The organism is Micrococcus sp. EWR3.9.1 (assembly GCF_052615555.1).
Genome location: NZ_JBQXFD010000001.1, coordinates 282,032 through 338,661, shown reverse-complemented (window position 1 = coordinate 338,661; position 56,630 = coordinate 282,032). Strand labels below are relative to the sequence as shown.

Sequence of the window (56,630 nt, the reverse complement as noted above, 5' to 3'; positions counted from 1 at the left end):
ATCGCCGCCCCGGCGGGCGGGGGAGGGGCTTGGGACCGCGCCAACGCCTCCAAGGCGGTCGCCGCGCTCTATCAGGAGCTTGCGGAGCAGCTGGGGATCGACCTCTTGCGGACGGCGCGGACGCACGTGTGGAGGGCCACGTTGAACTCGTTGCTGCTGAACGCGGTCCCGGAGGTCCAGCGCGCCGCCTACTTCGGTCACGACGCGGCCGTGAACCGGTCGGCTTACACCGACGTGACCGACACGTCTGAGATGGTCGCGGCAGCGAGGGCCCTCACCGGAACTACGGGGGACACTACGGTCTAGTAGACGGACACTACGGTCTACTCCGGGACACTCCGGGATGCGGGGGGGCGCAACATTGCACAAAACGTGCAGAGTCTGGAGCCTAACCTGGGGCGATGCAAATAATGGTATCTAATCCCTGGGTCGCGGGTTCAAGTCCCGCACGCCCTACAGAAAACGGCCCCCGGCCGCGCGGTATGGCGCGGGCCGGGGGCCGTCGTCGTGCCGGTGCTCAGTAGCGGGCGGCCACCGCGAGCATGTCGGACTTCATGATCGTCGTGGAGGTGAACACTAGGCCCGCGTCCTCGTTGAGGGCGTGGGCGAGCTGGCCGCCGCCCATGTACATGGCCGTGTGGTAGATGCGGCCGGTGGACTGGTTCGCATAGAACACGAGGTCGCCGGGCTGGGCCTGGGAGATCGGCACGTAGGACTTCGCGGCGAGGTACTGGTCGCCGGCGCGGCGCGGGATGGAGATGCCGGCCCGGGCCATGGCCTGCTGGGTGAGGCCGGAGCAGTCGAAGCCGGAGGGGCCGTTGCCGCCCCACACGTAATAGGAGGACGGGTTCCGGACGGCGGAGCGCACGTAGTCGACGGCAGCCTGCTTGGACGCGGGCGCCGGCGCAGGGGCGACGGCGGGGGCGCTGGAGGTGGAGACCGAGGTGGTCTTCAGGACCATCCCCGGGTGGAGCATGGTCGAGGAGCTCATGCCGTTGATGGACTGCAGGATCGAGGCGGACACCCCCGTGCGGTAGGAGATGATCCACCAGCCGTCGCCGGCCAGCACGGTGTAGGTCGAGCCCGAGGTGGACGGCGCCGGGGCCGGGGTCGGGGTGGCAGTGCCGGAGGTCTTGAGGACCATGCCGGGATGCAGCACGGTCGCGGCGGTCATGCCGTTGAGCGACTGCAACCTGGACATGGAGACGCCGGTGCGCTGGGCGATGATCCACCAGCCGTCGCCGGAGCGGACGGTGTAGGCGGTCTCGGCGGCCTGGGCGGTCTCGGCGACGGACACGGTGCCGACGCCGGTCAGGGCGGCGGCGCCCAGGGCGAGGGCCACGGAGGCGGCGGCGGTGCGGGGGGCGCGACGCACAGCGGCGTGCGAGGAGGTCACGGACATCGGATCTTCTTCCCGGACAGGACCTGCGGCCCATGAGGGCGGTGCCTCCGGGCGATGCCCGGAACGAGGCCGGACCGCGGGTGCGAGTTGACGAGCAGTGCGGATGACCGGGTACGCGAGGACGCGGAGGAAGCCCCGGTGTGGCGGATCGGCTGTAACCGATCCGTGATCAAGATACACGATCGTTATCGAAACGCAATCAGAAATCCGGATGACGTCCAGGTGGCCGATCGGCGCTCGACGCGCCCCGGTCGGCACCTACCGTGCGCGGCTGTCCCCGCCCCTCTCCGGCGCGGCGCTAGCGTGGTGCGGGTGAGCCCCTCCCGCCCCCTGCGCCTGCTGATGGACGCCCGCTACACCCGCACCGACTTCCACGACGGCATCTCCCGCTACGGCGCGAGCCTCATCGAGGCGGTCGCCCGCCGGACCGACGCGCCGGGCCCGGAGGGGGCCGACGTCGAGGTCGAAGTCGCGATGCTGATCTCGGACGAACGACAGCTGGCCCTGCTCCCGGACGGCGTGCCGTGGCACCTCGTCTCCGGCCCCACCTCCCCACGCGAGCCGTTCGTGGCCCGTCAGGTCGCGCGCCTGCGACCGGACGTCGTCTTCTCGCCCATGCAGACCATGGGGTCGTGGGGGCGGGACTACGCGCTGATCCTCACGCTCCACGACCTCATCTACTACGAGCACCGCACCCCGCCGCGGAACCTGCCCGAGCCGATCCGCTGGCTGTGGCGGGCCTACCACCTGACCAAGACCCCGCAGCGGCTCCTGCTCGACCGCGCGGACGCGGTCGCCACGGTCTCCCGGACGACGGCGGAGCTCATCGACCGGCACCGCCTCACCCGGCGTCCGGTCCACGTCATCGCCAATGCGGCGCAGACGGTACCGGAGCCGCGTGACCCGGACGAGACCCCGGACCGCACGCTGCTCTACATGGGCTCGTTCATGGACTACAAGGACGTCGAGTCCCTCGTGGCGGCCGCGCCCCTGCTGCCGGGCTACGCGCTGCACCTGCTCTCCCGCATCAGCCCGGAGCGCCGCGGGCAGCTCGAGGCCCGGCTGGCCGCGCGCCGCGCCGCCGCGGGGGCCGCCGGCGCGGACGTGGTCTTCCACGACGGCACCGACGAGGCCGAGTACGTGCGCCTGCTCCGCCGGGCCACCGCGGCCGTCACCCTCTCCCGCGCCGAGGGCTTCGGCCTGCCCGTGGCCGAGGCGATGGCCCATGGCACGCCGGTGGTGTGCTCGGACCTGCCGATCTTCCGCGAGATCGCCGGCGCGGGCACCCCGTCCTTCCGGGGTGTCCCGCTCGAGGGGGACCGGGCGGCCGCGCTCGCGGCCCGTGTGCGGGAGCTCGAGGACCCCGCCGAGTTCGCCGCGGCCTCCCGGGCGAGCGTCGCTCAGGCGGCCCGGTTCAGCTGGGACGAGTCCGCTCGCCGACTCCTGGACCTCACGGCCGCGCTGGGTGCGGCGCGGCGTGCGGCCAGAGCACGGACGGACCGCTCCAGCCGATGAGCACCAGCGGGTCGAGGTAGCGATCGAAGGCCGCGTCCCCCACCCGCCAGCCGTCGGGCTCCCGCACGCCCCAGTGCACGCACGCCCGCGTGCAGTGCGGTGGCGCCCCGGCCAGTCGCCCCACCGGGTCGCCTGCGGCGACGACGGCCCCCACGGCGACATCCGCCTCCACCGGCTCGAGCGAGCTGCGGGTCCCGTCCTCGTGCTCGAGGGTCAGCACGGGGCGGTCGACCACGACCCCGGCGAACACGACTCGGCCCGCCGCCGGTGCCCGGATCGCTGCGCCGGACGGCACGGCGAGGTCCACGCCCCGGTGCCCCCGACCCCACGGTCGCTCGGGCGCGACGAACGCGCGGAGCACGTCATCCGGGGCGGCGCCGGCCACGGGCGCGTGCCACGCGACCGGCGCGGCCGTCGATCCCGGACCTGCCGGGGACGCCGCGACGAGCAGCAGCGCGTCGCGCCCCGACGGTGCGGACGTGGCCCGCGGCACGGCGTCGAGGCCGCCCACCCCCAGGGCGAGGACGAGCCAGGCGAGCAGGGCCGCCGCGACGCACCCCGCGATGTGCGGGCGCGGGAGCGGACGGGGGAGGTGGGTGCGTGGGGTCATGGCGACAGCCTGGCGTCCCGGGCGGCCGCGTGGCGGGCCCGCAGTGCGATCGTGGAGAGCGCCCGCCGCACCGGTCCCTGTGCAGGAGTCGGCGATGGGAGCGGTCGCCCACCTGGGGTAGGATTCACCTCAGCGGTGTCCTGTGGCCGGCCCAGTGCTATGCCCCGGACACCGACTCCGCGCATCGCGGTGGGTCGCTCCAGCGGCCCAGCCCCCACGCTCGGTCCCGTCCCCGCCGTCCTCCTGGAGAGGGCGTCGGCGCGGGTGCTCGTGGGGCCCGGCAGCCCGCCGTCGTGATGCCAGGGGCCGCCCGACCGGGCCGGCCGCCAACCGTCAAGAAATCGACCGGCAGACCGCCCGCGCGTGAAGCGCGGGGTGTCACGGCTGCCACAGAAGGGAACGTCATGCCCGTCGTGACCATGCGCCAGCTCCTCGACTCCGGTGTCCACTTCGGCCACCAGACCCGCCGCTGGAACCCCAAGATGAAGCGCTTCATCTTCACCGAGCGCAACGGCATCTACATCATCGACCTCCAGCAGTCGCTGTCCTACATCGACCGCGCCTACGAGTTCGTCAAGGAGACCGTCGCCCACGGCGGCACCATCCTGTTCGTCGGCACCAAGAAGCAGGCCCAGGAGGCCATCGCGGAGCAGGCCGGCCGCGTGGGCATGCCCTACGTGAACCACCGCTGGCTCGGCGGCATGCTGACCAACTTCTCCACCGTCTCCAAGCGCGTGCAGCGCATGAAGGAGCTCGAGGAGATCGACTTCGAGGACGTGGCCGGCTCGCAGTTCACCAAGAAGGAGCTGCTGCTGCTCAACCGTGAGCTCGAGAAGCTGCAGGCCAACCTCGGCGGCATCCGCAACATGGCCAAGACCCCCTCCGCCGTGTGGGTCGTGGACACCAAGAAGGAGCACCTGGCCGTCGACGAGGCCCAGAAGCTCGGCATCCCGGTCGTCGCCATCCTGGACACCAACTGCGATCCGGACGAGGTCGCCTACCCGATCCCGGGCAACGACGACGCCATCCGCTCCGTGAACCTGCTGACCCGCGTGGTCGCGGACGCGGTCGCCGAGGGCCTGATCGCCCGCCAGGGCGGCAAGTCCGGCCAGGCGGCCGCCGAGCCGATGGCCGAGTGGGAGCGCGAGCTGCTCGAGCAGCACAACGCCCAGCAGGCCGAGCAGACCGAGGCCCCCGCCGCCGAGGCACCGGCCGAGCAGGCCGAGGCCCCCGCTGCCGAGGCGCCGGCCGAGCGGGCCGAGGCCCCCGCCGCCGAGGCCGCCCCGCAGGGCGAGTGATCCCGGCCGGTCCGTCGGCCCGGCCTCACCCGGCCGGGCCGACGGACCGGATCAGACCCCGAACATCCCGCACAACCCACACCACGGGAAGGACCGAACGAGCATGGCGAACTACACCGCTGCTGACATCAAGGCCCTGCGCGAGCGCACCGGCGCCGGCATGATGGACGTGAAGAAGGCTCTGGACGAGGCCGACGGCGACGCCGAGAAGGCCATCGAGATCATCCGCGTGAAGGGCCTCAAGGGCGCCACCAAGCGCGAGGGCCGCTCGGCCGCCGAGGGCCTCGTGGCCGCGACCGTCGAGAACGGCGTCGGCGTCATGATCGAGCTCAACTGCGAGACCGACTTCGTGGCCAAGGCCGACAAGTTCATCGCCCTGGGCGACGTGGTGCTGCGCGCCGCCGTCGCCTCCGGCGCCACCGACGTCGACGGCCTGCTGGCCTCCGAGCACGAGGGCCGCACCCTGGGCGACTACGTGACCGAGGAGGGCGCCCTGCTGGGCGAGAAGGTGGCCGTGCGCCGCCTGGCCCGCGTGGAGGGCGCCTACGTGGACGCCTACCTGCACAAGACCTCCAAGGACCTGCCGGCCCAGGTGGGCGTGCTCCTCGCCGTGGACGCCGACTCCGCCGACGCCAAGACCGCCGCGCACGACATCGCCGTGCACACCGCGGCCTACTCGCCCACGTACCTCACCCGTGAGGACGTGCCGGCCGAGACCGTCGAGAACGAGCGTCGCATCGCCGATGAGACCGCCCGTGCCGAGGGCAAGCCGGAGCAGGCCCTGCCGAAGATCGTGGAGGGCCGCCTGACCGGCTTCTTCAAGGAGATCGTGCTCGTGGACCAGCCGTTTGCGAAGGACCCGAAGCAGACCGTCGGCAAGGTCGCCTCCGACGCCGGCACCAACGTCACCGGGTTCGCCCGCTTCCGCGTCGGCAACTGACCGCCGCACCCGGACCGGCCGCTCCCGGTCCACGCCCCGCGGGGGCGTAGGATCGGGAGCGACCCGAGGTCCACTCCGGCGCCGGATGGCGCCGACGACCATCGCATGACGGGGTGGCCGCCCCGACCGGGCGGCCACCCCGTCCGCGTGTCCGCCCCCGGGACGGCCGTCCCCGGCCCGACCCCCCACCGACCAGGAGATGCTTCCCATGGAGACGAACCGCGCCCCCGAGGACCCGACCACCGCCCACGCCCCGCAGACCTCGGACGACACCGGCCGCCGTCGCGTGCTCCTCAAGCTCTCGGGCGAGGTGTTCGGCGGCGGCAAGATCGGCGTGGACCCGGAGACCGTCCGCGGCATCGCCGAGCAGATCGCCGCCGCGGCGGACCAGGTGGAGATCGCGATCGTCGTCGGCGGCGGCAACTTCTTCCGTGGCGCCGAGCTGTCCGAGAACGGGATGGACCGCCGTCGGGCCGACTACATGGGCATGCTCGGCACCGTGATGAACTGCCTGGCCCTGCAGGACTTCCTCATCCAGGCCGGGGTCACCACGCGCGTGCAGTCCGCCATCCACATGGAGCAGGTGGCGGAGTCCTACATCCCGCTGCGCGCCATCCGCCACATGCAGAAGGGCCGCGTCGTGATCTTCGGCGCAGGCACCGGCCTGCCCTACTTCTCCACGGACACCGTGGCGGCCCAGCGTGCCCTCGAGGTCGGGGCGGACGAGGTCCTGATGGCCAAGTCCGGCGTGGACGGCGTCTACACCGCGGACCCCAAGAAGGACCCCACCGCCGAGCGTCTCACGCACCTGACCTACGACGAGGCGCTGCTGCGGAACATCCGCGTGATGGACCTGACCGCCATGACCATGTGCAAGGACAACGACCTGGACATGCGCGTGTTCGGCATGGAGGGCCCGGGCAACGTGACCCGCGCCCTGCTCGGCGAGCCGATCGGCACCACCGTCACCGTCTGAGGCGCGCCGCGTAGGATGGCTGCAGACCTGTTCCACCACACCGAGGAGACACCGTGATCCAGGAGACCCTGCAGTCCGCCGAAGAGCAGATGGACCGCACCATCGAGGCCACGCGTGAGGACTTCGCCTCCGTGCGCACGGGCCGCGCCAACCCGGGCCTCTACTCCAAGGTGATGGTCGACTACTACGGCTCGTTCACCCCGCTGCAGCAGCTGGCGTCCTTCACCACCACGGACGCCCGCACGCTGCTCATCACCCCGTTCGACCAGTCGGCCCTGCGCAACATCGAGAAGGCGCTGTCCGAGTCCGAGGTCGGCGCGAACCCGTCCAACGACGGCAAGGTCATCCGCATCGTGATGCCGGAGCTGACCGAGGAGCGCCGCAAGGAGTACGTGAAGCTGGTCAAGTCCAAGGCGGAGGAGCACAAGATCTCCGTGCGCAATGCCCGCCGCAAGGCCAAGGAGGCCATGGACAAGGCCGTCAAGGACGGCGAGGTCGGCGAGGACGAGGGTGCCCGCGGCGAGAAGGAGCTGGACGCGCTCACCAAACGCCACGTCGAGCTCATCGACGAGATGGCCAAGAACAAGGAGCAGGAGCTGCTGGAGGTCTGAGCCTCCCGCCGTCCGCGCTCGCCCCATGACCTCCGCCGTGTCCACCTCGCCCGCACCTCCGCGCGGCGGCCGCGACCTCAAGTCCGCCGTCCTCGTGGGGGTGGGGCTGCTGGCGACGGCCCTGGTCGGCCTCTTCTGGCTCGACTGGCTGCTGGTCCTCCTCGTGGTCGCCCTGCTGGTCGGCGCGGTGTCCGAGATCGCGACGGCGGTGCGCGGCATCGGCCTGGACGTGCCGCGGCCCCCGCTCTGGGTGGCCGCGGCGGTCCTGCCGCTCACCGCGTGGCGGTGGGGGGTGCCCGCGCTGTTCATCGCCCTGGTGGCATGCCTGGCGCTGGTGGCCGTATGGACGGCGCTGACGCGGCGGCGTCCGGCGGGCCAGTTCATGCTCGCGGGCGTGTTCATCGTGCTGTGGGCGCCGTTCCTGCTCTCCTTCGCCGCGGCGCTCCTGGACGAGCCGCTGGGGCACCGCATGGTGGCGGTCCTGCTGCTGATGGTGGTCTCCAACGACACGTTCGGCTACATCGTGGGCTACCGCTTCGGCCGCACCCCGATCGCCCCGCGCATCAGCCCCAAGAAGTCCTGGGAGGGCCTGGCCGGCTCCCTGACGGGCTCGGTGCTGGTGGGCGTCGTCGCCGTCCCCCTGCTGGTCGGCCAGCCGTGGTGGATCGGCGCCGTCCTCGGCGTGACCACCGTCGCCGCCGCCACCTCGGGGGACTTCTCCGAGTCCATGGTCAAGCGTGAGCTCGGCATCAAGGACATGTCCTCCGCCCTGCCCGGCCACGGCGGCGTGATGGACCGCCTGGACTCCCTCGTGTTCGCCTCACCGGTGGCCTACACCGTGCTGGCGCTGCCCCTGACCTGATCCACCCCTCGACCCGGCACGGCCGGGACCCGCACCGCAGGAGACGCCCATGACCCCCCGCACCACCCCGGACACCGAGCCGGTCTTCGAGCTCGTCGAGCAGGACGAGATCGGCTACGAGACCACCCACGTGGACGCCTTCATGGCGCGTGCCCGTGAGGCGCGCGACGGCGGTGCCCCGCTGACGGCGGAGGAGGTGCGCCAGGCCCGCTTCGCGACCGTCAACGGCGGCTACGCCACCGACGAGGTGGACGACGAGCTGGACCGTCTGGAGGAGGAGCTGGCCGCCGCCGAGCGTCAGGCCTTCGTCGCCGAGCGCGGGGACGAGGACTGGGCCGCGGACCTCGAGGAGCGCGTGGCCGAACTCGTGGCCCGCGCCGATCGGGCCCCGGCGGAGCGCTTCCGCCGCCCCTCCCGCGCGGACGCCGTGAGCTACGACGTGGACCAGGTGGACGCGCTCGTGGACCGCCTGCGCGTCACCCTGGCCGGCGCGGAGGGCTCGACGGATCCCGACGCCGAGGGCGGGCTGACCGCGGACGACGTGCGCCGCGCGTCGTTCGGCGAGGCGGAGGGTGCCGCCGGCTACGAGGAGGGCCAGGTCGACGCCTACCTCGACGCCGCCGTCGACGTGCTGCTGCGCCGCGCCTGACACCCGGCCCTCGCGCGGCGGCCCCGGGCAGAGTGGCGCAGATCACACTCACGTGAGTACAATCGCACCACCGAGACGCCGCGCGCTCCACCCCTGCTCGCGCATGCGTACAGCTCCCTCGCCCCGCACCGTGGGCGTCGATCGGAAGGCAGTGCAGTGACCCTCGTGGACCACACCCGTCCCACCGGCGGCCGATCCGCCGGCTCTCCGCCCCCGGCGGGCCCGGCCGAGGCCGTGGCGCTCCAGGTGCTCGACGCGGAGGGCCGCCGCCGTCCACAGCCGGAGCTCGACCCGTGGATCGAGGACGTCGACGCCGACGCCCTCGCCGCGCTGTACCGTCAGATGGCCGTGGTCCGGCGCCTCGACGTCGAGGCCACGCACCTGCAGCGTCAGGGCGAGCTGGCCCTGTGGCCCCCGCTGCTGGGCCAGGAGGCCGCCCAGGTGGGCTCTGCCGTCGCGTTGCGCCCGGACGACTTCGTCTTCCCGTCCTACCGCGAGAACGGCGTGGCCCTGCTCCGCGGCGTCCCCGCGCTGGACCTGCTGCGCGTGTGGCGCGGCTCCACCTTCTCGGGCTGGGACCCGAATGAGACGCGGGTGGCCACCCAGCAGATCATCATCGGCGCCCAGGCGCTGCACGCCGTCGGCTACGCGATGGGCGTCCAGCGGGACCAGGCGGACGTCGCCACGATCGTCTACTTCGGCGACGGCGCCACGAGCCAGGGGGACGTCAACGAGGCCATGGTCTTCAGCGCCTCCTACCAGTCGCCCGTGGTGTTCTTCTGCCAGAACAACCACTGGGCCATCTCCGAGCCCGTGCGCCTGCAGACCCGCCGCAGCATCGCGGACCGCCCGTGCGGCTTCGGCATCCCGTCGATGCGCGTGGACGGCAACGACGTCCTGGCCGTGCTCGCCGCGACCCGCGCCGCCGTCGAGCGCGCGGCCGACGGGGGCGGCCCCACCTTCATCGAGGCCGTCACCTACCGCATGGGCCCGCACACCACCGCGGACGACCCCACCCGCTACCGGGACGACGGCGAGCTCGCGGCCTGGAAGGCCCGTGACCCGCTGACCCGCGTGGAGGCACACCTGCGCACCCTCGACGTGGACGTGGACGCCGTGCTCGCGCAGGCCCAGACCGAGGCCGACGAGTTGGCGGCCGAGGTCCGCCGCGCCCTCGAGGCGCTCGAGGAGGACGGCGCGGACAGGCTGTTCGACGAGATCTACGCGGAGCCCCACCAGGAGCTCGAGCGGCAGCGCCGCGAGCACGCCCTCTACCTGCAGCAGTTCGGCGACGAGGAGGCGGGCGCGTGAGCGAGCGCATGACCTTCGGCCGGGCGATCAACCGCGGCCTGCACCGTGCCCTGGCCGACGACCCCAAGGTCCTGCTCATGGGCGAGGACATCGGCGCCCTCGGCGGCGTGTTCCGCATCACCGACGGCCTGCAGGCCGAGTTCGGCGAGGACCGGGTGCTCGACACCCCGCTGGCCGAGTCCGGCATCGTGGGCACGGCCATCGGCCTGGCGATGCGCGGCTACCGGCCCGTCGTCGAGATCCAGTTCGACGGCTTCGTGTACCCGGCGTTCGACCAGATCGTGGCGAACCTGGCCAAGCTGCGCGCCCGCACCCGTGGCGCCGTGCCGATGCCGGTGACCATCCGCATCCCCTTCGGCGGCGGTATCGGCTCCCCGGAGCACCACTCCGAGTCGCCCGAGGCCTACTTCCTGCACACCGCGGGCCTGCGCGTGGTCTCCCCGTCCTCCCCGCAGGAGGGGTACGACCTCATCCGCGCCGCGGTCGCCTCGGAGGACCCGGTGGTCTACCTCGAGCCCAAGCGTCGCTACCACGACAAGGGCGACGTGGACCTGGACGTCGCGATCCCGCCGATGAGCCCCGCCCGCATCCTGCGCGAGGGCCGGGACGCCACGCTCGTGGCCTACGGCCCGCTCGTGAAGACCGCCCTGCAGGCCGCCGAGGTGGCGGCCGAGGAGGGCGTCGAGGTCGAGGTGGTCGACCTGCGCAGCCTGTCCCCGCTGGACACCGGCCTCGTCGAGTCCTCGGTGCGGCGCACCGGCCGGCTCGTCGTGGCGCACGAGGCCTCCCGCACCGGCGGCCTCGGCGCCGAGCTCGTGGCCACGGTGGCCGAGCGCGCGTTCCACTGGCTCGAGGCCCCGCCGGTGCGCGTCACCGGCATGGACGTGCCCTACCCGCCGTCCAAGCTCGAGCACCTGCACCTGCCGGACCTCGACCGCATCCTCGACGGCCTGGACCGTGCTCTGGGCCGGCCGAATTCGCTGGACTCCGTGGACGCGTTCGCCGCCCCCGAGACCGCCGAGCAGTTCCTCGCCGCCCAGAACGCCGGGGAGGAGACCCGATGAGCCAGAAGACCTTCCGCCTGCCCGACCTCGGCGAGGGCCTGACCGAGTCCGAGATCGTGACGTGGCGCGTGGCCGAGGGCGACGCGGTGAGCGTGAACCAGGTGCTCGCCGACGTCGAGACGGCCAAGGCCGTGGTCGAGGTCTCGAGCCCGTTCGCGGGCGTCGTCGCGGCCCTGCACGGCGCCGAGGGCGAGACCCTCGAGGTCGGTGCGCCCCTGGTGACCTTCACCCTCGAGGGCGCCGAGCCCGACGTCGGCGGGCCCGCCGAGGGTGACGGCCGCGTGCCCACCCTCGTCGGCTACGGCGCCGCGCCGGACACCGGCAAGCCCGGCCGCCGTGCGCGGCGCGGCTCCGCGGCCCCGGCGACGTCGGCCGCCCCGGCGGGCGAGCCCGCCCGCGGACAGGCGCCGTCCACGTCGGAGGCGGCCCCCGCCGGCGCCGGGCGCCCGCAGCCCGAGGCTGCCGAGCCCGCCCGCGCGGACGCGGCCCCGGAAGCGGTGCGGGGCGCGGCGTCGGGCGAGCGGCCCCGCTGCACCCCACCCGTGCGCCTGTACGCGCGCCGCGCGGGCGTGGATCTGGAACAGGTCACCGGCACCGGCGTGGGCGGGGTCATCACCCGCGCGGACGTCGAGGCGTTCCTGGCCGGGGGCGGGCAGCCCGCGGCCGCGGCGACGCCGCCGCAGTCCGGCGCCGAGTCGGGCTCGACCGGGGGCGTCCGCACCCTGGGCGGCCGCCCGCGCACCGAGGCCGTGCCGGTCAAGGGCGTGCGGAAGGCGACGGCGGCGGCCATGGTGCAGTCCGCGTTCACCGCCCCGCACGTGACCGAGTTCCTGCAGGTGGACGTCACCGAAACCATGGAGCTGCTCGCCGAGCTCAAGGCCTCCCGCGAGTTCCGGGACGTCAAGCTCACGCCCATGACGCTCGCCGCCAAGGCGTGCCTCGTGGCGATGGAGCGCACCCCGGACGTCAACGCCCGCTGGGACGAGGCCGCCGGCGCGATCGTGCAGCAGAACTTCGTCAACCTCGGCTTCGCCGCGGCCACCCCCCGCGGGCTGATGGTGCCGAACGTCAAGGACGCCCAGGCGATGAGCCTGAGGGAGCTGGCCGACGCCATCCGCGACCTCACCGGACTCGCCCGCGAGGGGAAGCTGTCCCCGGCGGACCTGGCCGGCGGCACCTTCACGCTCACGAACGTCGGGGTGTTCGGCGTGGACGCGGGCACCCCGATCATCAACCCGGGCGAGGGGGCGATCATCGCGATCGGCCAGGTCCGGAGGATGCCGTGGGAGCACCGCGGTGAGATCGCCCTGCGGGACGTCATGACGCTGTCCCTCTCGTTCGACCACCGCTTCGTGGACGGCGAGCAGGGCTCGCGCTTCCTCGCAGACGTCGGCGCGATCCTGCGCCGCCCGGGTCTGACCCTGACCATGGTCTGACGGCCCCGGACGCGCCGCGGCCCCGCCGCCCGGGCACCGGGAGGCGGGGCCGTCGTCGTGGCAGGCCGGTGCGGCCGCGGGCACGGCGGGGGCCGCCGGGCGTGCTCAGTCGGCGGCGGGCAGCACCATCACGAGCTCGGTGATGACCTCGGCGCGGGCGTTGGAGAAGACCTTCTCCTCGCCGACGGTCTCGAAGCCGCGGCGGGAGAGCACCTTCACGGAGCCCACGTTGTCCTCGGGCACGTGCGCCCGCAGCGGGCGGGCGGTGTGCTCCTCGAGGAACCGGTCCACGGCCGCGGTCGTCAGGCCCAGGCCCCAGTAGTCCTGCGCGGTCCAGAAGGACAGCTCGCCCACGCCGTCCTGCTGGGTGCACACGAGCGCACCCACGGCGCGGCCCTCGTGCTCGATGGTCCGCACGACGGTGTCCTCGTCCCCGAGCAGGTGGGCCCAGTGGTAGTCGAAGACACCGCGGTCCCGGGGGTTGCGGGGGGCGAAGGCGGACATCAGGTTGGCCTGCTCGTCCTGCTGGTGGAGGAAGAACTCGTCCAGATCCTCGGGTCGGACGTCACGAAGAAGCACGGCGGTGGACCTCTCGGGGCGGGGTTCGACGGCGTCCGCCGTCGCGGGTACCGGCCACCGTATCACCGGGCACGACACCGGCCCGCCGGTCCTGTGCCGCCCGCTCAGTCCCCGCCGGGCAGCGGCCCGGGGGCCGTGGCCGCGGCCCAGGCCATGGCCACGAGGGTCGCGCGGCGGGCCGCGCGGTCGGCCGCGGTGCGCCGCACCGAGCGGGGGGTGGAGTTGAGCAGGCCCAGCACGGCCTGGGCGCGGAACACGGCGGTGGCCTGGTCCTCGTGGGGGTGGACGACCTGCAGCTGGCGTGCCCACACGTCGATGTAGGCGCGCTGGGTGCGCGTGATGGCCGTGCGCGCGCCGTCGGGCAGGGCGGACATGTCGCGGTCCTGCACGCGGATCACGTCGCGCTGGGCGAGGGCGAAGTCCGTCTGGAAGCCGATGAGGGCCCGCAGGGTCTCCGCCCCCGGCGCGTGCTGCGCCTCGGCGGCCAGCCCGCCGTCCAGCAGGTCCTGTGAGGCCGTGTCGAGGATCGCCGTGAGCACGGCGGCCTTGCCGGCGAAGTGGCGGTAGATGGCGGGGCCGCTGATCCCGACGGCGGCGCCGATGTCCTCGAGGCGGACCGCGTCGAAGCCCCGGGCCGCGAACAGTCGCGCCGCGGCCGCGAGCAGGTCCACCCGGCGTCGGGCCTTGGCGGCCTCCCGGGCGGTCGGCGGGGTCGCCGGGGCGGCGGGGGACGCGGGATCGGCGGCGGGCATGGGATCCACTGTAGGACGGGACGAGGCGCGCCGGGCGCCCGGTCGACGTCAGTGACGATCGTCACTACACTGAGGCTCGGTTCAGTTAGTCGTCATTCACTGAAGGGGGTCCCATGACCGCCAGCACCCCGGCCCCGGCCGCGCAGTCCGCGCCCACCGTGGCCGAGCGCAACGCGGCCGGCCACGCCCGGCTCGAGCAGGAGCTCGCCGACCTCGTCGCCCGCACGTCGCTCGGCGGGCCCGAGCGCTCGCGCGAGCGCCACACCGGCCGCGGCAAGCTGCTGGTGCGGGACCGCATCGACGCGCTGCTCGACGAGGGCTCGCCCTTCCTCGAGGTCGGCGCGCTGGCCGCGCACGGCCTGTACGACGGGGACAGCCCCGCCGCCGGCGTCGTGGCGGGCATCGGCCTGGTCCACGGCCGCCTCGTGATGGTGGTGGGCAACGACGCCACCGTGAAGGGCGGCACCTACTACCCCATGACGGTGAAGAAGCACCTGCGGGCCCAGGAGATCGCCCTGGAGAACCGCCTGCCGTGCATCTACCTCGTGGACTCCGGCGGCGCGTTCCTGCCCCGCCAGGACGAGGTCTTCCCGGACCGCGAGCACTTCGGCCGCATCTTCCGGAACCAGGCGCTGCTCTCCTCGCAGCGCATCCCGCAGCTGGCCGCGGTGTGCGGCTCCTCCACGGCGGGCGGCGCGTACGTGCCGGCCATGTCGGACGAGACCGTGATCGTGCGCGAGCAGGGCACCATCTTCCTCGGCGGCCCCCCGCTCGTGAAGGCCGCGATCGGGGAGGACATCTCGCCCGAGGACCTCGGCGGCGGCCGGCTGCACGCCGAGCGCTCCGGCGTCGCGGACCACCTGGCGGACGACGACCTGCACGCCATGCAGATCCTCCGGGACATCGTGGCCACCCTGCCCCCGGCCGAGGCGCCGGCCTGGGAGGTCGCCCCCGCCGCGGAGCCCGCCAAGGACCCGGCCGAGCTGACCAGCGTCGTGCCCGTGGACGTGAACACCCCCTACGACGTGCGCGAGGTGATCGACCGCCTCGTGGACGGCGGCTCCGTCCACGAGTTCAAACCCCTCCACGGCACCACCCTGGTCACCGCGTTCGCACGGATCGACGGCCATCCCGTGGGTGTCCTCGCCAACAACGGCATCCTGTTCGGCGACTCCGCCCGCAAGGGTGCGCACTTCATCGAACTGTGCGACCAGCGCGGCATCCCGCTGCTGTTCCTGCAGAACATCTCCGGCTTCATGGTGGGCCGGGACGCGGAGGCCGGCGGCATCGCGCGCGACGGCGCCAAGATGGTCACCGCCGTCGCCACCGCCCGCGTGCCCAAGCTGACCGTGGTGATCGGCGGCTCGTTCGGCGCCGGCAACTACGCGATGTGCGGCCGCGCCTACTCACCCCGCTTCCTGTGGATGTGGCCGAACGCGCGCATCTCCGTGATGGGCGGCCCGCAGGCCTCCTCCGTGCTCACGCAGATCAAGCAGGACCAGCGGGCCGCCGCGGGGGAGGAGCCGATGTCCTCCGAGGAGGTCGAGGCCTTCCAGGCGCCGGTCCGTCGGCAGTACGAGGACCAGGGCAGCCCCCTGTACTCCACCGCCCGCCTCTGGGACGACGGGGTGATCACCCCCGGCCAGACCCGCCGGGTGCTCTCCCTGGCCCTCGACGTCATCTCCCGTTCCCCGCTGCCGGACTCCCGGTTCGGCCTGTTCCGCATGTGAGGCACCCGTGACCGAGAACCACGCCCAGGGGACGCCCCTGTTCGACACCGTGCTGGTGGCCAACCGCGGCGAGATCGCCGTGCGCGTCATCCGCACCCTGCGCCGCCTCGGCATCCGCTCGGTGGCCGTGCACTCCGACGCCGACGCCGACGCGCGGCACGTCCGCGAGGCGGACACGGCGGTCCGCCTCGGCCCGGCTCCGGCCCGCGAGTCCTACCTGGACATCGACGCCGTCGTCGACGCCGCGCGCCGCACCGGCGCCCAGGCCGTGCACCCCGGCTACGGCTTCCTGTCCGAGAACGCCGACTTCGCCCGCGCGCTGGAGGCGGCCGGCATCGTGTTCGTGGGCCCTCCCGTGGGCTCGCTCGACGCGATGGCGGACAAGATCCGCGCGAAGGAGACCGTGGCCGCGTACGACGTGCCGGTGGTCCCCGGCATCCAGGACCCCACGCTCACCGACGCGCAGATCACGGCCGAGGCCGAGCACGTCGGCTTCCCGCTGCTGATCAAGCCCTCCGCGGGAGGCGGCGGCAAGGGCATGGTGGCCGTGCGCGCCGCCGAGGAGCTGCCCGGCGCCCTCGCCTCGGCCCGACGCACGGCGCGCTCGGCGTTCGGCGACGACACCCTGCTGCTCGAGCGGCTCATCACCGCGCCCCGGCACGTCGAGGTGCAGGTGTTCGCGGACGCCCACGGCGCCACCGTGCACCTGGGTGAGCGCGAGTGCTCCCTGCAGCGCCGCCACCAGAAGGTGATCGAGGAGGCCCCCGCGCCCCTGCTGACCGGGCTGGCGCACGGGGCCGAGCTCCGCGAGCGCCTGGGCCGGGCCGCCGTGGACGCGGCCGTGTCCGTGGGCTATCGCGGCGCCGGCACCGTCGAGTTCCTCGTCTCGGACGAGAACCCGGACGAGTTCTTCTTCATGGAGATGAACACCCGCCTGCAGGTGGAGCACCCGGTCTCCGAGGAGGTCGTCCGGGTGCGCGGACAGCGCCTGGACTTCGTGGAGCTGCAGCTGCGCATCGCGGCGGGGGGGCCGCTCGGCTTCGCCCAGGAGGACGTGACCCTCGACGGCGCCGCCGTCGAGGCCCGCGTCTACGCGGAGGACCCCGCGAACGGCTTCCTGCCCTCCACCGGGCCGGTGCTGCGCTGGCGCGAGCCCGCCGGCGAGGGCGTCCGCGTCGACACGCTCCTGCTGCCCTCCCGGCCGGCCGAGGAGCGCGCGTTCGGCTCCGGACCGCAGACTGGCCCCGCCGCCGGCGCCGTGGACCCCGTGGACGTCGACGGCGCACAGCCCGAGATCACCGGCTTCTACGACCCGATGATCGCCAAGCTCATCGCCCGTGGCGCCGACCGCGCCGAGGCCCTGGACCGGCTCGACGCCGCGCTCGCGGACACCGTGCTGTTCGGCGTCCGCTCCAACCTGGGCTGGCTGCGCGAGCTCGCGGCCCGCGAGGACGTGCGGACCGGCCGGCTCACCACCGAGCTGATCGACGGCCTCGAGGCGTGGACCGCCCCCGCGCTGCCCGAGGACCTCGCCGCGCTCGCGGCCGAGGCCCTGGCCGACGTGTCCGAGGACGCGGCCGCCGCCGAGCACCGCGCGGCCGGCACCGCGTGGGCCCGGGCGGACGGCTGGCGCGGCGCGGGCGCCCCGCAGCCCGGGATGCGCGTCCGGGTCGGGGACGAGGACCGCATCCTCACCGCCCCCGCCGCCGACGCCGAGGTGGACGAGGACGCCGGAGCCCTGGCGGGCGTCAACCTCCTGGCCGGTGACCCGCGGGACCCGCGCTCAGCGTGGCTGCACCGCGACGGCGCCGCGTGGCAGGTCCGCCGCCTCACCCGGGCCGAGGTGGTCGAGGCCGCCCGCGCGGCCGCGGCCGCGCGTCGTGCCCCGGCCGGCGCAGCGTCCCCCGAGGCCCGCACGCCCATGCCGGGCACCGTCGTCGCCGTGTCCGTGGCCACCGGGGACACCGTGGCCGCGGGCCAGGAGCTGGCGGTGGTCGAGGCCATGAAGATGGAGCACCCCGTCACGGCCGCCGTCGCCGGCGTCGTGACCGTCCACGTCGCCGAGGGCGACCCCGTGGCCGCGCAGGCGTTGATCGCCGTCGTCGAGCCCGCCGAGCACGCAGCACCCGAAGAGAACGCCTGAGAACAGGAGAGGACCATGAGCACCAAGCACCGCACCCTGCCCGCCCTCGAGGAGGACTACCAGGTCCTCTCCGACACCGTCCGCGAGTTCGCCGACGAGGTCGTGGCCCCGGTCTCCGCCGAGCTGGACGCCAAGCACGAGTTCCCGTATGAGATCGTGGCCCAGATGGGCGAGATGGGCCTGTTCGGCCTGCCGTTCCCCGAGGAGTACGGCGGCATGGGCGGCGACTACTTCGCCCTGGCCCTGGCCCTCGAGCAGCTCGGCCGCGTCAACCAGTCCGTGGCCATCACCCTCGAGGCCGGCGTCTCCCTGGGCGCCATGCCGCTGCTGAAGTTCGGCACCGAGGAGCAGAAGCAGCGCTGGCTGCCGGACCTCGTGGCCGGCACGCACCTGGCCGGCTTCGGCCTCACCGAGCCGGGCGCGGGCTCCGACGCCGGCGGCACCCAGACCACCGCCGCGCTCGAGGACGGCCAGTGGCGCATCAACGGCGCCAAGGAGTTCATCACCAACTCCGGCACGGACATCACCTCGCTCGTCACCGTCACCGCCGTGACCGGCACCGTGGAGGGCAGGACCGGCCACGACGGCCGCCCCGCCAAGGAGATCTCCACGATCCTCGTGCCCGCCGGCACCGAGGGCTTCTCCGTGGCCAAGGCCTACGACAAGGTCGGCTGGAACTCCTCGGACACCCACGCCCTGCACTTCACGGACGCGCGCGTGCCGGAGGAGAACCTGCTGGGCGCCCGCGGCCGCGGCTTCGCCCACTTCCTCGAGATCCTCGACGAGGGCCGCATCGCCATCGCGGCCCTGGCCACCGGAGCGGCCCAGGGCTGCGTGGACGAGTCGGTCGCCTACGCCACGCAGCGGACCTCGTTCGGCCAGAAGATCGGGCAGTTCCAGGCCGTGTCCTTCAAGATCGCCCGCATGCAGGCCCGCGCGCACGCCGCCCGCCTGGCCTACTACGAGGCCGCCCAGAAGATGCTGGCCGGCAAGCCGTTCAAGACCGAGGCCGCCATGGCCAAGCTGATCGCCGGCGAGGCCGCCATGGACAACGCCCGGGACGCCACCCAGGTGTTCGGCGGCTACGGCTTCATGAACGAGACCCTCGTGGCCCGTCACTACCGCGACTCCAAGATCCTCGAGATCGGCGAGGGCACCACCGAGGTGCAACTCATGCTGATCGCCCGCGAGCTGGGCCTCTGACGTGACGGAGCGCGTCGAGATCGAGCAGCGGGGCCGCTACGCGGACGAGCTGGCGGTCGGCCAGGTCTACCTGCACCGGCCCGGCCGCACGCTCACCGAGGCGGACAACGTCCTGTTCACCACCCTCACCATGAACCCGCAGGCCCTGCACCTGGACCACGCGTACGCGGCGGCCCAGCCGTTCGGCCGGCCGCTGGTCAACTCGATGCTGACGCTGTCCACCCTGGTGGGCCTCGCCGTCGGTCAGACCACGCAGGGCACGCTCGTGGCCCAGCTCGGCCTGGGGGAGATCGCGTTCCCGAAGCCGGTCTTCCACGGGGACACGCTCTACGGGCGCTCCGAGGTCACCGCGATCCGCGAGTCCTCCTCGCGACCGGGGCAGCGGGTCGTCACGTTCGCGATGACGGGGGAGAACCAGCACGGCGACGTCGTCGTCCGCGCCCAGCGCACGTGCCTGATGTGGACCGCGCGGGCACACGCGGAGGCCAAGGCGAAGGCCGCCGACGCCGCAGGCACGGGGGAGCGGGCATGAGCGCGCTGACCCTCGGGCCGGCCGTCATGTTCACTCCGGCGGACCGCCCCGAGCGGTACGCCACGGCGCTCGAGCGAGCGGACGCGGTGATCCTCGACCTCGAGGACGCCGTCATCCCGGAGGCCCGGCCCGCCGCGCGGGACGCCGTCGCGGCGGCCTGGGCGGGGCGGGCGACGGGCGGGGTCGACGGCGGCCCGCTGGACGAGGACCGCGTGGTGGTGCGCGTGAACCCCGCGGGCACCGCGGACCACGACGCCGACCTGGCCATGCTCGCCGGGACGGGCTGGCGCACGCTCATGCTCGCCAAGGCCGAGTCCGCCGCGCAGGTGGACGGGGTCGTCGCCGCCCTCGGACCGCAGACCCGCGTCGTCGCCCTGTGCGAGACCGCGGCCGGGATCCTCGCCGCCGCCGAACTGGCCGCCCACCCGCACGTGGGTGCGCTGATGTGGGGCGCCGAGGACCTCGTGGCGTCGATGGGCGGCAGCTCCTCCCGCACCCCCGAGGGCGCCTACCGCTCCGTGGTCCAGCACGCCCGCGCGACGGTGCTGCTGGCGGCGGCCGCCCACGGCGCGGCCGCATGGGACGCCGTCCACCTGGACCTCGGCGACGAGGCCGGGCTGGCCGCCGAGGCCGAGGACGCCGTCGCCCTGGGCTGCATCGCGACCGTGTGCCTGCACCCGCGCCAGGTGCCCGTCGTGCGCTCCGCCTACACGCCCGCCCCGGAGGCCGTCGAGCGCGCCCGGCGCGTCCTCGCCGCGGCCGAGGGCCGACACGGGGCCTTCGAGCTGGACGGGACGATGGTCGACGAGGTGGTCCTCGCCCAGGCCCGCGCGGTCCTGCGCCGCGCGGACGCGGCCCGGCCCGCGGGCGCCTGACCGGCTCCCGGGCGGCTCCGTGCCGTCGGGGCGCGGCCGTGTCCGCACGGCTGCGCACCGGGGCTGTCACAGGGGCGCACGGCCCAGGGGTGCGCTTGACGACGCACCCCTGGGCCCGACAGAGTGTGGTTGTCATCACAGTGATCTGTCTCACACTGATTCGTCCTACGCACCCCGGAGGGCCCATGTCATCCAGCGAGCCCACGGCGCCGGTCCCCACGGCCGCGCAGTTCCGCGCCGCGCAGCAGTCCGAGGAGTTCACCGAACTCCGGCGCACCCACCGATCCTTCGCCTTCCCCATGACCGTGGCGTTCTTCGTCTGGTACCTGGTGTTCGTGATCGTCGGCGCGTTCTTCCCCGAGTTCATGGCGATCCGCCTCGGCGGCAACATCACCCTCGGCCTGATCCTCGGCCTGCTCCAGTTCGTCACCACGTTCCTGATCACCTTCGCCTACGTCCGTTTCTCCAACCGGACCCTGGACCCCCGCGCCACCGCGCTGCGTGAGCGCCTCGAGCGCGAGGCCGCCGGCGCCCACGAGAACCCGGAGGCCACGCGATGAGCGCGCTCACCCCCCTGCTCCAGGCCGCCCCGCAGACGGTCGGCAACCCCGCCGTGAACATCGGCATCTTCGTCGCCTTCGTGGTGGTCACCCTCGTGATCGTGATCCGCGCGTCCAAGACGAACGCGTCCTCGGCCGACTACTACGCCGGCGGCCGCGGCTTCTCCGGCACCCAGAACGGCACGGCCATCGCGGGTGACTACCTCTCCGCGGCCTCGTTCCTGGGCATCGTGGGCGCGATCGCCCTCTACGGCTACGACGGCTTCCTCTACTCCATCGGCTTCCTCGTGGCGTGGCTCGTGGCCCTGCTGCTGGTGGCCGAACTGCTGCGCAACACCGGCAAGTTCACCATGGCGGACGTGCTGTCCTTCCGCCTGCAGCAGCGACCCGTGCGCATCGCGGCCGCCTTCGGCACCATGGCCGTCTGCCTCTTCTACCTCCTGGCCCAGATGGCCGGCGCCGGCGGCCTCGTGGCCCTGCTGCTGAACATCAACGACCGGGCCGGCCAGGCCCTCGTGATCGTGATCGTGGGCGTGCTCATGATCGTCTACGTGCTGATCGGCGGCATGAAGGGCACCACCTACGTGCAGATCATCAAGGCGGTCCTCTTGATCGCCGGCGCGGGGATCATGACCGTGTGGACGCTGGCCCTGTTCGGCTTCGACTTCAACGCCTTGCTGGGGGCCGCCGTCGAGAAGAACCCGAAGGGCGAGGCGATCCTCGAGCCGGGCCTGCAGTACGGCGCCAGCGCGCTGACCCGCCTCGACTTCGTGTCCCTGGGCCTCGCGCTCGTGCTCGGCACGGCCGGCCTGCCGCACGTGCTCATGCGGTTCTACACGGTGCCCACCGCCAAGGAGGCGCGCAAGTCCGTGGTGTGGGCCATCGTCCTCATCGGCGCGTTCTACCTGTTCACCCTCGTGCTGGGCTACGGCGCCGGCGCGCTGATCGGTCCCGAGCGCATCCTGGCCGCGCCCGGCGGGCAGAACTCCGCAGCCCCGCTGCTGGCGTTCGAGCTCGGCGGCTCCATCCTGCTGGGCCTGATCTCGGCGGTCGCGTTCGCCACCATCCTCGCGGTGGTCGCGGGCCTGGCCATCACGGCGGCGGCGTCCTTCGCCCACGACGTGTACGGCTCCGTGATCGCCAAGCACCCGCTCACCCCGCAGGAGGAGGTGCGGATCGGCAAGATCACCGTAGTGGTGATCGGCGTCCTGGCGATCGTCGGCGGCATCGCCGCCCAGGGCCAGAACGTGGCGTTCCTCGTGGCGCTCGCCTTCGCGGTGGCGGCCTCGGCGAACCTGCCGACCATCCTGTACTCCCTGTTCTGGCGGCGCTTCACCACCCGCGGCGCGGTGTGGTCGATGTACGGCGGACTGCTCTCCGCGATCATCCTGATCGTCCTGTCCCCGGTGATGTCCGGGACGCCGACCTCGATGATCCCGGGCGCGGACTTCGCGGTGTTCCCGCTGAAGAACCCGGGCATCGTCTCCATCCCGCTGGCCTTCTTCCTCGGCTGGCTCGGCTCGGTGACCTCGTCGCGTGCCGAGGACCCGGACAAGCAGGCCGAGATGGAGGTCCGCTCCCTCACCGGCATCGGCGCCGAGAAGCCGGTGCAGCACTGATCCGCAGCTGACCCGGTCCCACGGGGGCCGGCGGGGCGGGACGTCGCGGTGCGGCGTCCGTCCGGCCGGCCCCCCGTCCGTGTCCAGGCCCGGCTGGCATCATGGCGGGGTGACGCACGGATCCCTCACCGACTACACGCTTCCCGCCCCCGCCCCGGCGCACGACGGCGGCGCCCCGCGCGCCGTCGCCCTGATCGGCTCCACGGGCTCGATCGGCACCCAGGGCCTCGACGTGATCGCCCAGGACCCCGCCCGGCTCCGGGCCGTCGCGCTCGCGGGCGGGGCGAACACGACCCTGCTGGCCGAGCAGGCCGTGCGCTTCGAGGTCGAGGCGGTGGGCTCCGCCGCGGCGGGGGAGGGGGAGCTGCGGGCCGCCCTCGCCGACGCCGCCGCCCGCCTCGGGCGCCTGGCCCCCCGGCCCGTGCTGTTCACCGGTCCGTGCGCCGCCGAGCAGATCGCCGCGTGGCCCGGCGCCGACACCGTGCTGAACGGGATCACGGGCTCGATCGGCCTGCGGCCCACCCTCGCCGCGCTGCACGCCGGCCACCGCCTGGCCCTGGCCAACAAGGAGTCGCTCATCGTCGGCGGGGCCCTCGTGAAGGCCGCCGCGGCACCAGGGCAGCTCGTGCCGGTGGACTCCGAGCACTCCGCGCTCGCGCAGGCGCTGCGCGGCGGCACGGCGGACGAGGTCCGCCGCCTCGTGCTCACGGCCTCGGGCGGGCCGTTCCGGGGCCTGGACCGCGCCGCCCTGCACGCGGTCACCCCCGCCCAGGCCCTCGCCCACCCCACGTGGGACATGGGCCGCGTCGTCACCACCAACTCCGCCTCCCTCGTGAACAAGGCCCTCGAGGTGATCGAGGCCCACCTGCTGTTCGACGTACCCCTGGACCGGATCGACGTCGTGGTCCACCCGCAGTCCGTCGTGCACTCGATGGTCGAGTTCGTCGACGGGTCCACGCTCGCCCAGGCCTCCCCGCCGGACATGCGCCTGCCCATCGCCCTCGGGCTGTGCTGGCCGCGCCGGCTCCCGGGCGCGGCCCCGGCCTGCGACTGGACGCGGGCGGCCACCTGGACCTTCGAGCCCCTCGACGAGGAGGCCTTCCCCGCCGTGCGGGCCGCGAAGGAGGCGGCGGCCGCCTCGCCCACCCACATGGCCGTGTTCAACGCCGCCAACGAGGAGGCGGTGGACGCCTTCCACGCCGGCGCCCTGCCCTTCGACGGGATCGTGGACACGGTCCGCGCCGTCGTCGCCGACTACGCCCCCGAGGACGTGCTCGCCGCGGCCGGCCACGACCCCGCGCCGACGGCGCTCACCGTGGACGCCGTGCTCGCCGCCGAGATCTGGGCGCGCCGTGCGGCGCGGGCCCGCTGGTGACCGTCGTGGAGATCCTCTGGTACGTCGCGGGCGTCCTCGCGGTCGCGCTGGGCCTGGCGGTCTCGATCGCCCTGCACGAGGTCGGCCACCTCGTCCCGGCCAAGCTCTTCGGCGTGCGCGTCACGCAGTACATGATCGGCTTCGGCCCGACGCTCGTCTCGTGGCGCCGCGGGGAGACGGAGTACGGGTTCAAGGCCGTCCCGCTGGGCGGCTACGTCGCGATGATCGGGATGCTGCCCCCGCCGCGGCCCGGGCAGACGCCCCGCACGGCGTCCACGGGCTTCGTCCAGCAGCTGGGCCGCATCGCCGACGACGCCCGGGCCCAGGCCGCCGAGGAGGTCCGCCCCGGCGACGAGCACCGCCGCTTCCTGGCTCTGCCGGTGTGGAAGCGCGTGGTGATCATGCTCGGCGGGCCGTTCATGAACCTGCTCATCGCCCTGGGCGTCACCGCCCTGCTGGTCACCACGGTGGGCACCTCGCAGCCGAGCACCACCGTCGCCGAGGTCTTCCGGTGCGTGGTCACGACGCAGGAGCAGCAGGCCCGCGCCGCCTCCGGCGGGACAGAGGACTGCCGCCCGGGCGATCCCGCCGGGCCCGCCCACGAGGCGGGACTGCGCCCCGGGGACACTGTGCTCGCCTTCGACGGGCAGCCGGTCTCCGACTGGGATGCCCTCTCCGCCGCGATCCGGGACCGCGCCGGACAGCCCACCCGGATCGAGTGGGAGCGCGACGGCGAGCGGATGAGCGCCACCCTGACCCCGCGCCTGACGGAACGGCCCGTGACGGACGCGCTGGGCCGGCCCGAGCGGGCCCCGGACGGGACCGTCGCGACCCACGAGGTCGGGTTCATCGGCATGGGCGCGCAGCTCGAGACGGTCCGCGGCACCCCGCTCGACGCCGGCCCGCTCGTGGCCCAGCAGGTGCGGGGCGTCGTCGACGTCGTCCTCGTGCTGCCGCAGCGGCTGTGGGACACCGCCGTCGCCGTGGTGACCCCGGCCGAGCGCGACCCGGACGGCCCGATGTCTGTGGTGGGGGTCGGCCGGATCGCCGGGGAGGCGGCGGCCCTCGAGGAGGCCACGCTGACGGACAAGGCCGCCCTGCTGCTGTCCCTGCTCGCGGGCGTGAACGTGGCGCTCATGGTGTTCAACCTCATCCCGCTGCTCCCGCTCGACGGCGGCCACGTGGCCGGCGCCCTGTGGGAGGCGGTGCGCCGCGGCTGGGCCCGGATCACGGGCCGCCCCGACCCGGGGCCGTTCGACCTGGCCCGCATGCTGCCGCTGACCTACGCGGTGGGTGGGGCGATGCTGCTCATGGGCGTCCTCCTGATCGTGGCGGACATCGTGGAGCCGGTCCGGCTGTTCTGAGCCCGGCCCGTTCGCCGTGGGCGGTCGCCCCGCGCCCCGGGGCACCCGCGCGCCTAGGATGGACCGGAGAACCCGGCGGCCCCGCACCGTCGACCCCGAGAACCCATGAGGAGCGCCCCCGTGCCCGTCAGCCTTGGAATGCCGTCCGCCCCGCCGCCCGTGCTGGCCCCGCGCCGCACCACCCGGCAGATCCAGGTGGGCTCGGTGGGCGTCGGCTCGCAGCACCCCGTCTCGGTGCAGTCGATGACCACCACCAAGACGCACGACATCGGCGCGACCCTGCAGCAGATCGCCGAGCTCACGGCCGCCGGCTGCGACATCGTCCGCGTGGCCTGCCCCACGGACAAGGACGCCGAGGCCCTCAAGGTCATCGCCCAGCAGTCCACCATCCCCGTGATCGCGGACATCCACTTCCAGCCGAAGTACGTGTTCGCGGCGATCGAGGCCGGCTGCGGCGCCGTGCGCGTGAACCCGGGCAACATCAAGAAGTTCGACGACAAGGTCAAGGAGATCGCGCAGGCCGCCTCGGACCACGGCACCTCCCTCCGCATCGGCGTCAACGCCGGTTCCCTGGATCCGCGTCTGCTGAAGAAGTACGGCAAGGCCACCCCGGAGGCCCTCGTCGAGTCCGCGGTCTGGGAGGCCTCCCTCTTCGAGGAGCACGGCTTCAAGGACTTCAAGATCTCCGTCAAGCACAACGACCCGGTGATCATGGCCCGCGCCTATGAGCTGCTCGCCGAGCAGGGTGACTGGCCGCTGCACCTCGGGGTCACCGAGGCCGGCCCGGCCTTCCAGGGCACCATCAAGTCCGCCACCGCCTTCGGCTACCTGCTCGGCCAGGGCATCGGCGACACCATCCGCGTCTCCCTCTCCGCGCCGCCCGTCGAGGAGGTCAAGGTGGGCCTGCAGATCCTGCAGTCCCTGAACCTGCGCGAGCGCAAGCTCGAGATCGTCTCCTGCCCCTCGTGCGGCCGCGCCCAGGTGGACGTGTACACGCTGGCCGAGCAGGTCACCGAGGGCCTCCAGGACCTCGAGGTCCCGCTGCGGGTGGCCGTCATGGGCTGCGTCGTCAACGGGCCGGGCGAGGCCCGCGAGGCCGACCTCGGCGTCGCCTCCGGCAACGGCAAGGGCCAGATCTTCGTCAAGGGCGAGGTCATCCGCACCGTGCCCGAGGATCAGATCGTGGAGACCCTCATCGAGGAGGCCAACCGGATCGCCGGTGAGATGGACCTGGGGGAGGACGGCGGTGACCAGGCTGCCGCCGGTGCCCCGGTGGTCTCCGTCCACTGACCGGGAGGTCCGGGCCGCCACGGGAGACCGCGTCCGCCTGCTGACCGACGCGGACACTGCCGCGCTCGCGGCCCTGTCCGCCCGCGCCCCCGTGTCCAACGTGTTCGTGGACTCCCTGCTGGAGGCGGGCCGCCTGGCCGGCCCGCGCGGGGGAGCGGCGGGCACCCTGTTCCTCGGGATCGACGACGACGCCCGGGGCGCCGGGGGGCTGCGCGCGGCCGTCTGGATCGGCTCGAACGTGGTGCCGGTCGCCGCGTCCGAGGCCCCGGACGCGGGCTGGGCGCCGGGCGACGCGGAGGCGCTCGGCGCGGCGACCGCCGCCCTGCGCCGCCGGTACGGGTCGATCTACGGCCCGGCCGGTCCCGTGCTGGCCGCCGGCGAGGCCCTCGCCGCCGCGGGCCACCGGTCCCGGTCCGTGCGCGCCGACCAGCCGCTGCTCGTGCTGGGCGCGGCCGGGGGGATCGACCCGAACCCGTACGTGGTGCAGGCGCAGTCACGCGACTTCGCGCGCGTCCTGCCGGCCAGCGCGGCGATGTTCGAGGAGGAGCTCGGCTTCTCCCCGTTCGCCGGCGGCGCGGCCCAGTACCGGGACCGCGTCGAGCGGCTGATCCACGCCGGGCGCGTCTTCATCGACCCGGGCCCGCGCGACGCGGGCGGCCCGCTGCGCTTCAAGGCGGACATCGGGCTGCTCTCCTCCCGGTGCGCCCAGATCCAGGGCGTGTGGATGGCCCCCGCCGCGCGGGGCCGAGGTCTGGCGGCGTCGGCGATGGCCGCCGTCGTGGACTACGTGCGCCTCCAGGCGCCCGTGGTCAGCCTCTATGTCAACGCGTACAACACCCCCGCGCTGCGCACGTACGAGCGCGTGGGGTTCGAACGGCGCGGCACGTTCGCGACCGTCCTGTACTGACCCGGCGGACCCTGCGCGGGCGATAGGATCGGCGGTCAGGACGTCGGGCACCCCCGTGCCGGCGTCGTCCCGTCCCGCGCGCCGCCCCCGACCGCGCGAGCCCGTCCGAGGAGGCCCCGTCATGCCCCTGCGCATGTCCACCCTGTTCCTGCGCACCCTGCGCGACGACCCGTCGGAGGCCGAGGTGGCGAGCCACAGGCTCCTCGTCCGTGCCGGCTACATCCGTCGCGCGGCCCCGGGCATCTACTCATGGCTGCCGCTGGGCCTGAAGGTGCTGGCCAAGGTGGAGCGGATCGTGCGCGAGGAGATGGACGCGATCGGCGCCCAGGAGGTGCACTTCCCGGCGCTGCTGCCGCGGGAGCCCTACGAGGCCACGGGCCGCTGGGAGGAGTACGGCGACGGGCTGTTCCGCCTGCAGGACCGCCGGGGCAACGACTACCTCCTGGCCCCCACGCACGAGGAGATGTTCACGCTCCTGGTGAAGGACCTGTACTCCTCGTACAAGGACCTGCCCGCGTACCTGTACCAGATCCAGACCAAGTACCGTGACGAGGCCCGCCCGCGCGCCGGCCTGCTCCGCGGGCGCGAGTTCATCATGAAGGACTCCTACTCCTTCACGGTGGACGACGCCGGCCTGGACGCCGCGTACGAGGCCCACCGGGCCGCCTACCTGCGGATCTTCGACCGCCTCGGCCTCGAGGTCGTGCCGGTGCGGGCCACCTCCGGTGCGATGGGCGGCTCCCGCTCCGAGGAGTTCCTGCACCCGACCGAGGTGGGCGAGGACACCTTCGTCGAATCCGACGGCGGCTACCGGGCCAACGTCGAGGCCGTCACCACGGTGGCCCCCGCCCCGCTGGACGAGGCCGCCATGGCGGCCCTGCCCGCCGCCGAGGTCAAGGACACCCCGGTCTCCACCACCATCGCCGCGCTCGTGGACGTCGCCAACCAGCTGGCCCCGCGCGAGGGCGAGCCGTGGACCGCCGCGGACACGCTCAAGTGCGTCGTGGTCACCGCGGTGGTGGACGGCGGTGAGCGCCGCCCGTTCGTCGTGGGCGTGCCCGGCGACCGGGAGGTGGACCTCAAGCGTCTCGAGGCCTCCGTGGGCCCGGCACTCGGCGTGGTCGGCGAGCCCACGCTCGAGGCCGCGACCGCCGCGGACCTGGCCGCGCACCCGGCCCTGGTGAAGGGCTACATCGGCCCCGCGGCCGTCGACGCGGTCGAGGGCACCCCGGTGCTCGGCGCGGAGGACTCCGTCTCGGGCCTGCCCTTCTTCGTGGACCCGCGCATCGCCCCCGGCACGGCGTGGATCACCGGCGCGAACGCGGACCAGCGCCACGTGTTCGGCCTCGTGGCCGGCCGCGACTTCACGTGGGACGGCGTGCTCGAGGCCACCGCGGTGCGTGAGGGCGACGAGGCCCCCGACGGCTCCGGCCCGCTGCACACCCGCCGCGGCATGGAGATGGGCCACATCTTCCAGCTCGGCCGCAAGTACGCCGAGGCCCTCGACCTGAAGGTCCTCGACGTCCACGGCAAGCAGGTCGTGGTGACCATGGGCTCCTACGGCATCGGCATCACGCGCGCCGTCGCCGCGATCGCCGAGCGCTACCACGACGACAAGGGCCTGGCGTGGCCGCGCGCGGTGGCCCCGGCGGACGTGCACGTCGTCGTCGCCACGAAGGGCGAGGACGGCCTCGCCGCCGCCGAGACCCTCGCCGCGGGCCTCGAGGCCGAGGGCCTGACCGTGCTCGTGGACGACCGTCCGAAGGTCAGCCCCGGCGTGAAGTTCAAGGACGCCGAGCTCATCGGCGTGCCCACCACCGTGGTGATCGGCCGCGGCCTGGCGGACGGCGAGCTCGAGCTCAAGGACCGTGCCACCGGCGAGGCGCGCCCCGTGCCCGTGGACGGGGCCGTCGCGGCGGTGCTCGCGGAGGTGCGCGACGGGCGCTGAGTGGTTCGGCGCCGTCGAGCTGACCGCCGGGCTGCTCGTCCTCGTGCTCGCCGCGGGCTTCGCGGCGGGCTGGATCGACGCCGTCGTGGGCGGGGGCGGGCTCCTGCAGCTGCCGGCCCTGCTGCTGGTGCCCGGGCTGAGCCCGATCCAGGCCCTGGCCACCAACAAGCTCGGCTCGGTGTTCGGCACGGCGACGTCGGCGCTCACCTACCGGCGGCGCCTGCGGCAGGATCTGTCCACCGCACTGCCGATGGCCGCCGTCGCCTTCGCGGCGGCCCTGGGCGGGGCCGTGGTCGCCGCGCATCTGCCGGCCGGCGTGATCCGGCCCGTGATCCTGGTGGCGTTGATCGCCGTCGCCGTGTTCACGGCCGTGCGCCCTGGCCTCGGGCAGGTCGCCGGCGTGGGACCGCGGCGGAGCACCGCGCTGGCCCGCGCCGTGGCGCTCGGCGCGGCGGTGGGCTTCTACGACGGGGTCCTCGGCCCCGGCACGGGCACGTTCCTCATCCTGGGGCTGGTCCTGCTGCTCAAGTTCGACTTCCTGCACGCCTCGGCACAGGCGAAGGTGGTCAACCTCGCGACCAACCTCGGCGCGCTCGCGTACTTCGTGCCCTCGGGGCACGCGGTGCTGGGCCTGGGGCTGCTGCTCGGCGTGGCCAACCTGGTGGGCGGCTACGTGGGGGCCCGCATGGCGATCGCCCGCGGCACCGGCTTCATCCGCGTGGTGTACCTCACGGTGGTGACCGCGCTCATCGTCAAGGTCGGCGCGGACACCCTCGCCCCGCTGCTGCGCTGAGCCCGCCCCGTCCGACCCGGTCGGGAGCACTCGGCCCCGCCGTGGGCCGCCGGTAGGCTCGGCCCCGGATCCCGACCCGGCCCCGGCCCGCGTGGCGCGGCGGCCCCGACCCGACGAGTGAGGCACCCCATGGACAGCACCGACCGCCGCGACGACCTCGCCGAGCTGCGCACCCGCGTCGAGGAGGCCCTGGCGGCCGACGACGTGGTGGTGGAGCAGGTGCGTGCCACGGGCACCGCCGAGCACCGCACCGTCGAGGTGGTCCTCGATCGCGCCTCGGGCACCCAGGGCCTGAGCCTGGACGACGTCGCCCGCCTCTCCGGCCGGGTCTCCGCCGCCCTCGACGCCCTGGGCGACCACGTGCCCGGCGTCGGCGCGGGGGAGTACCTGCTGGAGGTCACCACCGCGGGCGTGGACCGCCCGCTCACCGAGCCCCGCCACTTCGCCCGCAACGTCGGCCGTCTCGTCGAGGTCTCGGTCGACGACGCCGCGCCTGTGACCGCCCGCCTGAAGGGCGTGACGGACGACGACGTCGAGCTGGCCGTGGTGCGCCCGCCCGCGAAGAAGGGCATGAGGACCAAGGAGCTGCCCGCCGAGCGGGTCGCCCTCGACCGCCTCGGTCCGGCGATCGTGCAGGTAGAGTGGAGCCCCGCTCAGCAGGCCGGCGACGCCGACGCCGCCGCGGGCGAGGACACGGCCGAGCACACGGAGGCATGAGTTGGACATCGACATGAGCGCGCTGCGCATGCTGGAGGCGGAGCGGGAGATCCCGATGGACCGCCTCATCCCCACCATCGAGCAGGCCCTGCTCATGGCGTACCACCGCACCCCGGGGGCCCTGAAGCGCGCCCGCGTGGAGATCGACCGCGCGACCGGCCACGTCACCGTGTGGGCCACGGAGCTGGACGAGGACGACACGCCCATCGGCGAGTTCGACGACACCCCGAACGGCTTCGGCCGGGTGGCCGCCTCCACGGCGCGCCAGGTGATGATCCAGCGCATGCGCGAGGAGGACGACGACAAGGTCCTCGGCGAGTTCAAGGACAAGGAGGGCGAGCTCGTCTCCGGCGTCATCCAGCAGGGCCTGAACCGCCACATGGTCCACGTGAACCTCGGCACCCTCGAGGCCGTCCTCCCGCCGCCCGAGCAGGTGCCCGGCGAGGACTACGCCCACGGCCGCCGGATCCGCGCCTACGTGGTCTCCGCGACGCGCGGCGCCAAGGGCCCGTCCGTCACGGTGTCCCGCTCGCACCCCGGCCTCGTGCGCAAGCTCTTCGAGCTCGAGGTCCCGGAGATCGCGGATGGCTCGGTCGAGATCACGGCGCTGGCCCGCGAGGCCGGCCACCGCACCAAGATGGCCGTGCGCGCCACCCGCCCCGGGGTGAACGCCAAGGGCGCCTCCATCGGCGAGATGGGCAGCCGCGTGCGCGCCGTCATGACGGAGCTCAACGACGAGAAGATCGACATCATCGACCACGTGGACGACCCCGCCGCGATGATCGCCAACGCCCTCTCGCCCGCCACGACCGTCTCGGTGGAGATCCTCGACGCGGACCAGCACTCGGCCCGCGCCGTGGTGCCGCAGTACCAGTTGTCCCTGGCCATCGGCAAGGAGGGCCAGAACGCCCGCCTCGCGGCCAAGCTCACGGGCTGGCGGATCGACATCGTCGGCGACGGGGTCACCACCTCCGCCCCGGGTCGCTGACCGTCCCCGGGAACAGATCCGGGCGCGGACGCGCTAGGATGGATAAGGTCCTTTCTCGATCCGACGCCCGTGAGGGGTGAATGCATGACGTCTCGGACGGTCGTGCGCACCTGCATCGGATGCCGATCGAGGGCGGACCAGCAAGAGCTGGTGCGCGTCGCTCTGGATTCCTCGACGGAACCCCCATCCGTCGTCTGGGACCCGGAACGACGCCGTCCCGGCCGGGGTGCGTGGCTGCACCCCGGCGAGGACTGCCTCCACCTCGCCCTGCGCCGCCGTGCGTTCGGGCGGGCCTTCCGGTCCGCCGTCGACGCCGACGCGCTGGTCCGCACCGCGGAGGCACCGGCTGACAGACCGACAGATGAAGGCGGGTCAGAGATCTGATGCGTACCCGATGAGCACTGAAGCATGAGTGCCCAGCGATGAACTTCACCCCCTGCTATCAGGCAGGCCGTGGTGCGCGTGCCCTGGTGGTGCGCGCGACGGCCTGGAGCAACGTCAACGGTCCCAGGACGCGCTGAGACGGACAGCCCGAGCGGCTCCGTTCCGGCCCGTGGGGCCAGAACAGGAGAACCGTGGCCAAGGTCCGCGTCCATGAGCTCGCCAAGGAGCTCGGCATCACCTCGAAGGAGGCCTTGAGCACGCTCAAGGACCTCGGCGAGTTCGTCAGCTCGGCTTCGTCCACCATCGAGCCCCCGGTGGTCAAGAAGCTGCGCAACGCCTACCCGGGTGCCGGCAAGTCCGCCGCCAAGCCCGGTTCCACGCCCGCCGCCCCGGGCCGTTCCGCCGCGCCGAAGCCGGCGGCCGCCCCGTCGCCGCGCGCCGCGGCCCCCACGTCGAATGCCGGCGCCCCGGCGCCCGGTCCCGCCGCGGGCCGCACCGCCGCGCCCAAGCCGGGCGTCGCCCCGACCCCCGGCCCCGCCGCACCGACGCCGGCCGCCCAGGTCCCGGCCGCCCCGGCCGAGGCGAAGGCCCCGCAGCCGTCGGCCACGCCGAAGCCGGGCGCCGCTGCGCCCAAGCCGGGTGCCTCCGCGCCCAAGCCGGGCGCCCCGCGTCCCGGCAACAACGCCCCGCGTCCCGGCAACAACCCGTTCAGCCCCAAGGGCGGTTCCGCCGGGTCTCGTCCGGGCGCCCGCCCGGGCGGCCGTGGCGGTGCTCCGCGCCCGGGCAACAACCCGTTCGCCCCCTCGCAGGGCATGCGCTCCGGTCGTGAGGACCGCGCGCCTCGTCCGGGCGGCCCCCGTCCGCCGGCCGGTGCCGGCGGTCCCCGTCCGGGCGGTCCGCGCCCGGCCGCGGGCGCCGGCGGTCCCCGCCCCGGTGGGCCGCGTCCGAACCCGGGCATGATGCCCAAGCAGATCACCCCGGCCCCGCAGCCGGCCCGCGGCCGTGGCCGTCCGGGCGGCGGCCCCGGTGGCGGTCCGGGTCGTCCCGGCGGCCCGGGCGGCCGTGGCGGTCGCGGCAACGCCCAGGGCGCCTTCGGGCGCGGCGGCGGCCCGCGCAAGGGACGCAAGTCGAAGCGCGCGAAGCGCCAGGAGTTCGAGCAGCAGCACACGCGTGAGATCGGCGGCGTCAAGGTCCCCAAGGGTGACGGCACCACCGTTCTGCGCCTGCGCCGCGGCGCGTCCCTGGCCGACTTCGCCGAGAAGATCCGCGCCGACGTCGCCGACCTGGTGAAGGTGCTCTTCACCCTCGGCGAGATGGCCTCGGCCAACCAGTCCCTCGACGAGGAGACCTTCCAGCTGCTCGGCGACGAGCTGGGCTACAAGGTCCAGATCGTGTCCCCGGAGGACGAGGACAAGGAGCTGCTGGAGGCCTTCGACATCGACCTCGAGGCCGAGGCGGCCAACGAGGACGAGGCCGACCTCGAGCCGCGCCCCGCGGTCGTCACCGTCATGGGCCACGTGGACCACGGCAAGACGCGTCTGCTGGACGCCATCCGCTCCTCGAACGTCATCGAGGGCGAGGCCGGCGGCATCACGCAGCACATCGGCGCCTACCAGGTGCCCGTGGAGCACGAGGGCGAGCAGCGTCGCCTCACCTTCATCGACACCCCGGGTCACGAGGCGTTCACCGCCATGCGTGCCCGCGGTGCGAAGGTCACCGACATCGCCGTGCTGGTGGTGGCGGCCGACGACGGCGTCATGCCGCAGACCGTCGAGGCGCTCAACCACGCCCAGTCGGCCGGCGTGCCGATCGTGGTGGCGGTCAACAAGATCGACAAGGACACCGCCGCCCCGGACAAGATCCGCGGTCAGCTCACCGAGTACGGCCTCGTGCCCGAGGAGTACGGCGGCGACACGATGTTCGTGGACGTCTCCGCGCGCAGCAACATCAACATCGACCAGCTGCTCGAGGCGATCCTGCTCACCGCGGACGCCGCCCTCGAGCTCACGGCGAACCCGCACAAGGCCGCCCGCGGCGTGGCCATCGAGGCCAACCTCGACAAGGGCCGCGGCGCCGTCGTCACCGTGCTGGTGCAGACCGGCACGCTGCGCGTGGGCGACACCATGGTGGTGGGCTCCGCCCACGGCCGTGTGCGCGCCATGTTCGACGAGAACGGCAACGCCGTGGAGGCGGCCGATCCGTCGCGTCCCGTCCAGGTGCTCGGCCTGTCCGCGGTGCCGCGTGCCGGCGACTCGTTCCTCGTCACCGACGACGAGCGCACCGCCCGCCAGATCGCGGAGAAGCGCGAGGCCGCGGACCGCAACGCCCAGCTGGCCAAGCGCCGCAAGCGCATCACCCTGGAGGACTTCGACCAGGCCGTGGCCGAGGGCAAGCTGGACACGCTCAACCTCATCATCAAGGGCGACGCGTCCGGTGCCGTCGAGGCGCTCGAGGACTCGCTGCTCAAGATCGAGGTCGGCGAGGACGAGGTGCAGCTGCGCGTCATCCACCGCGGCGTCGGCGCCATCACGCAGAACGACGTGAACCTGGCGACCGTGGACAACGCCATCATCATCGGCTTCAACGTGCGCCCCGCCGAGCGGGTCGCCGACCTGGCCGACCGCGAGGGTGTGGACATGCGCTTCTACAGCGTGATCTACGACGCGATCGACGACATCGAGAACGCGCTCAAGGGCATGCTGAAGCCGGAGTACGAGGAGGTCGAGCTCGGCTCGGCCGAGGTCCGCGAGGTGTTCCGCTCCTCCAAGTGGGGCAACATCGCCGGTTCGCTCGTGCGCTCGGGCCTCATCCGCCGCAACGCCCAGGCCCGCCTGGTGCGCGACGGCGTGGTGGTCTCCGAGCACCTCAAGATCGAGTCGCTGCGCCGCTTCAAGGACGACGCCACGGAGGTCCGCGAGGGCTACGAGTGCGGCATCGGCCTGGGCAGCTTCAACGACATCAAGGAGGGCGACGTGATCGAGACCTTCGAGATGCAGGAGAAGCCGCGCGTCTGACGGCCGGGGCGGGGGCCCGCACGGGCCCCCGCCCTCCGCGTCCCACCCTCTGAACCATCACCACCGGAAGGAACCGCACCATGGCCGATCCGGCACGCGCCGGCCGCCTGGCCCAGCGCATCAAGGTCCTCGTGGCCGAGGCGCTGCGCCGCGGCGTCAAGGACGACCGCGTGGAGCCCGTCACCGTGACGGAGGTCCGCGTGACCAACGACCTGCAGCACGCCACCGTCTACTACACCGTCCTGGGCGACGAGGCCACGGTGGCCGCCGCCCACGAGGGCATCCAGGACAACCGCGGCATCCTGCGCCGCGAGGTGGGCCGCGGGCTCACCATCCGCCTGGTGCCCACGCTCGAGTTCGTGGCGGACACCGTCCCCGAGGCGGCCGCACACCTGGAGGACGTCCTCCGCGCGGCCAAGGAGCGGGACGCCGAGCTGGCGAAGGCGCGCGAGGGCGCGTCGTACGCCGGTGACGCGGACCCGTACCGCAGCGCGGAGCCGGACGCCGACGCCGACGACGCCCCGCGCGCCTGAGGCCCGCGGCACGGTGAGCGCACGCAGCACCGGGGGACAGGCCCCCGACGCGCCGGGAACGGAGGCGTCGGGGGTCGTCCTCGTGGACAAGCCGCAGGGGTGGACCTCGCACGACGTCGTCGGGCGGGTCCGCCGGCTGGCGGGCACCCGCAAGGTGGGCCACGCCGGCACCCTGGACCCCATGGCCACGGGCCTGCTCGTGGTCGGCGTCAACAAGGCCACGCGCCTGCTGACCGCCATCACGGGCACGGACAAGACGTACACGGCCACGATCCGGCTCGGGCAGTCGACCGTCACGGACGACGCGGAGGGCGAGGTCGTGCAGACCCGGCTGGCCAACGCCGTCACGCCCGAGCGCGTGGCCGAACAGGTCGCCGCCCTCACGGGCGAGATCCTGCAGGCGCCCTCGGCCGTCTCCGCCGTCAAGGTGGCGGGCCGGCGCGCCTACGATCGCGTCCGCGCGGGAGAGGACGTCACCCTCGACGCCCGCCCCGTCACCGTGCACGAGTTCACGGTGCACGAGCTGCGCCGGCTCGACGGCGGCCGGCTGGTCGACCTCGACGTCACCGTGCGCTGCTCCTCCGGGACCTACATCCGGGCGCTCGCCCGCGACCTGGGCGAGGCCCTCGAGACCGGCGGTCACCTGACGGCGCTGCGCCGCACCGCCGTCGGCCCGTTCGACGTGGCCGACGCGCTCTCGCTCGAGGCCCTCGCGGAGCGGTTCGCGATGACCGAGCTCTCCGAGGCCGCCGCCGGGCTCTTCCCGGTGCGCGAGCTGACGGAGCACGAGGCCCACGAGCTCGCCTTCGGGCGGGTCGTGGCGCCCACCGGCACGGGTGAGACGCTCGTCGCCGGGCGCGCGCCGGACGGCCGCGTCATCGCCCTCGTCTCCGACGTGCGCCGCCGCGGCGCCGACGTCGCCAAGCCCCAGCTCGTGTTCGCCCCGGCCGAGGGGCCGGGACAGGGAAGGACCGCATGATCCTCGACGCCTGGTTCTGGACGGGACTGGTGATCGGTGCCGTCTCGTTCGTCGTCTGCGTGGTGATGACGGCGATCCGCCGCCACCCCGCGGACGCCTCGATCCTCTCGGTGGCCGCCGTCGAGCTGTTCACGCTCGTCTATGCGGCGGCCGCCGCCGTCCGCCAGCTCGGCGGGGACACCCTGAACGGCCCCGGCTGGGAGTTCTGGGGCTACATCCTCACCGCCCTGATCGTGCCGGTGATCGCCGTGGGCTGGGCCGTCACGGACAAGACCCGGTGGTCCAACCTCGTGCTGGCCGTGGTCGGGCCCACGATCGCCGTGATGCTGCATCGCATGCAGGTCATCTGGTTCGGGCAGTGGTGAGGAGGATGGACATGGCACCCAGCGACGGCGCCCCCGCGCGCAACCAGGGTCTCGGCCGGATCATCGTCATGGTCTACGCGGTGTTCGCCCTCTCCGCGAGCGCGCGCAGCCTCTTCCAGATCCTCACGCAGTTCGACGCCGCCCCCGTGGCGTACACGCTCTCCGCGGTCGCGGCGGTCGTGTACATCGTGGCGACGTTCGCGCTCGCCCGCTCCGGCGCGCGCGCCTGGGCCGTGGCGCTGGGCGCCGTGCTCGTGGAGCTGGCCGGCGTGGTGGGCGTGGGCCTGTGGACCGTCCTGGATCCGGGGATGTTCGCCCACGACACCGTGTGGTCCCGGTTCGGCGCGGGCTACGGCTATGTGCCGCTCGTGCTGCCGGTGGTCGGCCTGATCTGGCTGCTGACGCACCGCCCCGCCCGCCCGGCCGAGGCGGGGGCGCTCTGATGCGGGTCTGGAACAGCCTGGACGAGGTCCCCACGGACCTGCCGCGCACCGTGGTCACCCTGGGCAACTTCGACGGCGTGCACCGCGGCCACCGGGAGGTGCTGCGCCGGGTCGTCGAGCTGGCGCGGGCCCGCGACGCCCTGGCCGTGGCCGTGACCTTCACCCCGCACCCGCGCGCCGTGCACCAGCCCGAGGTGCCCCACGTGGACATCATCAGCCCCGAGCAGCGGGTCGTCCTCCTGGAGGAGGCGGGTCTGGACGCGGTGCTCCTGCAGCGGTACACCCTCGAGTTCGCGGACCAGTCCCCGGAGGAGTTCGTCCGCGGCATGCTCGTGCACGGGCTGCATGCCGCCGTCGTGGTCGTGGGGCACGACGTGCGCTTCGGCCGGGGCAACACCGGCGACGTCGCGGAGATGGTGCGCCTGGGGGCCCGCTACGGCTTCGAGGTCGAGGCCGTCGAGGAGTTCCCCGCCGAGCACGGGGCCGAGCCGGAGCGCCGTTGCTCCTCGACCTGGGTGCGCGAGGCCCTGGCCGCGGGCGACGTCGCTCAGGCCGCGGCGGTCCTCGGTCGGCACCACGTGCTCGCCGGCGAGGTGGTGCACGGGTTCGCGCGCGGCCGCGAGCTCGGCTTCCCCACGGCGAACCTCGAGACGGATGTGCAGGGCATGATCCCGGCCGACGGCGTCTACGCCGGTTGGGTGCACGACGCGCACGGCGGGGTGTGGCCGGCCGCGATCTCCATCGGCTCGAACCCCACGTTCGAGGACGTCTCCCGCGTGGTGGAGGCGCACGTGATCGACCGCCACGACGAGCGGGTGGAGGACTTCGACCTGTACGGCCAGCACATCGAGGTGGAGTTCGTGGCCCGGCTGCGCGGGATGGTCGCCTACGAGGGCGTCGAGAAGCTCGTGGCGCAGATCACGCAGGACGTGGACGAGGCCCGGGCGATCCTGGCCACGACCCCCTCCGACCGGTGAGCGCCCCGGAGCCGGGCGCTCCCCCCGCTGTGCCGAACCTGCCGGGGCGCCCGGCCCGGGCCCGTCGGGCCGGGCCCAACCCCTTCGAGACCGGCGGGGAGCACTACGACGCCGTCCGCCCCTCCTACCCGGCCGCCGTGGTGGACCGCGTCCTGGCGGGCACCGCCGACGGCGCGGACGTGGTGGAGCTCGGGGCCGGCACGGGACTGTTCACCCGGCTGCTCGCGGCCCGCCCGGCGGACCGGGTGCGGACGGTGACGGCCCTCGAGCCGTCGGCGTCGATGCGCGCCGTCCTGGAACGCGAGGTCGCGGCTGGCACGGGCGGGCGGGTGCGCGCCGTGCCGGGCACGGGCGAGTCCACGGGCCTGCCGGCGGCGAGCGCCGACGTCGTGGTGGCGGCCCAGGCCTGGCACTGGATGGACCCGGCCGCGGCGAGCGCGGAGGCCGCGCGGGTGCTGCGCCCGGGCGGGCGTCTGGTCGCGGTGTGGAACCAGCTCGACACGGCGGTGCCGTGGGTGCACCGTCTCACCCGGATCATGCACGCCGGGGACGTGCACGCCGCCCGGCCCGAGCAGCGCCGGTTCGCGGCTCCGTTCGGAACGGAGGAGCACGCGCGCTGGGCGTGGACGCAGCCGATGACCGCGGCGGGGCTGCAGGGGCTCATGGCCTCGCGCTCGTACTGGCTGCGCGCGGACGAGCGGATCCGATCCCGGCTGACGGCCAACCTCGACTGGTACCTGCACGAGCACCTGGGCCATGCGGCGGACGCGGTCCTGCAGGTGCCCTACGTGACGGTGGCCTGGTGGGCGGCGCCGGTCAGGGGCGGGCGCCCACGGTGACCGGGACCGTCCGGGCGATCCCGGCCCGCCGCGCCTGCCAGAGCAGCAGCGCCGTGGCCACCGCGACCACCGCCACCGAGAGCAGCGTGGCCGCCGGGGAGCCGGCGGTCTCCGCGCCCACGTAGCTGTCCTCGACGGTGCCCACGAGCGTGCCGACGGCGATGATCACCACGTTGTTGACCACGTGGAGGGCGACGGCGGACTCGAGCCCGCCCGTGCGCCACGTGAGCAGGACGGCGGCGACGGCGAACGCGGCGAGGTCCAGCAGGATCCACGGGTCGAGCGAGCCGTGGGCGAGCGAGAAGGTCGCCGCCGAGAGCACCGCGGTGACCGCGGCGGCCACGACCGGCCGGCGGATCCACGTGCCGACGGCCAGCAGCAGCCACCCGCGGAACAGGTACTCCTCGCCCGCGGCCTGGAACGGGGTGAGCACGAACGCCATGACGAGCAGCCAGACCCAGTCCTGCGCGCGCGGGGCCGTGGGGGCGCCGTCGAGGGCCCACGCGCCCAGCACGTAGGCGAGGAACAGCGGCGTCAGCACGACGACGCAGCGCGCCAGCCAGCGCCAGCGCACGCGGCCCTCGACCGAGTGGACGAAGCGGGCGGCGACGGGGTGGCCCAGCGCCACGGCCAGCAGCGCGACCCCGATCAGCGCGGCGAGCAGGAGGTTGTTCAGCAGCACCATGGGCGCGGAGTACAGGTCGAGGTCGGTCACGTCCGTCGGGTCGGCCGCGCCGAGCAGCGCGGGCCCGGACGTGGCGATCAGGGCGAGAGCGCCCAGCACGCCCCCCAGCACGAGGAGGCCCACCAGGCCGGCCAGCACGAGGCCGAAGGACGCGAGCGGGTTCCACCATCGGGCCCGCGGCGTGCGCAGCAGCGCGGGGTAGCCGTGGCCGATCAGCGGCAGATCCAGGGGCGGCGCGGGCGGCCGGAGGGGGAACGACGACGGGGCCGGGGAGTGGGGGACCGGTGGGGTGCTCACCGGGCCAGGGTAGGCGATGCGGTAGACTCGACCCTCGGCCTCCCTGCAGTCCGCGGTGGGGTGGGCCCCGCGTCGTCCGCCCCGGCGGGGCGCGGCCCGTGTTCGCGGTACCGAAGTGAAGGAGGCCCACCATGGCCCTGGATCCCGCTGTCAAGCAGCAGATCATCAAGGAGTACGCCACCCACGAGGGCGACACCGGTTCCCCCGAGGTGCAGATCGCGGTCCTGTCCCGCCGCATCAAGGACCTGACCGAGCACCTCAAGGAGCACAAGCACGACCACCACACCCGTCGCGGCCTGATGGCCCTGGTGGGTCGCCGTCGTCGCATGCTCGGCTACCTGCAGAAGGTCGACATCGAGCGCTACCGTGCGCTGATCGAGCGCCTCGGCCTGCGCAAGTGACCTGAGGAGGCGGCGCCGGAGCCCGCGGGGACCCGCGAGCGCCGGCGCCGCCTTTCGTCTGCCCCCGGACGCACGTAGTGTGTCCCGGGGGGAGACCGCCGCAGCCTGCGGCACTCCGGCGCGCCATGGCGCGCATCCCCGCATCATCGACACACCCGACGGTTCCGCGCCCATCGCCCGCGGTCCTCGACAGTGGCTCCCGGACCCCGCCGCACGGCGGGACGCCGAGGGCCTCGATCGAAGACCAGGGGGACAGGGACGCCTGCGGCGCCGTCCACCTGAAAGGAGGCCCTCATGGAGGGTCCTGAGATCACCTTCGCCGAGGCCGTCATCGACAACGGCTCGTACGGCAAGCGCACCGTCCGCTTCGAGACCGGGCGCCTCGCCCAGCAGGCCGCCGGCGCCGCCATGGTCTACATCGACGAGGAGACGTCGATGCTGTCCGCCACCACCGTCGGCAAGTCGCCCCGCGAGGGCTTCGACTTCTTCCCGCTGACCGTGGACGTCGAGGAGCGCATGTACGCCGCGGGCCGCATCCCCGGCTCGTTCTTCCGCCGCGAGGGCCGCCCGTCCACGGACGCGATCCTCACCTGCCGCCTGATCGACCGCCCGCTGCGCCCGGCGTTCGTCAAGGGCATCCGCAACGAGGTCCAGGTCGTCGTGACCGTCACCTCGATCGCCCCGGACGAGATCTACGACACGGTGGCCATCAACGCCGCCTCCCTGTCCACGCAGCTGTCCGGCCTGCCGTTCTCCGGTCCCATCGGCGGCGTGCGCATGGCCCTCATGGACGACGGCTCCGGCACGCGCCAGTGGGTCGCGTTCCCGAAGCACTCCCAGCTCGAGGGCGCCGTGTTCAACATGGCCGTGGCCGGCCGTGTGGTGGGCGACGACGTCGCCATCATGATGGTCGAGGCCGAGGCGACCCCGGACTCCTGGACCCTGGTCAAGGAGCGCGGCGCGCAGGCGCCCACCGAGGAGATCGTGGCCGAGGGCCTCGAGGCCGCCAAGCCCTTCATCCGCGCCCTGTGCGAGGCCCAGGCCGACCTGGTCAAGCGCGCCGGCAAGGACCCGGTGGACGTCCCCGTGTTCCAGGACTACCAGGACGACGCCTACGCCGCCGTCGAGAAGCTCGCCACGGACCGCCTGACCGAGATCTTCTCCATCGGCGACAAGCAGGAGCGCGAGTCGGCCTCGGACGCCTACCTGCTCGAGGTGCTCGAGGAGCTCGCCGGCGAGGGCAAGGACTTCGCCGAGCGCAAGGGCGAGATCGCCAAGGCCTACGGCTCCCTCACCAAGCAGATCGTGCGCCGCCGCATCCTCACCGACCAGGTGCGCATCGACGGCCGCGGCCTGACGGACATCCGCAAGCTGACCGCGGAGGTGGAGGTCCTGCCCCGCGTGCACGGCTCCGCCATCTTCGAGCGCGGCGAGACCCAGATCATGGGCGTCACCACGCTGAACATGCTCAAGATGGAGCAGCAGATCGACTCGTTGGCGCCGGAGACGGCCAAGCGGTACATGCACCACTACAACTTCCCGCCGTACTCCACCGGCGAGACCGGCCGCGTGGGCTCCCCGAAGCGCCGCGAGATCGGCCACGGCGCCCTCGCCGAGCGCGCCCTCGTGCCCGTGCTGCCGGCCCGCGAGGAGTTCCCCTACGCGATCCGCCAGGTCTCCGAGGCCCTCGGCTCCAACGGCTCGACGTCGATGGGCTCCGTCTGCGCCTCCACCCTGTCCCTGCTGAACGCGGGCGTGCCGCTGCGTGCGCCCGTGGCCGGCATCGCCATGGGCCTGGTCTCCGCCGAGGTGGACGGCCAGACCCAGTACGCGGCCCTGACCGACATCCTCGGCGCCGAGGACGCGTTCGGCGACATGGACTTCAAGGTGGCCGGCACCGCGGAGTTCGTCACCGCGATCCAGCTGGACACCAAGCTGGACGGCATCCCGGCCTCCGTGCTGGCCGCCGCCCTGACGCAGGCCCGCGAGGCGCGCCTGCACATCCTGTCCGTGCTGAACGCCGCCATCGACGCCCCGGACGAGATGGCCCCCACCGCCCCGCGGATCATCTCCGTGCGCATCCCGGTGGACAAGATCGGCGCGGTCATCGGCCCCAAGGGCGCCATGATCAACCAGATCCAGGACGACACGGGCGCGGACATCACCATCGAGGACGACGGCACCGTGCTGATCGGCGCCACCGACGGCGCCTCGGCCGAGGCCGCGCGCTCCGCGGTGAACGCGATCGCCAACCCGCAGGTCCCCGAGGTCGGTGAGCGCTACCTCGGCACCGTGGTGAAGCTGACCACGTTCGGCGGGTTCGTCTCGCTCACCCCGGGCAAGGACGGCCTGCTGCACATCTCCGAGCTGCGCAAGCTCAACGAGGGCAAGCGCGTGGACGACGTCGAGGACGTGCTCGGCGTGGGCCAGAAGGTCCAGGTCGAGATCACCAAGATCGACGACCGCGGCAAGCTGTCCCTCTCCCCGGTGGTGGTGGAGTCCGACGCCCTGGCCGAGACCGCGGACGCGATCGAGTCCTCGCAGATCGAGGCCTGATCCGCCCCGCCCGGCCCGGTGACCACGACGGCGCCGCACCCTCCCCGCGAGTGGTGCGGCGCCGTCGTCGCGCATGGGCGAGAATGGCCGTCATGAGTGTTCACCGTGAGATCCCCCTGGACTTCGACGGCGTGCTGGCGGACGAGGGCAACGGTTCCGTGGTGCGCCGCTCCGTGCTGCCCGGCGGCGTCCGCGTGCTCACCGAGGCCATGCCGGACCAGCGCTCGGTGACCATCGGCTACTGGGTGGCCGTCGGGTCCCGTGACGAGTCGCCCGAGGGCTACGGCGCCACGCACTTCCTCGAGCACCTGCTCTTCAAGGGCACTCCCACGCGCACCGCGATGGACATCGCGGCCGCCTTCGACCGCGTGGGCGGGGAGTCCAACGCCGGCACGGCCAAGGAGTCCACCGTCTACCACGCCCGCGTGCTGGACGAGGACCTGCCGATGGCCGTGGAGGTCCTCACGGACATGCTCACCTCCTCCCTGATCGACCCGGACGAGCTCGAGACCGAGCGCGGCGTGATCCTCGAGGAGCTCGCCATGGACGCGGACGACCCCGTGGACGTGGCCCACGAGAAGCTCGCCGAGGTCATGCTGGACGGCCACCCCCTCGGCCGGCCGATCGGCGGCACGCCCGAGACGATCCGGGCCGTCACCCGCGACCATGTGGTGGGGCACTACACGCACTGGTACCGCCCGGACGAGCTCGTCGTCACCGCCGCCGGCCACCTCGACCACGACGAGGTCTGCCGCCTCGTCCTCGCCGCCCTGCGCGCCTCGGGCTGGGAGCTCACCCAGGGGGCCCTGCCCGCCCCGCGTCGTGCCGTGGACACCGCCGGGGCCGCGGCCTCGCGGGTGCGGACCGGCACGCACACCGTCACCAAGGCGGTCGAGCAGGCCAACGTCCTCGTCGGCGGCCGCTCGCTGTCCACCACGGACCCGGACCGCTTCGCCCTGGGCGTCATGCAGTCCGTCCTGGGCGGGGGCATGTCCTCGCGGCTGTTCCAGGAGATCCGCGAGCGCCGCGGCCTGGCCTACAACACCTACTCGTTCTCCGCCGGGTACTCCGACGCCGGCTACTGGGGCCTGTACGCGGGCTGCCAGCCGGACCGGGTGGACGAGGTGGCCGCGCTGATGGAGGCCGAGCTGGACCGGATGGCCGAGGCCGACGTCACCGGGGAGGAGCTCGCGCGCGCCCACGGGCAGATCTGCGGCGGCACCGTGCTGGGCATGGAGTCCACGGGCGCCCGCATGTCCCGGCTGGGACGGGCCGAGCTGGTCACGGGGGAGTACGTGGACCTGGCGGCCTCCCTCGCCCGGGTCCGCGAGGTCGACGCCGGCCAGGTCCGGGCCGTGGCCGCGCGCCTGGCCGCGGGGGACCGGGCGCGCGTCGTCGTCGCCCCGGCCTGACCTCGGCCACGGCCGCCGGGGCGGGCCGCGTAGGCTGGAGGCCATGACCGAGACCCGCACCCCCTCCGCCGTGTCCGCTCCCGACGACGTCCCGCGCGTCGCGATCCTGGGCGCCCGTGGCCGAATGGGCCGCCACGCGGTGCCCGCGGTGCGAGCGGCCGAGGGGCTGGAGCTCGTGGCCGAGCTCGGCTCGCAGGACCGCCTGGACGCGGTGCTCGACGCCGGCGCCACGCACGTCCTGGACCTCACGGTGCCGGACGCCTCGCCCGAGAACGTGGCCTTCGCCGTGGAGCACGGGCTGCACACGGTCGTGGGCACGTCGGGCTGGGTGCCCGAGCGCCGCGCGCGCCTCGAGGCGCAGTTGGCGGAGCACCCGGGGGTGGGCGTGCTGATCGCCCCGAACTTCTCGGTCGGCTCGGTGCTGGCCTCGGCGTTCGCCGCGCAGGCGGCGCGGTACTTCGAGTCCGTCGAGCTCGTCGAGCTGCACCACCCGGACAAGGTGGACGCCCCGTCGGGCACGGCCGTGCGGACCGCCGAGCTCATCGGCGCGGCCCGGGAGGCGGCCGGCGTGCCCGTCTCCCCGGACGCCACCGAGCACGACCCGGACGGCGCGCGCGGTGCCGTCGTCCACGGCGTGCATGTGCACGCGGTGCGCCTGCGTGGCCTGGAGGCGCACCAGGAGGTGCTGCTGGGCGGGCCGGGCGAGCAGCTCGTGGTCCGGCACGACGCGTTCGACCGCGGCGCCTACATGCCCGGCGTCGTCCTCGGCCTGCGGACCGTGGCCTCCCGCCCGGGTCTGACCTACGGACTGGACGGATACCTGGACCTTGGCTGAGCCCTCCCGCACTCCCGACGACGGCGCCGTGGGCCCGACCGAGCCCGCCGCCCGTGCCCGCCGCTCGACCGTGATGAGCAAGGTGTGGGTCGGCTTCGTCTGCCTGCTCGTGCTGCTGTTCGCCGGGTTCGCCCTCAACGCGTCCGTCGCGCTGGTGCGCGCCCCGCAGCCGCTGGCCAAGGCGATCGGCGTGGGCGTCATCCTCGTGGTGCTGGTGACCGTGGCCGTCCTGGCCCGCGAGGTGTGGTTCGGCCGCCAGACCGAACGCCTGGCCGACCAGCTCGAGGCCGAGGGCGGACTGCCGGAGGACGACCTGCCGCGCTCGCCGGGCGGCCGGATCGACCGGGAGGCCGCCGACGCCCAGTTCGAGCTGTACCGCGTGGAGGCCGAGGCCGCACCACGCGACTGGCGCGCCCGCTACCGCCTCGCCCTGGCCTACGACGCCTCGGGCGACCGCCGCCGCGCCCGCGAGGCGGCCCGGGAGGCCGTCCGCCTGCACCGCGCCGGCTGACGCTACCCACGCGTCGCTCAGCGCCCCCCGACGGCCCGTTCCCGTTCCTCACCCGCCCGGGAGAGCCGGGCCATCACGGCCTCGAGCGGACCCCGTCGGCCGCTGAGCTCGGCGGCCAGCCCGGCCGCGAGGCTCAGCACGACGAGGGCGGCGAGCAGCGCCCCGTCGGCCGGGTCGAGTCCGGTCGCGTCCACGAGCGCGAGCACCACGAGGTGCCCCACGTAGAGCGTGAGCGGGATGCGCCCCGCACCCACGAGCGGGCGCAGCGCGGCGTGCCCGACCAGCGGCCGGGCCAGCAGGCAGGCGCCCAGCACGGCGCAGGCCCAGCCCGCCGCAAGCACGGCGGCCACCACGGACCCGGAGTGCGGGGTCGGCAGGGCGAGCCACAGCGGATCCGGGATCAGGAGGGCGAGCCGCGGCTCGCCCGTGCGCAGCGTGAGCGCCGTCTCGACCGGGTCCGTGCCGATCGCCGCGGCGACCCGCCCGACCGTGCCCGGGGCCCGCAGCACCGCCGCACCGACGACGCCGGCCGCCGCCCACGCCGTGGCCCCGCCGCCGAGGATCCCGGCGGCCACGTGGGGCCGGTCCAGCGGCAGCCGCCCCAGGGCCAGCCCCAGCACGAGGAACGCGCCCCAGGACAGGACGGGGTAGTAGCCCGTGACCGTCAGATCGGCCAGCAGCAGCCCGGGACGCAGCAGGTCCGCGGGGCCGGGGGAGAGCCAGAGCCGCCCGCCCACGAAGAACTCCTGACGGCCCAGGGCGGCCTGTGCGGCCGCGACCACCGCGAACACCAGCACAGGCCCGAGCACGAGCCACGTCCCCGCGATCACCCCCAGGGTGCGGGCGCGCAGGCCCAGCAGGGGCAGCGCGAGCAGGAAGAGCAGGGCGTAGTGGCACAGGATCACGGCCACGGGGACCCCGAGCGTCCCGCACGCGAGCCCGAGCACGAACAGCAGACCCGCGCGGCGGGCGATCCGGCGGCGCAGCGCCGCGCGCCGGATCCCCGTGGCCGGCGTCGCGCCCCCCGTGGACAGGGCCAGCCCGACCCCGGCCAACAGGACGAACAGCACCGAGGCGCGGCCGGCGAACCACAGGAACGCCGGGTGGGGTGCTCCGTCCGCCGTCACCGGGTCGACGACGTGGACGGTGATCATGCCGAGCAGGGCGATCCCGCGGGCCGCGTCGACGCCGGGCAGTCGGCGACGCGCGGGCCGGTCCGGGCGGACGGCGGCGGGGGGCGGGGCGGGACGCAGGGCGGGCTCCTCTCGGGTCGCCGCGCGTCGCGGAGGGGCCACGGACGGCGCGGGCCCCCAGTCTCGCAGGTAGGGTGGGGCCCATGAGTGCCGTCCGTTCCGCCGTCATCCCCTCCGAGCTGCTCTTCGGCACGGTCGTGCCCGCCATGGTCACCCCCATGACGGACGAGGGCGCCGTGGACCTCGAGGCGGCCGCCGCGCTGGCCGAGCACCTGGTGGACCGCGGGGCCGACGGCCTCGTGGTCACCGGCACCACCGGCGAGACCTCCACGCTCACGGACGACGAGAACGTGGCGATGTTCCGCACCGTCGTCGAGGCCGTGGGGGACCGCGCCAGGGTCGTGGCCGGCACCGGCACCAACGACACGGCGCACACCCTCGAGCTGTCGCGCCGCGCGGCCGAGACGGGCGTGGACGGGCTGCTGCTCGTCACCCCGTACTACAACAAGCCCAACCAGGCCGGCATCCGCGCGCACTTCGAGACCGTGGCCGACGGGGTGGACCTGCCGATCATGCTCTACGACATCCCGGGCCGCTCCGTGATGCCGATCGAGCCCGAGACGGTCATCGCGCTCGCGCAGCATCCCAACATCCGTGCGCTCAAGGACGCGAAGGGGGACCTGCAGTCCACCACCACCGTCCTGGCGCACACGGACCTCGACCTCTACTCCGGCGACGACGGCGCGACCCTGCCGCTCATGGCGCTCGGCGCCGTGGGGGTCGTCTCGGTGGCCGCGCACGCGGCCCCCGAGCTGTACCGCCAGCTCGTGGACGCCGTCCACGCCGGCGACCTGGCCGGTGCCCGTGATCACCACTTCGCGCTGGACCCCGTCCAGCGCGGCATCATGACCCATGTCCAGGGCGCGGTGGCCGCGAAGGCCGTCCTCGCCGCCCAGGGCGTCATCCCGTCCGCAGCCGTGCGGCTGCCCCTCGTCCAGGCCACGCCGGACGAGCTCTCCGTCATCCGAGCCGACCTCGCGGAGGCCGGCATCACCTTCTAGAAGGGACCCGTTCCATGACCGCAGGCACCCGCCTGTCCACCCCGCCCAAGCTCAAGCGGGGCACCTGCCGCATCGTCCAGCTGGGCGGCCTCGAGGAGGTCGGCCGCAACATGGTCACCTTCGAGATCGACGGCAAGATCCTCATCGTCGACTGCGGCGTCCTCTTCCCCGAGGAGCACCAGCCCGGCGTCGACCTGATCCTGCCGGACTTCGACTACATCCGGGACCGCGTGGACGACGTCGTCGGCATCGTCCTGACCCACGGCCACGAGGACCACATCGGCGCCGTGCCGTACCTGTTGCGCCTGCGCGACGACATCCCCGTGATCGGCTCCAAGCTGACGCTCGCCCTGATCGAGGCCAAGCTCGAGGAGCACCGGATCAAGCCGCGCACCCGCGTGGTCAAGGAAGACGACATCGTCGAGTTCGGCCCGTTCGAGTGCGAGTTCGTGGCCGTGAACCACTCGATCCCGGACGCGCTCGCCGTCGCCATCCACACGGACGCCGGCACCATCCTGCACACCGGCGACTTCAAGATGGACCAGCTGCCGCTCGACGGCCGCATCACGGACCTGCGCGCCTTCGCCCGTCTCGGCGAGGAGGGCGTGGACCTGTTCATGACCGACTCCACGAACGCCGAGGTGCCGGGGTTCACCACCACGGAGGCGGAGATCGGCCCCACCCTCGAGCGCTACTTCGCCACGGCGAAGCGCCGCATCGTGGTGGCCTCGTTCTCCTCCCACGTGCACCGCGTGCAGCAGGTCCTCGACGCCGCCCACAAGCACGGTCGCAAGGTGGCCTTCGGCGGGCGCTCCATGATCCGCAACATGACCATCGCGGCGAAGCTCGGCTACCTCAACGTGCCGAACGGGATCCTCGTGGACATCCGCAAGGTGGACAAGTACCGCGACGACGAGATCGTGCTGATGGTCACCGGCTCCCAGGGCGAGCCGATGGCGGCCCTGTCCCGGATGGCCAACGGCGACCACCAGGTGCAGCTGGAGGAGGGCGACCTCGTCGTGCTGGCCTCCTCGCTGATCCCGGGCAACGAGAACTCCGTGTTCCGCGTGATCAACGGGCTCATGAAGCTCGGCGCGACCGTGGTGCACAAGGGCATGGCCAAGGTGCACGTCTCCGGCCACGCCTCCGAGGGCGAGCTGCTGTACTGCTACAACATCGTCGAGCCCGAGTTCGTGATGCCGGTGCACGGCGAGACCCGCCACCTGATCGCCAACGGCCGGATCGCGGAGAAGACCGGCGTGCCGGCCGAGAACGTCATCCTGGCCGGCAACGGCACCGTGGTGGACATGACCGACGGTCTCGTGAAGGTCGTCGGCGAGGTGGAGTGCGGCTACGTGTACGTGGACGGCTCCTCCGTGGGCGAGATCTCCGACTCGGACCTCAAGGACCGCCGTGTCCTGGGCGAGGAGGGCTTCCTCTCGATCATCACCGTGGTCAACCGGCAGACCGGCGCGATCGTGTCCGGCCCGGACGTCCACGCCCGCGGCGTCGCCGAGGACGAGAAGGTGTTCGAGGAGATCAAGCCGAAGATCGTCCGGGCGCTCGAGGAGGCCGTGCAGTCCAGCAAGGACCACACCGCCCACCAGCTCCAGCAGGTGGTCCGCCGGACCGTCGGCACGTGGGTCAACCGCAAGCTGCGCCGCCGCCCGATGATCATCCCGGTGGTCCTGGAGGCCTGACCCCTCCGGGTCGCCATGCCTGCCGTGTCCGCGGTTCGCGGTAGTTTGGTGGGCATGGCGACCCGTACTTCCCCCACGCGTTCGTCGTCCTCCTCCGCCACGTCCCGCTCCGGCTCCGCCGGACGCCGAGGCTCCGGACGGAAGGGGTCGACCGCGACCGTCCCCGAGGCCGACCGGCCCGCCGCGCCCCTGCGCGCCCTGCACACCCTGTGGATGGGGCTGGCCACGCCGGTCGGCGCCGGCTTCCGCAAGCTCGGCCCGGACGTGCGCATCGACCGCGAGGAACGCCGTGACGGCACCGGCCTGGTCCTGCTGCTGCTCGCCGCGCTGATCGCGGCCGTGGAGTGGTGGGGCCTGCGCGGCACCGCCGTCGGCCGCGTGGTGCACGGGGTGGTGGGCGGCACCGTCGGGTGGTTCGCCCTCCTGGTGCCGATCGCCCTGCTCGTCGTGGCCGTGCGCTGCTTCCGCCACGCCACGGACCATCGCGCCAACGGGCGCATCATCATCGGCCTGCTCATGGCCACGGTCGCGGGCTCCGGCATCGCCCACCTCGTGGGCGGCGTGCCCTCGGCCGCCGACGCCTTCGAGGACATGCTCGGCGCCGGGGGCATGGTCGGCTACCTCGCGACGGCGCCGCTGGCCTCCCTGCTGACACCCGTGCCCGTCTGGGTCCTCATGATCCTGCTGGCCTTCTTCTCGGTGCTCGTGCTCACCGCGACGCCCGTCGGCTCGATCCCGCAGCGGATCGCGGGCGGCTACGACTGGCTCACGGGCCAGGACCCCGAGGGCGCCTCCGAACAGCGGGCCGCCCGCCGTGCCGAGCGGCGCCGGGCCCGTGAGGAGCGCCGCGAGGCCGAGGACCTCGCCGCCCCGCTCTCCGTGGACGCGGAGACCGGGCGCACCCACCCGGACCACGACCAGTCCTACCTGGACGGCCCGGCCGCCGGCGCCCACGCCGCCGGGGCCTCCCGCCCCGGCCTGTTCGCGCGCCTGTTCGGCGGGCGCCGGGCACGCGAGGAGCAGGCCGCCGACGCCGCCCCGGAGCACACCGCCAGCACCGCCTACGACTCCCCGGTGATCCACGAGGCCGAGGTCGGCTCCCACGCCGCCCCCGAGGCGGAGACCACCCAGGTCCTGCCCCGGCCCGCCCCCCGGCGAGCCGCTCGCGGGGAGCAGGGCGTGTTCGACTCCGAGCAGGCCGCCGCGGACGCGCGGGACGCGGGCCGGGACGCCTCGGACGACTTCGACCCGTGGGTGGACGAGGACGACGCGCCCGAGGACGCGGACGCCGAGCCGCAGCCGCCCGCCGGAGTGCGCCGGCCCACGGCCGCGGACCGTGCCCTCGAGCAGGTCCGCGAGCACGCCCGCGCCCAGCGCGAGGCCGCCGCCCCGGCCGCCGCAGCCCCGGAGGAGGACGCGGGGGAGGACACCCCGTTCGCCCTGGACGACGCCCCACGTCAGGGCTCCGGGGCCGCCGCACCGTCGTCGTCCTCCGCCGTGCCCGCCAGCACCCCCGCGCCGGTGCCGCCGGTGACCGCCGAGCCGGCCCGCGGCACCCAGTCCGAGCTGGGCGGGGACGTGTCCTACACGCTGCCGCAGTCGGCCCTGCTCCCGGCCGGGCCCCAGCCGAAGGAGCGCTCCGAGGCCAACGACCGGGTCGTCGCCGCGCTGACCACCACGTTCACCGAGTTCAAGGTGGACGCCCAGGTCACCGGGTTCTCCCGCGGGCCGACGGTGACGCGCTACGAGGTCGAGGTCGCCCCCGGCACCAAGGTGGAGAAGGTGACGGCGCTGGAGAAGAACATCGCGTACGCGGTGGCCTCCTCGGACGTGCGGATCCTCAGCCCCATCCCGGGCAAGCGCGCGATCGGCATCGAGATCCCCAACACGGACAAGGAGGTCGTGGCCCTCGGCGACGTCCTGCGCTCGCAGGCCGCCCAGCGCACCGACCACCCGATGGTGATGGGCGTCGGCAAGGACGTGGAGGGCGGCTACGTGGTGGCCAACCTCGCGAAGATGCCCCACATGCTCGTGGCGGGCGCCACCGGCGCCGGCAAGTCCTCGTTCGTGAATTCGATGATCACCTCGATCCTCATGCGCTCCACCCCGGACGAGGTGCGCATGGTGATGGTGGACCCCAAGCGCGTCGAGCTCACCGCGTACGAGGGCGTGCCCCACCTGGTCACCCCGATCATCACGAGCCCGAAGAAGGCGGCCGAGGCGCTGCAGTGGGTCGTCAAGGAGATGGACACCCGCTACGACGACCTCGCGGCGTTCGGCTACAAGCACGTGGACGACTTCAACAAGGCCGTCCGGGCCGGCCAGGTGAAGCTGCCGCCGGACTCCAAGCGCGTGCTGCGCCCGTACCCGTACCTGCTGGTCATCGTGGATGAGCTCGCGGACCTGATGATGGTCGCCCCGCGCGACGTCGAGGACGCGATCGTGCGCATCACCCAGCTGGCCCGTGCGGCCGGCATCCACCTCGTGCTCGCCACGCAGCGGCCGTCCGTGGACGTGGTCACGGGCCTGATCAAGGCCAACGTGCCCTCGCGCATGGCGTTCGCGACGTCGTCGGTCACGGACTCCCGCGTGGTCCTGGACCAGCCCGGCGCGGAGAAGCTGCTCGGCCAGGGCGACGCCCTGTTCCTGCCGATGGGCAAGTCCAAGCCCATGCGCGTGCAGGGGGCGTGGGTCAACGAGTCCGAGATCCACGCCGTCGTGGAGCACGTGAAGTCGCAGATGCAGGTCCAGTACCGCGCGGACGTGATCCCCGAGAAGACCGAGAAGGTCATCGACGAGGACATCGGCGACGACCTGGACCTGCTCCTGCAGGCCGTCGAACTCGTGGTCACCACGCAGTTCGGCTCCACGTCCATGCTGCAGCGTAAGCTGCGGGTGGGCTTCGCGAAGGCCGGCCGCCTCATGGACCTCATGGAGTCCCGCGGCGTCGTGGGCCCCTCCGAGGGCTCCAAGGCCCGCGACGTGCTGGTCAAGCCCGACGACCTCGCGGACGTGCTCGCCACCATCTCCGGAGACACCCCGCCCTCGGCCACCTCCGGCGACGGCGACGCCTCGGCGTCCGCCGGTCCGCGCGACCTGGTGCAGGAGGACCTGGACTCGCGCCCGGCCGCCGTGGACTGGAACGATGAGGACGACGACGAGGGATCGGAGGACGCGTGGCAGCTGACGGGCAGATGAGCACGGCGGGCGGGCCGCAGCACGTGTCCGCCTGGAACCTGCCGAACATCCTGACCTCGGTGCGCATCCTGATGGTGCCCTTCTTCGCCTGGGCGCTGTGGGCCGGCGGGCCGTGGGGCGGCGACTCTCTCGTCGCCCGCTGGATCGCGCTGGCGCTGTTCGCGGCGGCCATGTACACCGACAAGCTCGACGGGGACATCGCCCGCGCCCGCGGGTTGATCACCGACTTCGGCAAGATCGCGGACCCCATCGCGGACAAGCTGCTCACGGGCACGGCCCTCGTGCTGTTCTCCCTGCTGGGCGAGCTGTGGTGGTGGGTGACCATCGTGATCCTGGTGCGTGAATGGGGCATCACCCTGATGCGCTTCGTGGTGATCCGTTACGGCGTGATGCCGGCCGGCCGCGGCGGCAAGCTCAAGACCGTGCTGCAGACCGTGGGCATCGGCCTGCTGCTCCTGCCCCTGGCCCCGCTCGTGGGCGGCTGGTGGCCGTGGGCCGGCTGGGTGGTCATCGGGGCCGCCACCGTGCTGACGGTGCTGACCGGTCTGGAGTACGTCAAGGACGCGTGGATCCTGCGGCGGGACGCCTTCGCCGCCCAGCGGGGGGCCTGAGGCGATGACCACGGCGGCGGCCCGGGACGTGGTGCACGCGCTCGCGGACGCGGGCCTCACGGTGGCGACGGGGGAGTCCCTCACCGCCGGCCTGGTGGCCGCGCGCCTGGCCGACGTCCCCGGGGCGTCGGCCGTGCTGCACGGGGGCGTGGTGGCCTACCAGAACGCCGTGAAGACCGGCCTGCTGGGTGTGCCGGAGGACCTGCTCGCGCGGGTCGGGGCGGTGGACGCGGACGTGGCCCGGCGGATGGCCCTCGGCGCCCGGGCGGCCCTGGGCGCCGACGTCGGCGTGGCCACCACGGGCGTCGCCGGGCCCGAGCCGCACCAGGGCCAGCCGGTGGGCACCGTGTGGCTCGGCCTGGCCGTGCCCGACGCGGACGCGAGCGCGCTGGACGTGCTCGGCGGCGAGCGCGACGGCGCGGCCACCGCGATCCTCCTCCGGCTCGACGGCGACCGGGCCGCGATCCGGGAGGCCACCGTCGCCGCGGCGCTGCAGGCCCTGACGCGCCTGCTCGCCGGCCGCGGCCACTGAGGCTGCATGGGGGCGCCGACCGACCCGCCTCGGCGCCCCGTCCCTGGTGCCGGCCCGCCCCGCCGCGTAGGTTCGGCGCGATGGAGACCGCATCGCCTCCCACCCCGCCCGAGCGTGCGCCGCAGGACGGCGACGACGCCCCGGGCCCCCGCGTCATCGGCCTCGTGGCCGACCCGGGCACCCCGTGGGCCCTCGTGCGCCGCATCGCCGGGGACGTCGAGGACCGGCTCGACGACCGCCTGCCGCAGCCCGGCGGTTGGCGGGTCGAGACCCGCCAGGAGTCGCTGCCGGTCGGTGCGACCGGGGGCATGGTCCTGGAGGAGCCGGTCCGCTCCCTCGCGGACGGGCAGGGATGGGACACGGTGGTCGCCGTCGTCGACCTGCCCCGGTTCGACGACCGGCGCGGCGTGGTGGCGGACGTCGTGCCGCAGCTGCGGGTCGGCGTCGTGTGCGTGCCGGCGCTGGGGGTCATCACCCCGGCCCGCCGGCTGCGGGAGACGGTGCTGCGGATCGTCGAGCACATCGACACCGCCCCCCACGTGGACCCGCCGGACGGGGAGCTGGACGTGCAGTCCTCCGACGAGTCCGGCGAGGTGGAGGAGGACGGCGGCCGGTCCCCGGCGGACGAGCTCCCCGAGCCCGACACGGACGCGCTGCGGGGCATCGCCCCGCTGGTCGACGTCGACGCGGACGTGACCACGACCACCCGGATGGGCGGCGGGTCCCGGCGCACGTCCACGGTGTACGTGAAGGGCTGGGCGGGCACGCTGCGTCTGCTGGCCGGGATGGTGATGGCCAACCGGCCGCTGCTCATGCCGCGGGACATGACGTTCACGATCGCGTCGGCCAGCGCGGCCGGTGCCTACGGCGTGTTCTTCGGCTCCATCTGGGTGCTCTCCAGCGTGATGTCCCCGGTGCGGCTCGCGGCGGTCAGCGTGCTGTCCGTGGTGCTGCTGGTGGCGTGGCTGGTCACCACGAACGGCCTGTGGACGCACGGTGCGACCCACCGGCACAGCTCGCGGCTGGACAACCTCTCCACCGTGCTCACCGTCGGTCTGGCCTGCACCGTGGTCTACGTGCTGCTCTTCGTCACGCTGCTGCTGGTCGCGCTCATGATCATCCCCGTGGAGTATCTGGAGGAGGAGCTCGACCAGCCCGGCGGCGTGGGCGACTACGTGCGGCTCGTGTGGCTCGCGGCGTCGATGGGCACGATGGCCGGGGCCGTCGGCTCGAGCCTGGACGACTCCGACCGCATCCGGAACGCCACGTACTCCCTGCGGGAACGGCATCGGCGCTCGGAGCGGCACGAGGGCGACGGGGCCGCCGAGGGCCCGACGGCGGAGGAGACCATGTCTCGGGAATGAACGCGACCCCGCCCGACGTTGAATGTAACGAGTCAAGAAGAGTGCCCCGGCGGGATCAGGCCCGCGGCCCGGCGCCCTTCAGGAAAAGTCCAGGAGCAGGCGATAGACATGATGCGACATCCCGTCCATTCCCACGGAATCACGCGCTGGGTCGATGACCAGCCCCGTCCCCGCGCGGCCACCCCCGACATCAAGGAGCGCAGCATGCCCCTCCTCCGCCACGAGATCGGCGACGTCCTGCGCGACGTCCGGCAGCTCCAGGGCCGCACCCTGCGCGAGGTCTCGCACGACGCCCGTGTCTCGCTCGGCTACCTGTCGGAGGTGGAGCGCGGCCAGAAGGAGGCCTCCTCCGAGCTGCTGGCCTCGATCTGCCAGGCGCTGGACATCCCGCTGTCCTACCTGCTGCGGGAGGTCTCGGACCGGCTCGTGGAGCAGGAGGGCATGGTCGTCCCGGACACCCTGCCGGACGACCTCACGGACCCCAGCCTGGGCTCGCTGGCCGGCCGCTGACCCCGCCACACCCACGGCGCGGGCGCCCCGTCTCGGGGCGCCCGCGCCGTCTGCGTCCCCGTCCCTGACCCCGCGACCGACCACAGAGAGGACCGCCCGTGCGCGAGAGCGAGTTCCGCCGGCTGATGGACGAGGAGTTCGGCCCCGCCCGGGCCGGCCTCGTGGCCGACTCCCTGCACCT

At 73.8% G+C, this 56,630-nt stretch carries 53 protein-coding genes (2 of these 53 running past the window's edge); 47 read left to right on the top strand and 6 right to left on the bottom strand.

The features are described 5' to 3' along the window. Nucleotides 1-306: the 3' end of a tyrosine-type recombinase/integrase gene (locus ACUJ8O_RS01605; RefSeq protein ID WP_445373091.1), read on the top strand. 972 nt of this gene lie to the left of the window's left edge; the window shows 306 of its 1,278 coding nt (coding positions 973-1,278); its start codon lies beyond the left edge, outside the window; it ends in the stop codon at nucleotides 304-306. Between the two features lie 211 nt (nucleotides 307-517). Here the strand turns inward: ACUJ8O_RS01605 and ACUJ8O_RS01600 are convergent, their stop codons facing one another. Further along, nucleotides 518-1,402 carry a LysM peptidoglycan-binding domain-containing C40 family peptidase gene (locus ACUJ8O_RS01600; protein WP_036339471.1) on the bottom strand — a complete coding sequence of 295 codons (885 nt, stop codon included), beginning with the start codon at nucleotides 1,400-1,402 and terminating at the stop codon, nucleotides 518-520. A gap of 312 nt (nucleotides 1,403-1,714) precedes the next feature. Between ACUJ8O_RS01600 and ACUJ8O_RS01595 the strand changes: the two genes are divergently transcribed. Continuing rightward, a complete protein-coding gene (locus tag ACUJ8O_RS01595) occupies nucleotides 1,715-2,917 on the top strand; it encodes a glycosyltransferase (protein ID WP_080694985.1) in 1,203 nt (400 codons plus the stop codon). Here ACUJ8O_RS01595 and ACUJ8O_RS01590 read toward each other — a convergent pair. Further along, a complete protein-coding gene (locus tag ACUJ8O_RS01590) occupies nucleotides 2,853-3,527 on the bottom strand; it encodes a peptidoglycan DD-metalloendopeptidase family protein (RefSeq protein ID WP_445373090.1) in 675 nt (224 codons plus the stop codon). The two genes, ACUJ8O_RS01595 and ACUJ8O_RS01590, sit on opposite strands and share 65 nt — an antisense overlap. 404 nt (nucleotides 3,528-3,931) lie before the next feature. Here ACUJ8O_RS01590 and rpsB point away from each other — a divergent pair, with 404 nt between their 5' ends. The 9 genes from rpsB to ACUJ8O_RS01545 all read left to right on the top strand — a co-directional run bounded on the left by rpsB (nucleotide 3,932) and on the right by ACUJ8O_RS01545 (nucleotide 12,674). Beyond that, a complete protein-coding gene (gene rpsB / locus ACUJ8O_RS01585; RefSeq protein WP_377681183.1) occupies nucleotides 3,932-4,825 on the top strand; it encodes a 30S ribosomal protein S2 in 894 nt (297 codons plus the stop codon). 103 nt (nucleotides 4,826-4,928) lie between these two features. Continuing rightward, entirely contained in the window at nucleotides 4,929-5,765 is an 837-nt protein-coding gene (tsf, locus tag ACUJ8O_RS01580) for a translation elongation factor Ts (protein WP_445373089.1), read from the top strand. A 208-nt stretch (nucleotides 5,766-5,973) separates the two neighbouring features. Next, nucleotides 5,974-6,741, top strand: coding sequence for a UMP kinase (pyrH, locus tag ACUJ8O_RS01575; protein ID WP_002857706.1), 768 nt, complete (start codon nucleotides 5,974-5,976; stop codon nucleotides 6,739-6,741). Between the two features lie 53 nt (nucleotides 6,742-6,794). After that, entirely contained in the window at nucleotides 6,795-7,352 is a 558-nt protein-coding gene (gene frr / locus ACUJ8O_RS01570; protein ID WP_036314042.1) for a ribosome recycling factor, read from the top strand. 25 nt (nucleotides 7,353-7,377) lie between these two features. Further along, nucleotides 7,378-8,214 (top strand): phosphatidate cytidylyltransferase, encoded by an 837-nt coding sequence (locus tag ACUJ8O_RS01565; protein ID WP_445373088.1) that lies wholly within the window; start codon nucleotides 7,378-7,380, stop codon nucleotides 8,212-8,214. Between the two features lie 49 nt (nucleotides 8,215-8,263). Next, the gene (locus ACUJ8O_RS01560; protein WP_041105097.1) at nucleotides 8,264-8,863 is read left to right on the top strand and encodes a DivIVA domain-containing protein; all 600 of its coding nucleotides are present in this window, start codon (nucleotides 8,264-8,266) and stop codon (nucleotides 8,861-8,863) included. Between the two features lie 156 nt (nucleotides 8,864-9,019). Then, nucleotides 9,020-10,174, top strand: coding sequence for a pyruvate dehydrogenase (acetyl-transferring) E1 component subunit alpha (gene pdhA / locus ACUJ8O_RS01555; RefSeq protein WP_445373087.1), 1,155 nt, complete (start codon nucleotides 9,020-9,022; stop codon nucleotides 10,172-10,174). An 8-nt stretch (nucleotides 10,175-10,182) separates the two neighbouring features. Beyond that, nucleotides 10,183-11,238 (top strand): alpha-ketoacid dehydrogenase subunit beta, encoded by a 1,056-nt coding sequence (locus ACUJ8O_RS01550; RefSeq protein WP_169577983.1) that lies wholly within the window; start codon nucleotides 10,183-10,185, stop codon nucleotides 11,236-11,238. Then, on the top strand, nucleotides 11,235-12,674 hold the full coding sequence (locus ACUJ8O_RS01545) for a dihydrolipoamide acetyltransferase family protein (protein ID WP_445373086.1): 1,440 nt from the start codon (nucleotides 11,235-11,237) through the stop codon (nucleotides 12,672-12,674). Before ACUJ8O_RS01550 ends, ACUJ8O_RS01545 begins: the two co-directional genes overlap by 4 nt. Before the next feature lie 105 nt (nucleotides 12,675-12,779). Here ACUJ8O_RS01545 and ACUJ8O_RS01540 read toward each other — a convergent pair whose 3' ends face one another. After that, a complete protein-coding gene (locus tag ACUJ8O_RS01540) occupies nucleotides 12,780-13,253 on the bottom strand; it encodes a GNAT family N-acetyltransferase (protein ID WP_196773892.1) in 474 nt (157 codons plus the stop codon). A 104-nt stretch (nucleotides 13,254-13,357) separates the two neighbouring features. Next, nucleotides 13,358-14,005, bottom strand: a complete 648-nt coding sequence (locus ACUJ8O_RS01535; RefSeq protein ID WP_115165226.1) for a TetR/AcrR family transcriptional regulator — start codon at nucleotides 14,003-14,005, stop codon at nucleotides 13,358-13,360. A gap of 113 nt (nucleotides 14,006-14,118) precedes the next feature. Here ACUJ8O_RS01535 and ACUJ8O_RS01530 point away from each other — a divergent pair, with 113 nt between their 5' ends. From ACUJ8O_RS01530 to ACUJ8O_RS01420, 23 genes are all read left to right on the top strand, one after another. Then, nucleotides 14,119-15,735 (top strand): carboxyl transferase domain-containing protein, encoded by a 1,617-nt coding sequence (locus tag ACUJ8O_RS01530; protein ID WP_155933420.1) that lies wholly within the window; start codon nucleotides 14,119-14,121, stop codon nucleotides 15,733-15,735. A gap of 7 nt (nucleotides 15,736-15,742) precedes the next feature. Beyond that, entirely contained in the window at nucleotides 15,743-17,878 is a 2,136-nt protein-coding gene (locus ACUJ8O_RS01525; RefSeq protein WP_445373085.1) for an acetyl/propionyl/methylcrotonyl-CoA carboxylase subunit alpha, read from the top strand. Nucleotides 17,879-17,893: 15 nt separating this feature from the next. Beyond that, complete coding sequence (locus ACUJ8O_RS01520; RefSeq protein ID WP_036314059.1) at nucleotides 17,894-19,081, top strand: acyl-CoA dehydrogenase family protein; 1,188 nt, start codon at nucleotides 17,894-17,896, stop codon at nucleotides 19,079-19,081. Between the two features lies 1 nt (nucleotide 19,082). Next, nucleotides 19,083-19,613: a MaoC family dehydratase gene (locus tag ACUJ8O_RS01515; RefSeq protein ID WP_036314061.1), complete on the top strand. Its 531-nt coding sequence runs from the start codon at nucleotides 19,083-19,085 to the stop codon at nucleotides 19,611-19,613. Continuing rightward, complete coding sequence (locus ACUJ8O_RS01510; protein ID WP_036314062.1) at nucleotides 19,610-20,488, top strand: HpcH/HpaI aldolase/citrate lyase family protein; 879 nt, start codon at nucleotides 19,610-19,612, stop codon at nucleotides 20,486-20,488. Before ACUJ8O_RS01515 ends, ACUJ8O_RS01510 begins: the two co-directional genes overlap by 4 nt. 185 nt (nucleotides 20,489-20,673) lie before the next feature. Next, nucleotides 20,674-21,048: a DUF485 domain-containing protein gene (locus ACUJ8O_RS01505; RefSeq protein WP_036314063.1), complete on the top strand. Its 375-nt coding sequence runs from the start codon at nucleotides 20,674-20,676 to the stop codon at nucleotides 21,046-21,048. Next, entirely contained in the window at nucleotides 21,045-22,667 is a 1,623-nt protein-coding gene (locus ACUJ8O_RS01500) for a solute symporter family protein (RefSeq protein ID WP_036314064.1), read from the top strand. The genes ACUJ8O_RS01505 and ACUJ8O_RS01500 overlap by 4 nt, the downstream gene beginning before the upstream one ends. A 190-nt stretch (nucleotides 22,668-22,857) precedes the next feature. Beyond that, nucleotides 22,858-24,042 (top strand): 1-deoxy-D-xylulose-5-phosphate reductoisomerase, encoded by a 1,185-nt coding sequence (dxr, locus tag ACUJ8O_RS01495; protein WP_445373097.1) that lies wholly within the window; start codon nucleotides 22,858-22,860, stop codon nucleotides 24,040-24,042. Beyond that, complete coding sequence (locus ACUJ8O_RS01490) at nucleotides 24,039-25,406, top strand: M50 family metallopeptidase (protein ID WP_036338393.1); 1,368 nt, start codon at nucleotides 24,039-24,041, stop codon at nucleotides 25,404-25,406. Before dxr ends, ACUJ8O_RS01490 begins: the two co-directional genes overlap by 4 nt. 105 nt (nucleotides 25,407-25,511) lie before the next feature. Continuing rightward, nucleotides 25,512-26,696 (top strand): flavodoxin-dependent (E)-4-hydroxy-3-methylbut-2-enyl-diphosphate synthase, encoded by a 1,185-nt coding sequence (gene ispG, locus ACUJ8O_RS01485; protein WP_363788501.1) that lies wholly within the window; start codon nucleotides 25,512-25,514, stop codon nucleotides 26,694-26,696. Further along, nucleotides 26,671-27,603, top strand: coding sequence for a GNAT family N-acetyltransferase (locus ACUJ8O_RS01480; protein ID WP_440314960.1), 933 nt, complete (start codon nucleotides 26,671-26,673; stop codon nucleotides 27,601-27,603). The genes ispG and ACUJ8O_RS01480 overlap by 26 nt, the downstream gene beginning before the upstream one ends. Before the next feature lie 121 nt (nucleotides 27,604-27,724). Further along, entirely contained in the window at nucleotides 27,725-29,551 is a 1,827-nt protein-coding gene (locus ACUJ8O_RS01475) for a proline--tRNA ligase (protein ID WP_371506801.1), read from the top strand. 43 nt (nucleotides 29,552-29,594) lie between these two features. Continuing rightward, a complete protein-coding gene (locus ACUJ8O_RS01470) occupies nucleotides 29,595-30,344 on the top strand; it encodes a sulfite exporter TauE/SafE family protein (protein WP_100058664.1) in 750 nt (249 codons plus the stop codon). Nucleotides 30,345-30,473: 129 nt separating this feature from the next. Beyond that, complete coding sequence (gene rimP, locus ACUJ8O_RS01465) at nucleotides 30,474-31,061, top strand: ribosome maturation factor RimP (protein ID WP_371506802.1); 588 nt, start codon at nucleotides 30,474-30,476, stop codon at nucleotides 31,059-31,061. 1 nt (nucleotide 31,062) lies between these two features. Then, nucleotides 31,063-32,049, top strand: coding sequence for a transcription termination factor NusA (gene nusA, locus ACUJ8O_RS01460; protein WP_445373084.1), 987 nt, complete (start codon nucleotides 31,063-31,065; stop codon nucleotides 32,047-32,049). An 84-nt stretch (nucleotides 32,050-32,133) separates the two neighbouring features. Continuing rightward, nucleotides 32,134-32,433 (top strand): YlxR family protein, encoded by a 300-nt coding sequence (locus tag ACUJ8O_RS01455; RefSeq protein ID WP_223246455.1) that lies wholly within the window; start codon nucleotides 32,134-32,136, stop codon nucleotides 32,431-32,433. Between the two features lie 191 nt (nucleotides 32,434-32,624). Beyond that, nucleotides 32,625-35,447 (top strand): translation initiation factor IF-2, encoded by a 2,823-nt coding sequence (gene infB / locus ACUJ8O_RS01450; protein WP_371506803.1) that lies wholly within the window; start codon nucleotides 32,625-32,627, stop codon nucleotides 35,445-35,447. 80 nt (nucleotides 35,448-35,527) lie between these two features. Then, entirely contained in the window at nucleotides 35,528-35,980 is a 453-nt protein-coding gene (gene rbfA, locus ACUJ8O_RS01445) for a 30S ribosome-binding factor RbfA (protein WP_073116937.1), read from the top strand. Nucleotides 35,981-35,993: 13 nt separating this feature from the next. Then, the gene (truB, locus tag ACUJ8O_RS01440; RefSeq protein WP_078026112.1) at nucleotides 35,994-36,959 is read left to right on the top strand and encodes a tRNA pseudouridine(55) synthase TruB; all 966 of its coding nucleotides are present in this window, start codon (nucleotides 35,994-35,996) and stop codon (nucleotides 36,957-36,959) included. Continuing rightward, nucleotides 36,956-37,324, top strand: coding sequence for a hypothetical protein (locus ACUJ8O_RS01435; protein ID WP_002855305.1), 369 nt, complete (start codon nucleotides 36,956-36,958; stop codon nucleotides 37,322-37,324). Before truB ends, ACUJ8O_RS01435 begins: the two co-directional genes overlap by 4 nt. Before the next feature lie 11 nt (nucleotides 37,325-37,335). After that, nucleotides 37,336-37,767, top strand: coding sequence for a hypothetical protein (locus ACUJ8O_RS01430; RefSeq protein ID WP_036314984.1), 432 nt, complete (start codon nucleotides 37,336-37,338; stop codon nucleotides 37,765-37,767). Continuing rightward, nucleotides 37,767-38,744 (top strand): bifunctional riboflavin kinase/FAD synthetase, encoded by a 978-nt coding sequence (locus tag ACUJ8O_RS01425; protein ID WP_036314988.1) that lies wholly within the window; start codon nucleotides 37,767-37,769, stop codon nucleotides 38,742-38,744. The genes ACUJ8O_RS01430 and ACUJ8O_RS01425 overlap by 1 nt, the downstream gene beginning before the upstream one ends. Further along, a complete protein-coding gene (locus ACUJ8O_RS01420) occupies nucleotides 38,741-39,583 on the top strand; it encodes a class I SAM-dependent methyltransferase (RefSeq protein WP_445373083.1) in 843 nt (280 codons plus the stop codon). Before ACUJ8O_RS01425 ends, ACUJ8O_RS01420 begins: the two co-directional genes overlap by 4 nt. Here ACUJ8O_RS01420 and ACUJ8O_RS01415 read toward each other — a convergent pair. Beyond that, nucleotides 39,561-40,565, bottom strand: coding sequence for a CPBP family glutamic-type intramembrane protease (locus ACUJ8O_RS01415; protein ID WP_036314994.1), 1,005 nt, complete (start codon nucleotides 40,563-40,565; stop codon nucleotides 39,561-39,563). The two genes, ACUJ8O_RS01420 and ACUJ8O_RS01415, sit on opposite strands and share 23 nt — an antisense overlap. Nucleotides 40,566-40,696: 131 nt before the next feature. Between ACUJ8O_RS01415 and rpsO the strand changes: the two genes are divergently transcribed. The 5 genes from rpsO (at nucleotide 40,697) to ACUJ8O_RS01390 (ending at nucleotide 46,280) form a co-directional block, all read left to right on the top strand. Further along, the gene (gene rpsO / locus ACUJ8O_RS01410; protein ID WP_017488396.1) at nucleotides 40,697-40,966 is read left to right on the top strand and encodes a 30S ribosomal protein S15; all 270 of its coding nucleotides are present in this window, start codon (nucleotides 40,697-40,699) and stop codon (nucleotides 40,964-40,966) included. Nucleotides 40,967-41,260: 294 nt separating this feature from the next. Then, the gene (locus ACUJ8O_RS01405; RefSeq protein ID WP_445373082.1) at nucleotides 41,261-43,522 is read left to right on the top strand and encodes a polyribonucleotide nucleotidyltransferase; all 2,262 of its coding nucleotides are present in this window, start codon (nucleotides 41,261-41,263) and stop codon (nucleotides 43,520-43,522) included. Between the two features lie 83 nt (nucleotides 43,523-43,605). Continuing rightward, nucleotides 43,606-44,934, top strand: a complete 1,329-nt coding sequence (locus ACUJ8O_RS01400; RefSeq protein WP_036315003.1) for a M16 family metallopeptidase — start codon at nucleotides 43,606-43,608, stop codon at nucleotides 44,932-44,934. A 43-nt stretch (nucleotides 44,935-44,977) separates the two neighbouring features. Continuing rightward, entirely contained in the window at nucleotides 44,978-45,769 is a 792-nt protein-coding gene (gene dapB, locus ACUJ8O_RS01395; protein WP_049146350.1) for a 4-hydroxy-tetrahydrodipicolinate reductase, read from the top strand. Next, nucleotides 45,762-46,280: a hypothetical protein gene (locus ACUJ8O_RS01390; protein ID WP_036315008.1), complete on the top strand. Its 519-nt coding sequence runs from the start codon at nucleotides 45,762-45,764 to the stop codon at nucleotides 46,278-46,280. The genes dapB and ACUJ8O_RS01390 overlap by 8 nt, the downstream gene beginning before the upstream one ends. Nucleotides 46,281-46,297: 17 nt before the next feature. Here the strand turns inward: ACUJ8O_RS01390 and ACUJ8O_RS01385 are convergent, their stop codons facing one another. Continuing rightward, nucleotides 46,298-47,575 carry a heparan-alpha-glucosaminide N-acetyltransferase domain-containing protein gene (locus ACUJ8O_RS01385; RefSeq protein ID WP_445373081.1) on the bottom strand — a complete coding sequence of 426 codons (1,278 nt, stop codon included), beginning with the start codon at nucleotides 47,573-47,575 and terminating at the stop codon, nucleotides 46,298-46,300. Nucleotides 47,576-47,616: 41 nt separating this feature from the next. Between ACUJ8O_RS01385 and dapA the strand changes: the two genes are divergently transcribed. From dapA to ACUJ8O_RS01345, 8 genes are all read left to right on the top strand, one after another. After that, the gene (gene dapA / locus ACUJ8O_RS01380) at nucleotides 47,617-48,534 is read left to right on the top strand and encodes a 4-hydroxy-tetrahydrodipicolinate synthase (protein ID WP_036315014.1); all 918 of its coding nucleotides are present in this window, start codon (nucleotides 47,617-47,619) and stop codon (nucleotides 48,532-48,534) included. Between the two features lie 14 nt (nucleotides 48,535-48,548). After that, nucleotides 48,549-50,234, top strand: a complete 1,686-nt coding sequence (locus ACUJ8O_RS01375; protein ID WP_078026116.1) for a ribonuclease J — start codon at nucleotides 48,549-48,551, stop codon at nucleotides 50,232-50,234. Nucleotides 50,235-50,288: 54 nt separating this feature from the next. Further along, a complete protein-coding gene (locus ACUJ8O_RS01370) occupies nucleotides 50,289-53,432 on the top strand; it encodes a DNA translocase FtsK 4TM domain-containing protein (protein ID WP_445373080.1) in 3,144 nt (1,047 codons plus the stop codon). Further along, nucleotides 53,429-54,043: a CDP-diacylglycerol--glycerol-3-phosphate 3-phosphatidyltransferase gene (gene pgsA, locus ACUJ8O_RS01365; RefSeq protein ID WP_445373096.1), complete on the top strand. Its 615-nt coding sequence runs from the start codon at nucleotides 53,429-53,431 to the stop codon at nucleotides 54,041-54,043. The genes ACUJ8O_RS01370 and pgsA overlap by 4 nt, the downstream gene beginning before the upstream one ends. A 4-nt stretch (nucleotides 54,044-54,047) precedes the next feature. Continuing rightward, a complete protein-coding gene (locus ACUJ8O_RS01360) occupies nucleotides 54,048-54,575 on the top strand; it encodes a CinA family protein (protein WP_445373079.1) in 528 nt (175 codons plus the stop codon). Nucleotides 54,576-54,655: 80 nt separating this feature from the next. After that, the gene (locus ACUJ8O_RS01355) at nucleotides 54,656-55,939 is read left to right on the top strand and encodes a hypothetical protein (protein WP_445373078.1); all 1,284 of its coding nucleotides are present in this window, start codon (nucleotides 54,656-54,658) and stop codon (nucleotides 55,937-55,939) included. Nucleotides 55,940-56,047: 108 nt separating this feature from the next. Then, nucleotides 56,048-56,449, top strand: coding sequence for a helix-turn-helix domain-containing protein (locus ACUJ8O_RS01350; RefSeq protein WP_036334756.1), 402 nt, complete (start codon nucleotides 56,048-56,050; stop codon nucleotides 56,447-56,449). 98 nt (nucleotides 56,450-56,547) lie between these two features. Beyond that, nucleotides 56,548-56,630: the 5' end (the start) of a DUF3046 domain-containing protein gene (locus ACUJ8O_RS01345; RefSeq protein ID WP_002856506.1), read on the top strand. The gene runs 136 nt beyond the window's last position; the window shows 83 of its 219 coding nt (coding positions 1-83); it begins with the start codon at nucleotides 56,548-56,550; its stop codon lies off the right edge, out of view.

What these genes read in the sequence shown, in the direction of transcription:
- ACUJ8O_RS01520 (WP_036314059.1), top strand. Translation starts at nt 17,894, where the DNA reads ATGAGCACCAAGCACCGCACCCTGCCCGCCCTCGAGGAGGACTACCAG.
- ispG (WP_363788501.1), top strand. Translation starts at nt 25,512, where the DNA reads ATGAGGAGCGCCCCCGTGCCCGTCAGCCTTGGAATGCCGTCCGCCCCG.
- ACUJ8O_RS01355 (WP_445373078.1), top strand. Translation starts at nt 54,656, where the DNA reads ATGGAGACCGCATCGCCTCCCACCCCGCCCGAGCGTGCGCCGCAGGAC.
- ACUJ8O_RS01405 (WP_445373082.1), top strand. Translation starts at nt 41,261, where the DNA reads ATGGAGGGTCCTGAGATCACCTTCGCCGAGGCCGTCATCGACAACGGC.
- ACUJ8O_RS01565 (WP_445373088.1), top strand. Translation starts at nt 7,378, where the DNA reads ATGACCTCCGCCGTGTCCACCTCGCCCGCACCTCCGCGCGGCGGCCGC.
- rpsO (WP_017488396.1), top strand. Translation starts at nt 40,697, where the DNA reads ATGGCCCTGGATCCCGCTGTCAAGCAGCAGATCATCAAGGAGTACGCC.
- rbfA (WP_073116937.1), top strand. Translation starts at nt 35,528, where the DNA reads ATGGCCGATCCGGCACGCGCCGGCCGCCTGGCCCAGCGCATCAAGGTC.
- ACUJ8O_RS01425 (WP_036314988.1), top strand. Translation starts at nt 37,767, where the DNA reads ATGCGGGTCTGGAACAGCCTGGACGAGGTCCCCACGGACCTGCCGCGC.
- ACUJ8O_RS01530 (WP_155933420.1), top strand. Translation starts at nt 14,119, where the DNA reads ATGACCGCCAGCACCCCGGCCCCGGCCGCGCAGTCCGCGCCCACCGTG.
- ACUJ8O_RS01590 (WP_445373090.1), bottom strand. Translation starts at nt 3,527, where the DNA reads ATGACCCCACGCACCCACCTCCCCCGTCCGCTCCCGCGCCCGCACATC.
- dapA (WP_036315014.1), top strand. Translation starts at nt 47,617, where the DNA reads ATGAGTGCCGTCCGTTCCGCCGTCATCCCCTCCGAGCTGCTCTTCGGC.
- ACUJ8O_RS01400 (WP_036315003.1), top strand. Translation starts at nt 43,606, where the DNA reads ATGGCCGTCATGAGTGTTCACCGTGAGATCCCCCTGGACTTCGACGGC.
- pgsA (WP_445373096.1), top strand. Translation starts at nt 53,429, where the DNA reads ATGAGCACGGCGGGCGGGCCGCAGCACGTGTCCGCCTGGAACCTGCCG.
- pyrH (WP_002857706.1), top strand. Translation starts at nt 5,974, where the DNA reads ATGGAGACGAACCGCGCCCCCGAGGACCCGACCACCGCCCACGCCCCG.
- ACUJ8O_RS01560 (WP_041105097.1), top strand. Translation starts at nt 8,264, where the DNA reads ATGACCCCCCGCACCACCCCGGACACCGAGCCGGTCTTCGAGCTCGTC.
- ACUJ8O_RS01475 (WP_371506801.1), top strand. Translation starts at nt 27,725, where the DNA reads ATGCCCCTGCGCATGTCCACCCTGTTCCTGCGCACCCTGCGCGACGAC.
- ACUJ8O_RS01360 (WP_445373079.1), top strand. Translation starts at nt 54,048, where the DNA reads ATGACCACGGCGGCGGCCCGGGACGTGGTGCACGCGCTCGCGGACGCG.
- ACUJ8O_RS01535 (WP_115165226.1), bottom strand. Translation starts at nt 14,005, where the DNA reads ATGCCCGCCGCCGATCCCGCGTCCCCCGCCGCCCCGGCGACCCCGCCG.
- ACUJ8O_RS01430 (WP_036314984.1), top strand. Translation starts at nt 37,336, where the DNA reads ATGGCACCCAGCGACGGCGCCCCCGCGCGCAACCAGGGTCTCGGCCGG.
- ACUJ8O_RS01350 (WP_036334756.1), top strand. Translation starts at nt 56,048, where the DNA reads ATGATGCGACATCCCGTCCATTCCCACGGAATCACGCGCTGGGTCGAT.
- ACUJ8O_RS01510 (WP_036314062.1), top strand. Translation starts at nt 19,610, where the DNA reads ATGAGCGCGCTGACCCTCGGGCCGGCCGTCATGTTCACTCCGGCGGAC.
- ACUJ8O_RS01500 (WP_036314064.1), top strand. Translation starts at nt 21,045, where the DNA reads ATGAGCGCGCTCACCCCCCTGCTCCAGGCCGCCCCGCAGACGGTCGGC.
- rimP (WP_371506802.1), top strand. Translation starts at nt 30,474, where the DNA reads ATGGACAGCACCGACCGCCGCGACGACCTCGCCGAGCTGCGCACCCGC.
- dapB (WP_049146350.1), top strand. Translation starts at nt 44,978, where the DNA reads ATGACCGAGACCCGCACCCCCTCCGCCGTGTCCGCTCCCGACGACGTC.
- ACUJ8O_RS01435 (WP_002855305.1), top strand. Translation starts at nt 36,956, where the DNA reads ATGATCCTCGACGCCTGGTTCTGGACGGGACTGGTGATCGGTGCCGTC.
- ACUJ8O_RS01455 (WP_223246455.1), top strand. Translation starts at nt 32,134, where the DNA reads ATGACGTCTCGGACGGTCGTGCGCACCTGCATCGGATGCCGATCGAGG.
- ACUJ8O_RS01505 (WP_036314063.1), top strand. Translation starts at nt 20,674, where the DNA reads ATGTCATCCAGCGAGCCCACGGCGCCGGTCCCCACGGCCGCGCAGTTC.
- tsf (WP_445373089.1), top strand. Translation starts at nt 4,929, where the DNA reads ATGGCGAACTACACCGCTGCTGACATCAAGGCCCTGCGCGAGCGCACC.
- ACUJ8O_RS01550 (WP_169577983.1), top strand. Translation starts at nt 10,183, where the DNA reads ATGACCTTCGGCCGGGCGATCAACCGCGGCCTGCACCGTGCCCTGGCC.
- ACUJ8O_RS01370 (WP_445373080.1), top strand. Translation starts at nt 50,289, where the DNA reads ATGGCGACCCGTACTTCCCCCACGCGTTCGTCGTCCTCCTCCGCCACG.
- rpsB (WP_377681183.1), top strand. Translation starts at nt 3,932, where the DNA reads ATGCCCGTCGTGACCATGCGCCAGCTCCTCGACTCCGGTGTCCACTTC.
- ACUJ8O_RS01545 (WP_445373086.1), top strand. Translation starts at nt 11,235, where the DNA reads ATGAGCCAGAAGACCTTCCGCCTGCCCGACCTCGGCGAGGGCCTGACC.
- ACUJ8O_RS01600 (WP_036339471.1), bottom strand. Translation starts at nt 1,402, where the DNA reads ATGTCCGTGACCTCCTCGCACGCCGCTGTGCGTCGCGCCCCCCGCACC.
- ACUJ8O_RS01375 (WP_078026116.1), top strand. Translation starts at nt 48,549, where the DNA reads ATGACCGCAGGCACCCGCCTGTCCACCCCGCCCAAGCTCAAGCGGGGC.